The organism is Leptothrix ochracea (genome assembly GCF_041083635.1).
Taxonomy (GTDB): domain Bacteria; phylum Pseudomonadota; class Gammaproteobacteria; order Burkholderiales; family Burkholderiaceae_C; genus Sphaerotilus; species Sphaerotilus ochraceus.
The window spans coordinates 288,358-346,028 of the sequence record NZ_JBFPHB010000007.1 but is presented as its reverse complement, the minus strand read 5'-3'; the positions used below and the strand labels follow the sequence as shown (position 1 = coordinate 346,028).

Annotated in this window: 47 protein-coding genes and 1 CRISPR repeat array (2 of these 48 only partly in view); of the genes, 25 read left to right on the top strand and 22 right to left on the bottom strand. The window is 62.2% G+C overall.

The window, feature by feature from the left end:
- From AB3X39_RS04480 to AB3X39_RS04470, 3 genes are all read right to left on the bottom strand, one after another.
- A protein-coding gene (locus AB3X39_RS04480) for an alpha/beta hydrolase (protein WP_369416149.1) crosses the window boundary here: on the bottom strand, positions 1-813 show its 5' portion. It extends 342 nt beyond the left edge of the window; only the first 813 of its 1,155 coding nucleotides appear in the window; its start codon is at positions 811-813; its stop codon lies beyond the left edge, outside the window.
- Between the two features lie 62 nt (positions 814-875).
- On the bottom strand, positions 876-3,614 hold the full coding sequence (locus AB3X39_RS04475) for an AAA family ATPase (RefSeq protein ID WP_369416148.1): 2,739 nt from the start codon (positions 3,612-3,614) through the stop codon (positions 876-878).
- 29 nt (positions 3,615-3,643) lie between these two features.
- Positions 3,644-4,777 (bottom strand): metallophosphoesterase family protein, encoded by a 1,134-nt coding sequence (locus AB3X39_RS04470; protein WP_369416147.1) that lies wholly within the window; start codon positions 4,775-4,777, stop codon positions 3,644-3,646.
- A 136-nt stretch (positions 4,778-4,913) separates the two neighbouring features.
- Between AB3X39_RS04470 and AB3X39_RS04465 the strand changes: the two genes are divergently transcribed.
- Complete coding sequence (locus AB3X39_RS04465) at positions 4,914-5,114, top strand: hypothetical protein (protein ID WP_369416146.1); 201 nt, start codon at positions 4,914-4,916, stop codon at positions 5,112-5,114.
- A 5-nt stretch (positions 5,115-5,119) separates the two neighbouring features.
- Positions 5,120-5,458, top strand: coding sequence for a type II toxin-antitoxin system PemK/MazF family toxin (locus AB3X39_RS04460; RefSeq protein WP_369416145.1), 339 nt, complete (start codon positions 5,120-5,122; stop codon positions 5,456-5,458).
- Here AB3X39_RS04460 and AB3X39_RS04455 read toward each other — a convergent pair.
- Both AB3X39_RS04455 and selD read right to left on the bottom strand, forming a co-directional pair.
- On the bottom strand, positions 5,448-6,236 hold the full coding sequence (locus AB3X39_RS04455) for a phosphatase PAP2 family protein (protein WP_369416144.1): 789 nt from the start codon (positions 6,234-6,236) through the stop codon (positions 5,448-5,450). The genes AB3X39_RS04460 and AB3X39_RS04455 overlap by 11 nt on opposite strands.
- A 47-nt stretch (positions 6,237-6,283) precedes the next feature.
- The gene (selD, locus tag AB3X39_RS04450; protein ID WP_369423303.1) at positions 6,284-7,366 is read right to left on the bottom strand and encodes a selenide, water dikinase SelD; all 1,083 of its coding nucleotides are present in this window, start codon (positions 7,364-7,366) and stop codon (positions 6,284-6,286) included.
- Positions 7,367-7,487: 121 nt separating this feature from the next.
- Between selD and mnmH the strand changes: the two genes are divergently transcribed.
- Positions 7,488-8,507, top strand: a complete 1,020-nt coding sequence (mnmH, locus tag AB3X39_RS04445) for a tRNA 2-selenouridine(34) synthase MnmH (protein WP_369416177.1) — start codon at positions 7,488-7,490, stop codon at positions 8,505-8,507.
- A 20-nt stretch (positions 8,508-8,527) separates the two neighbouring features.
- Here mnmH and AB3X39_RS04440 read toward each other — a convergent pair whose 3' ends face one another.
- A complete protein-coding gene (locus AB3X39_RS04440; protein ID WP_369416142.1) occupies positions 8,528-9,172 on the bottom strand; it encodes a fibronectin type III domain-containing protein in 645 nt (214 codons plus the stop codon).
- A 374-nt stretch (positions 9,173-9,546) separates the two neighbouring features.
- Here AB3X39_RS04440 and csx16 point away from each other — a divergent pair, with 374 nt between their 5' ends.
- The 7 genes from csx16 to csm6 all read left to right on the top strand — a co-directional run bounded on the left by csx16 (position 9,547) and on the right by csm6 (position 15,739).
- The gene (gene csx16 / locus AB3X39_RS04435; protein WP_369416141.1) at positions 9,547-9,849 is read left to right on the top strand and encodes a CRISPR-associated protein Csx16; all 303 of its coding nucleotides are present in this window, start codon (positions 9,547-9,549) and stop codon (positions 9,847-9,849) included.
- On the top strand, positions 9,849-10,979 hold the full coding sequence (locus AB3X39_RS04430) for a Card1-like endonuclease domain-containing protein (protein WP_369416140.1): 1,131 nt from the start codon (positions 9,849-9,851) through the stop codon (positions 10,977-10,979). The genes csx16 and AB3X39_RS04430 overlap by 1 nt, the downstream gene beginning before the upstream one ends.
- A gap of 82 nt (positions 10,980-11,061) precedes the next feature.
- Entirely contained in the window at positions 11,062-11,343 is a 282-nt protein-coding gene (locus tag AB3X39_RS04425) for a CRISPR-associated endonuclease Cas2 (protein ID WP_369416139.1), read from the top strand.
- A 32-nt stretch (positions 11,344-11,375) separates the two neighbouring features.
- Positions 11,376-12,401: a CRISPR-associated endonuclease Cas1 gene (gene cas1 / locus AB3X39_RS04420; RefSeq protein ID WP_369416138.1), complete on the top strand. Its 1,026-nt coding sequence runs from the start codon at positions 11,376-11,378 to the stop codon at positions 12,399-12,401.
- A complete protein-coding gene (locus AB3X39_RS04415; protein ID WP_369416137.1) occupies positions 12,395-13,207 on the top strand; it encodes a CRISPR-associated endonuclease Cas1 in 813 nt (270 codons plus the stop codon). The genes cas1 and AB3X39_RS04415 overlap by 7 nt, the downstream gene beginning before the upstream one ends.
- Before the next feature lie 12 nt (positions 13,208-13,219).
- Positions 13,220-13,555, top strand: a complete 336-nt coding sequence (gene cas2 / locus AB3X39_RS04410) for a CRISPR-associated endonuclease Cas2 (RefSeq protein ID WP_369416136.1) — start codon at positions 13,220-13,222, stop codon at positions 13,553-13,555.
- 121 nt (positions 13,556-13,676) lie between these two features.
- Positions 13,677-14,345: direct repeats of the CRISPR family, unit length 38 nt; unit sequence CTTCAGATACTTGCCCTGATGTCAAAGGGATTGAGACC.
- A gap of 203 nt (positions 14,346-14,548) precedes the next feature.
- Complete coding sequence (csm6, locus tag AB3X39_RS04405; RefSeq protein WP_369416135.1) at positions 14,549-15,739, top strand: CRISPR-associated ring nuclease Csm6; 1,191 nt, start codon at positions 14,549-14,551, stop codon at positions 15,737-15,739.
- Positions 15,740-15,756: 17 nt separating this feature from the next.
- On the opposite strand, the gene AB3X39_RS04400 is transcribed toward csm6, so the two are convergent.
- Together AB3X39_RS04400 and AB3X39_RS04395 are read right to left on the bottom strand one after the other, a co-directional pair.
- Positions 15,757-16,146, bottom strand: coding sequence for a type II toxin-antitoxin system HicB family antitoxin (locus tag AB3X39_RS04400; RefSeq protein ID WP_369416134.1), 390 nt, complete (start codon positions 16,144-16,146; stop codon positions 15,757-15,759).
- A gap of 45 nt (positions 16,147-16,191) precedes the next feature.
- On the bottom strand, positions 16,192-16,371 hold the full coding sequence (locus tag AB3X39_RS04395) for a type II toxin-antitoxin system HicA family toxin (RefSeq protein ID WP_369416133.1): 180 nt from the start codon (positions 16,369-16,371) through the stop codon (positions 16,192-16,194).
- Between the two features lie 160 nt (positions 16,372-16,531).
- Here AB3X39_RS04395 and cas10 point away from each other — a divergent pair, with 160 nt between their 5' ends.
- The 8 genes from cas10 to cas6 are packed head-to-tail and all read left to right on the top strand — an operon-like array spanning position 16,532 to position 24,566.
- Complete coding sequence (gene cas10 / locus AB3X39_RS04390) at positions 16,532-19,291, top strand: type III-A CRISPR-associated protein Cas10/Csm1 (RefSeq protein WP_369416132.1); 2,760 nt, start codon at positions 16,532-16,534, stop codon at positions 19,289-19,291.
- Between the two features lie 12 nt (positions 19,292-19,303).
- Positions 19,304-19,795, top strand: a complete 492-nt coding sequence (gene csm2 / locus AB3X39_RS04385; protein WP_369416131.1) for a type III-A CRISPR-associated protein Csm2 — start codon at positions 19,304-19,306, stop codon at positions 19,793-19,795.
- 16 nt (positions 19,796-19,811) lie between these two features.
- On the top strand, positions 19,812-20,543 hold the full coding sequence (gene csm3, locus AB3X39_RS04380; protein ID WP_369416130.1) for a type III-A CRISPR-associated RAMP protein Csm3: 732 nt from the start codon (positions 19,812-19,814) through the stop codon (positions 20,541-20,543).
- Positions 20,544-20,576: 33 nt separating this feature from the next.
- Positions 20,577-21,524, top strand: coding sequence for a type III-A CRISPR-associated RAMP protein Csm4 (gene csm4 / locus AB3X39_RS04375; RefSeq protein WP_369416129.1), 948 nt, complete (start codon positions 20,577-20,579; stop codon positions 21,522-21,524).
- A gap of 23 nt (positions 21,525-21,547) precedes the next feature.
- Entirely contained in the window at positions 21,548-23,158 is a 1,611-nt protein-coding gene (locus AB3X39_RS04370) for an RAMP superfamily CRISPR-associated protein (RefSeq protein WP_369416128.1), read from the top strand.
- Positions 23,159-23,191: 33 nt separating this feature from the next.
- Positions 23,192-23,443, top strand: a complete 252-nt coding sequence (locus tag AB3X39_RS04365; protein WP_369416127.1) for a hypothetical protein — start codon at positions 23,192-23,194, stop codon at positions 23,441-23,443.
- Between the two features lie 5 nt (positions 23,444-23,448).
- Positions 23,449-23,661, top strand: a complete 213-nt coding sequence (locus tag AB3X39_RS04360) for a hypothetical protein (RefSeq protein ID WP_369416126.1) — start codon at positions 23,449-23,451, stop codon at positions 23,659-23,661.
- Positions 23,658-24,566, top strand: coding sequence for a CRISPR system precrRNA processing endoribonuclease RAMP protein Cas6 (gene cas6, locus AB3X39_RS04355; RefSeq protein ID WP_369416125.1), 909 nt, complete (start codon positions 23,658-23,660; stop codon positions 24,564-24,566). The genes AB3X39_RS04360 and cas6 overlap by 4 nt, the downstream gene beginning before the upstream one ends.
- 16 nt (positions 24,567-24,582) lie before the next feature.
- Here the strand turns inward: cas6 and AB3X39_RS04350 are convergent, their stop codons facing one another.
- Positions 24,583-31,248, bottom strand: a complete 6,666-nt coding sequence (locus tag AB3X39_RS04350; RefSeq protein ID WP_369416124.1) for a YDG domain-containing protein — start codon at positions 31,246-31,248, stop codon at positions 24,583-24,585.
- A 13-nt stretch (positions 31,249-31,261) separates the two neighbouring features.
- Positions 31,262-32,956, bottom strand: a complete 1,695-nt coding sequence (locus AB3X39_RS04345) for a ShlB/FhaC/HecB family hemolysin secretion/activation protein (protein WP_369416123.1) — start codon at positions 32,954-32,956, stop codon at positions 31,262-31,264.
- Between the two features lie 272 nt (positions 32,957-33,228).
- On the opposite strand from AB3X39_RS04345, the gene AB3X39_RS04340 reads away from it, so the two are divergent.
- Positions 33,229-33,648 (top strand): hypothetical protein, encoded by a 420-nt coding sequence (locus AB3X39_RS04340; RefSeq protein WP_369416122.1) that lies wholly within the window; start codon positions 33,229-33,231, stop codon positions 33,646-33,648.
- A gap of 30 nt (positions 33,649-33,678) precedes the next feature.
- Positions 33,679-34,455: a 2OG-Fe dioxygenase family protein gene (locus AB3X39_RS04335; RefSeq protein ID WP_369416121.1), complete on the top strand. Its 777-nt coding sequence runs from the start codon at positions 33,679-33,681 to the stop codon at positions 34,453-34,455.
- Between the two features lie 44 nt (positions 34,456-34,499).
- On the opposite strand, the gene recD is transcribed toward AB3X39_RS04335, so the two are convergent.
- Genes recD through recC form a run of 3 tightly spaced genes read right to left on the bottom strand, consistent with a single transcriptional unit; the run spans position 34,500 to position 43,896 of the window.
- Entirely contained in the window at positions 34,500-36,539 is a 2,040-nt protein-coding gene (gene recD, locus AB3X39_RS04330) for an exodeoxyribonuclease V subunit alpha (protein ID WP_369416120.1), read from the bottom strand.
- Positions 36,536-40,276 carry an exodeoxyribonuclease V subunit beta gene (gene recB / locus AB3X39_RS04325; RefSeq protein WP_369416119.1) on the bottom strand — a complete coding sequence of 1,247 codons (3,741 nt, stop codon included), beginning with the start codon at positions 40,274-40,276 and terminating at the stop codon, positions 36,536-36,538. Before recB ends, recD begins: the two co-directional genes overlap by 4 nt.
- Positions 40,273-43,896, bottom strand: coding sequence for an exodeoxyribonuclease V subunit gamma (recC, locus tag AB3X39_RS04320; protein ID WP_369416118.1), 3,624 nt, complete (start codon positions 43,894-43,896; stop codon positions 40,273-40,275). The genes recB and recC overlap by 4 nt, the downstream gene beginning before the upstream one ends.
- Positions 43,897-44,091: 195 nt before the next feature.
- On the opposite strand from recC, the gene AB3X39_RS04315 reads away from it, so the two are divergent.
- On the top strand, positions 44,092-45,132 hold the full coding sequence (locus AB3X39_RS04315) for a hypothetical protein (RefSeq protein ID WP_369416117.1): 1,041 nt from the start codon (positions 44,092-44,094) through the stop codon (positions 45,130-45,132).
- Positions 45,129-47,264 (top strand): S8 family peptidase, encoded by a 2,136-nt coding sequence (locus tag AB3X39_RS04310; RefSeq protein ID WP_369416116.1) that lies wholly within the window; start codon positions 45,129-45,131, stop codon positions 47,262-47,264. Before AB3X39_RS04315 ends, AB3X39_RS04310 begins: the two co-directional genes overlap by 4 nt.
- On the opposite strand, the gene AB3X39_RS04305 is transcribed toward AB3X39_RS04310, so the two are convergent.
- The 5 genes from AB3X39_RS04305 to mltG are packed head-to-tail and all read right to left on the bottom strand — an operon-like array spanning position 47,248 to position 51,170.
- The gene (locus AB3X39_RS04305) at positions 47,248-48,036 is read right to left on the bottom strand and encodes a TatD family hydrolase (RefSeq protein WP_369416115.1); all 789 of its coding nucleotides are present in this window, start codon (positions 48,034-48,036) and stop codon (positions 47,248-47,250) included. The genes AB3X39_RS04310 and AB3X39_RS04305 overlap by 17 nt on opposite strands.
- A 23-nt stretch (positions 48,037-48,059) precedes the next feature.
- Positions 48,060-48,455 carry a PilZ domain-containing protein gene (locus AB3X39_RS04300; protein WP_369416114.1) on the bottom strand — a complete coding sequence of 132 codons (396 nt, stop codon included), beginning with the start codon at positions 48,453-48,455 and terminating at the stop codon, positions 48,060-48,062.
- Positions 48,452-49,507 (bottom strand): DNA polymerase III subunit delta', encoded by a 1,056-nt coding sequence (locus tag AB3X39_RS04295; protein ID WP_369416113.1) that lies wholly within the window; start codon positions 49,505-49,507, stop codon positions 48,452-48,454. Before AB3X39_RS04295 ends, AB3X39_RS04300 begins: the two co-directional genes overlap by 4 nt.
- Entirely contained in the window at positions 49,501-50,127 is a 627-nt protein-coding gene (gene tmk, locus AB3X39_RS04290; protein ID WP_369416112.1) for a dTMP kinase, read from the bottom strand. The genes AB3X39_RS04295 and tmk overlap by 7 nt, the downstream gene beginning before the upstream one ends.
- The gene (gene mltG, locus AB3X39_RS04285; RefSeq protein ID WP_369416111.1) at positions 50,124-51,170 is read right to left on the bottom strand and encodes an endolytic transglycosylase MltG; all 1,047 of its coding nucleotides are present in this window, start codon (positions 51,168-51,170) and stop codon (positions 50,124-50,126) included. The genes tmk and mltG overlap by 4 nt, the downstream gene beginning before the upstream one ends.
- 66 nt (positions 51,171-51,236) lie before the next feature.
- On the opposite strand from mltG, the gene ygfZ reads away from it, so the two are divergent.
- Positions 51,237-52,172, top strand: a complete 936-nt coding sequence (ygfZ, locus tag AB3X39_RS04280; protein WP_369416110.1) for a CAF17-like 4Fe-4S cluster assembly/insertion protein YgfZ — start codon at positions 51,237-51,239, stop codon at positions 52,170-52,172.
- On the opposite strand, the gene AB3X39_RS04275 is transcribed toward ygfZ, so the two are convergent.
- Positions 52,163-53,017, bottom strand: a complete 855-nt coding sequence (locus tag AB3X39_RS04275) for a SapC family protein (protein WP_369416109.1) — start codon at positions 53,015-53,017, stop codon at positions 52,163-52,165. The genes ygfZ and AB3X39_RS04275 overlap by 10 nt on opposite strands.
- A gap of 8 nt (positions 53,018-53,025) precedes the next feature.
- Complete coding sequence (locus tag AB3X39_RS04270; RefSeq protein ID WP_369416108.1) at positions 53,026-54,339, bottom strand: hemolysin family protein; 1,314 nt, start codon at positions 54,337-54,339, stop codon at positions 53,026-53,028.
- A gap of 43 nt (positions 54,340-54,382) precedes the next feature.
- Between AB3X39_RS04270 and AB3X39_RS04265 the strand changes: the two genes are divergently transcribed.
- The gene (locus AB3X39_RS04265; RefSeq protein WP_369416107.1) at positions 54,383-55,240 is read left to right on the top strand and encodes a symmetrical bis(5'-nucleosyl)-tetraphosphatase; all 858 of its coding nucleotides are present in this window, start codon (positions 54,383-54,385) and stop codon (positions 55,238-55,240) included.
- Here the strand turns inward: AB3X39_RS04265 and AB3X39_RS04260 are convergent.
- Complete coding sequence (locus AB3X39_RS04260; RefSeq protein ID WP_369416106.1) at positions 55,225-55,908, bottom strand: DUF6515 family protein; 684 nt, start codon at positions 55,906-55,908, stop codon at positions 55,225-55,227. The two genes, AB3X39_RS04265 and AB3X39_RS04260, sit on opposite strands and share 16 nt — an antisense overlap.
- Before the next feature lie 40 nt (positions 55,909-55,948).
- Positions 55,949-56,551, bottom strand: a complete 603-nt coding sequence (locus AB3X39_RS04255; RefSeq protein WP_369416105.1) for a glycine zipper 2TM domain-containing protein — start codon at positions 56,549-56,551, stop codon at positions 55,949-55,951.
- Between the two features lie 122 nt (positions 56,552-56,673).
- Here AB3X39_RS04255 and AB3X39_RS04250 point away from each other — a divergent pair, with 122 nt between their 5' ends.
- Positions 56,674-57,671 carry the 5' portion of a glutamine--tRNA ligase/YqeY domain fusion protein gene (locus AB3X39_RS04250; protein ID WP_369416104.1) on the top strand. It continues 844 nt past the right edge of the window, so the window shows 998 of its 1,842 coding nt (coding positions 1-998); it begins with the start codon at positions 56,674-56,676; the stop codon falls past the right edge of the window.

The following is a 57,671-nucleotide window of genomic DNA, read 5'->3' as shown; positions in this document are numbered from 1 at the left end:
GGGCAAAGACTTGAAGTTCAGCCATTGATGCTCCGTGCCTCCCAAGTGATCAAAGGGCAAGCGCCGCAGAGAAATCCCCTCAACCAGCCCCAAGGGATCGGTGTCGGTATCGCTGCTCACTGAAAGAACCGGCACTTGGATCGCCGCAAAACGCTGATGCTCGAAAGAGCCCGCGAATAAGCTCGCATAAGGGCTTAGCGCGATAGCCGCACGCAATTTGAAAGGTGCAGGCTCTGCCGCCGCCATACTCGTCCTCACCGCTTCCAAGCCGGGAATGTTTTCGCCGGCCAACGCCAAAGCGGTGTACGCCCCCAGATCAAATCCAGCCACCGCCACCCGACTCCAATCCAGTTGCACCCAATCGGACTCACCCAAAGCCGCACGGTGCTGAGCCTCACGGACCACCGCCATCAGCCGCAATAAACGGTGGCCCATGGATTCGGCGCTGTAGGCCTTCTTCACCAAAGCTGGGGATTCATCGTTCATCGGGTCGGACAGTTGAACCGATATCACAGCATACCCAGCCTGCGCCCAACCATCGCGCCAGCGTTCGCCAGCCTCGCTCGTTTCACCCAAGCTTGGCAAATACATCACCACCGGTACCGGAGCAGCCAAAACAGGCATGCCCAGTGCCACTTGCATCGACTCGCCCTGAAGCATCCAACGCTGAAGACGGGTGTGAACCACCGCTTGATCCACCGCCACGGCGGCATAACCCTTGGCGGCAAAAGCTCGGATCTCCACTTCGCTGGGCCCAGGTGGCGGCTTCGATGGCGCAGAAGCACAAGCAACCAAGCCAGCTACAACAGCCAAGCCGACGACCAGCTTTCGAAGCGGTCTATGTTGCCGGTTATCCATACATGTCGTCCTATCCATCACCAAGTCTTAGCGTCTTGAGCCACGGGCTCACCCAAGGTCCGCATCATGACCCCCATGTCCTGCCAAAGTTCGGGGTGGCAGGTAAAGAGCAGCACTTGGTGGCGGGTGGCGGCGTCACAGATCACGCTCTTCATGGCACTCAGCCGCAGCCCGTCGCAGTGCACCAGTGCGTCGTCCAAAATCAGCAAGGTGGGCCGACCGGCGCTGCGCAGCAAATCGGCGTAGGCAAAGCGGCTGATGAGTCCAAGCTGCTCGCGCGCGCCAAAACTCAGCGCGCTGAAATCCCCCGTCTCAAGCACCCCCGCCACGCTTTGGCGGCTCAGCGCACCAGGCACTAAATCTTCGGTGATATGCAAGGTGGCTTGGGGAAAGAGCAGTGGCAAGTAATGCTGCAAATGCTGTTGCAAGGGGGCTTGCAGCCGGGCCAGTGTGGCACTGCGTTGGCCCTCTAATTTTTGGCAAAGCAGATCCAAGGCCGCAGCACGGCGTTGCAGTTCGGTCTGACGCCGCTCGGCGCGCTCACATTCACCCGCCAAGGCGGCACGCGCCTCTTCCAGGCCCTGGGCGCCGGCTTGCTGCAAGGTGTTTTCCAGCACCAAGATCTGCTCGCGGCGCTGCTGTTGCTGGCGCTGCCAGTTCTCGATGCTGCGGCCAAGGCGCTCAATGTCTTGGTCCAAGATGTCGGGGCGCGCTTGGTGGATCTGAGCCTGCTCTTGCTCGATACGCAGCGCCAAGGCCCCGATCTCGGCTTCGGTGTTCAGCAAGGATTGCTGCGCTTGGCTGAGTTTCTCAGACCGACCGGACTGCTCAAGCACCACGCGGATCGCGGCCAATTCGCGCTGCGCGTCTTCAAGCCGACTTTGGAGCGCTGCTTGCTGTTGCAACACGTGGGTCTGCGCCTGACGAGCCACATCCAATTCAGCGTGGGCATGCGCTTGCCGGGACTCCGCCTCGTCCAAGGTCATGGGAGCGGCCGTTGCGGCGCAGGCCGAGCTGCTCAGGTGAAGCTCGTTCAACACAGCCTGAGCGCTTTGCAAGCGGGCCGAGGCTTGGGCTGCGACTTGGCGCAAAGCTTCCAGCCCTTGGGGGGCCACCAAGCTCAAGGCTTGCTCGGCCAAACAGCGCTGGTTCTGAAGCTCCTTGTGCTGCGCCATGCGCGTCTCAGCCGTCGGTACATCCGGCAAACCCGCGCGCTGCAAAGCCCGTTGCAACGCATCCTCAAGCTGCTCAAGCTCGCGCACGCGTTTGTCCAGATCCGTACGACCGCCGGGGCTGATGTGCAAACGGCCCACACCGGGCACATCCAGCACGGTGGGGCCGAGGAGCAAACGCTCACCGTGGTCCTTCAAAACCTCGCCCAAGCCCCCCAGCCCCCCATCGATCCCGACATCGATCCCCGGGTTCAACGCGAAGACCAAGCGGGTGGCTAGGCTTTGCTGCTGCAAGCTCAACGCACGCTGGCGGCTTTCTAGACCTTGCAGTTCTTGCAACACTTCGGGTGTGATCGCACAGGCTTCGGCTTGCACGCTAAGCGCGATCAGCCGCGCCTGCTCGCACTCAGCCCGAGCCAGATCGTGCTGGCTGCGCTCGGCGTGCACACGGGCGTCGTGCACTTGGGTTTGCCGCGACTGCAACAGGGTGCGTTGATGGGCCTGCTGCACCGCTTGGCGAGCATCCATCGCCTCAGCTTGGGCGGTATTGAAGCGCAACCGCGCATCCACCACCCGGACGCTGACGTCGTCGAGTTCTCGGCTCAAATCCAGCACATGCTGCGTGCGCTGCCGCCCAGCCTCGTCTTGTTGACCCAAGGTGGCAAGCTGGTGCTTGAGCAAACTGTGCTGCTGCACCCCTTGAGCGTGCCGGCGGCGCGCATCGATCAACTGGTTTTCGCTATTCTGCAAGGCCTGACGTTGCCGCTGACGCGCTTCAAGCTGTGTCCGCCAGGCCTGCCAAGGCCGAGCAGCCTCGTCGGCCTGATGTTGGCTGCGCCACTGAGCCAGTTGATCAACATGTTGGCGATACTGCGTGATCTGGGCGTCCAGCTCCACCAACTGGGCCTTCAACGCTTGGACCTTCTCGATGGCCTCGCTGTACGCCGCACGCGGTTTGCCCGCCGCCGTCAACAACTCCGCCCGCAGGCTGCGTAAACGCGCCAGCACCGCATCCCCACGCGTGGCGGCCAAGGATGCGGCGCTGTGAGCCGACGATCCTGGAAATCCTGGAGCTGTCTCGGCCTGCCCTTGGAGCGCGTTGTGCACATGCTCGCGGGCGTACTCCGCCGCTTTTTGCACCTCTTGCCCCGTCCCTTGCTCGACCCACAACAAGCCCGGAATACCCCAGTGCTCGCTCTTGCTGGCGCCCTTGCCGGCAAAGGCAAAGCCAAACAGCTGGGCCAGATGATCTTCAGCTTCTTGCTCCTCCAACGTCTTGGCACCCACTTGCAAGGCGCAGCGTTTCTTGACCAAAAAGCGTTTGCTGAGCCGAAAGTTCTCTCCCGCCCAAGCAAAGTCAAGTTCGATCTCCGGCACCGCAGAGCCATCGCCCCAAGGGCGCAAGTCCTCAGCCCCGCTGGAGCGAGAGCGCTCAAAAAAAGCGGCGCGGATAGCGCGCACCAACGTGCTTTTGCCCGCTTCGTTCGGGCCGCTGATGATGTTCAGGCCCGGATCGAGTCCGTTCAGCTCGAAAGGGGCCCGAAAACGGCGCACCTGGGAGACACGCAAACGGCGGATATGCATCGAAGCCTTCCATGGCTGATCGTTCATCATCACAAAGACGCCGTCTCAGCCAGCACACTCAGCAGCAAGGCCAAGGCATCCTGAGCCGTCTGCGCGCTCAGCCCCTCTTGACGTTGTGCTTCACACAACTCGGCCATCACCTCAGCAAGGTAGCCATCGGCGTGCAGAGATTCGGTGTAGGTGGCCATGTCGTCATCGCTCAGGGCCAACCGCAAAGCGCTGCGATCCACGCCCAAGTGGCGCAGGCGCGCCTCTGCTTGGTTCAGAGCGATGTTCAAGCGCGATTCACCCGCTCCATCGATGTGACCTCGGATGCTCAAATCCACCACGTCGCTCGGGCCCAAAGCCGCCAACTGCGCGATCAATGCATCCACGTCGGTCGCCACCTGTAGCACCGCTTCCAGCCGCTGCCAGTGGAACTGCGCGGTGCGCACCGGCGTGACTTGCGGCACCGCCCCAGGGACGTTCAACTCGACCAGCAAGGCCTGACCGGCATCGTTGGCCTTGAAGCGATCAGGCTCAGGCGTGCCGCTGTACCAAGTGCGCTCATCAATGCGTTTGCAACCGTGCCAATCGCCCAAGGCGAGGTAATCCAAGCGGGCACGCTCGGCCCGGTCCGGTGCCAAGGGGTTGGTTGCGTCAAAACCCTCCATCAAGAGGCCTTGCACCCCGCCGTGAGCCATGCCGACCCGCAACCAACCGTCGGGGGTTTCAGCGGTGTCAAACCAAGCGCTCAAATCACCGTAGCTGTGACGCTGCGTCAAGGGTGCTGGCAGCAGCGCCAAACCGAGCTCAGGAAAGAGCAACACCTCGGGTTTCAAGGCCAGATGCACCTTGGCCGGCACAGCACCCAAGCGCTGCGCCCGGGTCCAGACCGATTCCGCCAAGGCTGCGTCATGATTACCCGGCAGCAAGATCCACGGCCCTGCAAAGCCCGCCAGCGCATTGAACAGCCGCCGAATCGTCCGGTCCGTCACCGTCTGCGCGTCAAACACATCCCCCGCCACGATGACCATGTCCACGCTTTGCGCCGTGGCCAACGCCGCCAAGCGCTCCACCGCCTGCAAGCGCGCCTCGGCCAAAGCATGCCCGTTCTCCGGCAAGAACCGGCTCAAATAAGCGCGCCCAATCTGCCAATCAGCGCTATGCAACAGACGAACCATGAACTCCCCGTCGGTTCGAGATAGAAAAGGGCTCAAGTCTGGCACGGCTCAACGCAGATAGAACAAGATCAACGCGATATCTGCAAGACAATGCGCAGGCGATATTCATGACTGCCAATCTCAAGGAGCCGAGGCCATGCTCGCCATTGAACAAGTCCTGATCGAGAAGATCCGGCAATTACCACCGCAACGGATGGCAGAAGTCGAAGACTTCATCGACTTTCTACGTGCCCGCGACGAGAAACACCGCATCACTGAAGCAGCCGCCAAGGCCAGTGAACCCAGTTTTGCAGCGGTTTGGCTCAACGACGAAGACGCTGCCTACGATCAGTTGTGACACCGATGGCTTCTTTCTCTTTTGGCGATGTGGTTTTGGTGCCGTTCCCATTCACGGATCAATTGGGCGTCAAGAAGCGGCCTGCCGTAGTGGTTTCCAGCACCGACTACAACATCCACCGGCGCGATCTGATCATCATGGCGATCACAAGCCAAATCCGCGATCCTCTTGCTAACGGTGAGGCGTTGATCCATCACTGGCAAACAGCAGGACTGATCAAACCCTCCGTGCTCAAGCCGGTTTTCACGACCATTGAACAGCCCCTTATTCTGAGAGTCATGGGCACGTTGACTGCGGAGGACATTCAGTCCTTAAGAGCCCTCTTGGCCCAAGTCATCGGATAACCAACGCCACCCCCACCCCGCTTGGCGTGATGAGGGGCTCCAGTCTGGCATGGGTTGAGCGAGGAGAAACGTGGACGCTTTGGTGCACGCTTTGGCCGATGAGGGTGCCGACCAAGGCGCCAGCGGTCATGTCAGACACCCAGTGGTGATGGCTTTTGATGTTGGACGCCAACCCGAGCGTCATCAGGCCATAAGGCAGCCAAACGTTGTCATAGGCTTCTTGGTAGACCTTGGCCACCGCAAAGTACGTTGTGAAGTGGAACGACGGGAACGAGGTGGCGCGGGGGTCACGGTCCATCACGGGCCTATGCACATGGCCCCCATCGAGCGGGTTATCGGTGAAGGGTGGGACGGCCGGTGACTGGCCCAAGGCCGGGTTGGGCCGGTTGCGCCCGGTGATCGACTTCAACACCACCTGCGTCACCAGCACCGAATAGGCCGTGGCCTTGATCGCGGCCCAGCCGGTTTGCACCGCGCGCTCATCGTCGGCGATCAGCCCGCCCAGCAGCGTGCCGCTCATGCCCAAGACCAACCAGCCATCCGGCCCAGCGCTGATCGCCTGCGGAAAGAGCTTGGGCGGCGCGGGCAAGCTGAAGTTCGCCAAGCGCGCTTCGATTTTTTGTTGATAGGCCTGCGTCAGCGGCTTATCCGCCAGCACCAAACCGCCCACCGCCAGCGCATAGGCCGCGAAATCTTCCGGCTGATCGACGGGATAGCGCACGATCTGCCGCAGCTCGGTGGGGATGCTCTCCACCGCCTGCATCAAGCCAACATCCACGGACGATTTACCTCAGCACCGGTGAAACACCATGCCACAAAGCGCGCTCAAACAAAGCGCAGGCGTGCTGAGCCTTCAGCCCAAGAACCCATCGTGCCCATCACCGCAGCTTGCTCAAACCCGGCCGAACGGAAAGTTGCCAGCACCGTTTCAACCGCTTCTGGGGCACAGCTCACCAACAAGCCACCGCTGGTTTGTGGATCGGTCGCCATGGTGCGTTGCCAGTCAGCCGCTTGACCCTCACCGTCACCCTCAAGGCTCGGCCAATCGACTTGGCCGCCATAGCTGGCCCAGTTGCGCCCTGAAGCACCGGTGGCGATGCCTTCACGGGCAAAAGCGGCCGCACGCTCGATCAAGGGCAGGTCGGCCAGACGCACCTCAGCGCCTAGACCGGAACCCCGGCAGATTTCCAGCAAATGCCCCGCCAGCCCAAAGCCCGTCACATCGGTGATGGCATGCACCGCGTCGATGGCAGCCAAGTCCGTGCCCACGCGGTTGAGTTGCGTGGTGTGGCGGATCATCTCGGCGTAGCCCTCGGCGCCCAGCACCCCTTTTTTGAGCGCCGCCGACAGCACGCCGACCCCCAGCGGTTTGCCCAGAATCAACACATCACCCGCGCGGGCATCGGCGTTGCGCCGCACTTTGTCTGGATGCACCAGACCCAGCACCACCAAGCCGTAAATCGGCTCCAACACGTCGATGGAATGACCCCCGGCAATCGGGATGCCCGCGTCGCGGCACACGCTGGCCCCGCCTTCCAAGATCTGGCCGATCACCTCGCGCGGCAGCTTGTCGAGGGGCATGCCGACGATGGCCAGGGCCATGATCGGCCGCCCGCCCATGGCGTAGACATCGGAGATCGCGTTGGTGGCGGCAATACGGCCAAAGTCGCGAGGGTCATCGACAATCGGGGTGAAGAAATCGGTGGTCGCCACCAAGGCTTGTTCGTCGTTGAGCCGCCAGACGGCAGCGTCGTCGCTGGTTTCAATGCCCACCATCAGCTCAGGCGGCAGCAAGCCCGGCGCCGTGCGTGAGAGGATGTCGCTCAGCACGCCCGGGGCCATCTTGCAGCCGCAGCCACCACCGTGCGAGAAGCGTGTCAATTGAATCAATGCATCCATGGAGTCCATGCCTGTGTCCGTTATTTCTGAAAATCTGCCTGCGGGGCGGCCAACAGGGCTGATTGTGCCGCCTGTACCACCCGTACCGCGTCAGCACGGTCAACATAGCGGCCCGGTTGGTATCACCGAGATCGCGCACTTCGACACCATCCTCGACGCCCGCTCGCCCGCTGAGTTTGCCGAGGACCACATCCCCGGTGCCATCAACACCCCGGCACTCGATGACGAAGAGCGCCGCATCGTCGGCACCCTCTACAAACAGCAAGGCGCGTTTGAAGCCCGGCGCGTGGGCGGCGCGATGGTGGCAGCCAACTTGGCCCGGCACCTGCGTGAGCTTTGGGCCCATCAGCCGCACAGTTGGCGACCGCTGGTGTACTGCTGGCGCGGTGGTTTGCGCAGTGGCTCGATGGTGCAATGGCTGCGGTTGGTCGGTTGGGACGCCCAACAGCTTGCGGGCGGCTACAAGCGTTACCGCCAACATGTGATCGAGCAGATCGACACCCTCGCCCCGACGCTGCAACTGCGCGTGCTTTGCGGCCCGACCGGCAGCGCCAAGACCCGCTTGTTGCACGCCTTGGCTGCCAGCGGTGCCCAAATCATCGACTTGGAAGCCTTGGCGGCTCACCGGGGCTCGGTGCTGGGCAGCTTGCCGGGCGTGGATCAACCCAGCCAAAAACAGTTCGAAACCCGCTTGGCCAGCGTGCTGAGCGGTTTGGATGTGCGCCAGCCGGTGTGGATCGAAGCCGAAAGCCGCAAGATTGGCCGCATCGCCCTGCCCAATGCCATCATCAACCACCTGCGCACAAGCCCCTGCGTGCGCATCGACGCCCCCCTCGACGCCCGCCTTGACCTGCTGCTGCGCGACTACGCCAGTTTGGGCGACGACCCCCAAGCTTTGGCCGACAAACTCGCCACCCTGCACGGCCTGCAAGCCAACGACACCTTGGAGCGCTGGCGCGCTTGGGCCCTCGACCGCGACCTCGCACCGCTGTTTCAAGAACTCATGACCCTGCACTACGACCCGCTCTACGCCCGCTCCCAACCCGGCTACCTCAAGGGATGGGCCCAAGCCCAAACCATCACTGTGGAAAGATTGGACGAGGCGGGGCTGAAAGCGGCGGCAGGGGCTTTGCACCCGCTTGCCCTCTAGTTCTGCATCACCTCACCGCATCACAACACCATGATGCTGGCCGGCTCAGACCAGAGCCCGGGGCCGCCGGCGTTGATGGCGCGCACGCGGACCCAAAAGGTTTGGGCAGCGGGCAGGCCACGCAGCAGCATGTGCATGCCGCTGGTGGCGGTCAAGGCGTGGTGCCAGTGGTTTGCCACGGTAGGGTCGCCTTGTGCGATTTCGGCTTCGTAGCTGCCGGCACCGATCACGCGGTTGACGTGGACATCCACCTGCCCACCAAAAGCACCGTGCTTGAGCTTCAAGCCCTCCGGGGCTCCCAAGGGCTCGGTGAAGTCAGCCTGACCTCGCTCGCGCCGTAAATCAAACCCGGTCGATTGCAGCTTGGGAGCGTCATCGGCCGCCACAAATTCCAAGTACTGCACCAGCCTTTGCAACAAGGCCGTCAAGGCATCGCGAGCCCGGTTGCGCTCGGCGATTTTGACCATGTCATGCATCAGGCTGGCGCGATACGCCTCGCGATAAACCACCAACGCCGCCTCGATCTGCGCCAAATGTGGCGCCGGCACCGGCCATGGCTCGGGGAAATTCGGATTGGCCTTCAGCGACGCCACGATCAACCCCGCCTTGGTCTGAAAGTCCGACTCGCTCAGCCGCGCAAAGTGACAAATCAGCTTCGGTTGCATGGAGAACTCCCGTTTGAAAATGCCCCTCATTCTTGGCCCGGCCAAAGCTTGATTTCTATCCCCCAAAGTTGGGTTGACGGGGGATGCACCGCTGCACTGGGGGGCGTGCACGGGTGCCCGTGGGACCTAGCATGGGTGCAGGGTCATCCAAGCACAGGTGCACAGCGGTGCATGCACGGGTCCAAGGGGATCGGTGCATGGCTGCACCTTGGGCCATGCCCGGCTGCACGGCGGTGGGTGGACGGATGCACCGAGGTTGATGCACGGACGCATGTGGGTGGTGGCTCGGATGCACCGGGGTGAGTGCATGGGTGCATCTCAACAACGTTGCCATCCATGCTGATCTCACTCGGGCCTGAACACAATCCGCACGGATGAGCCAGACCTACTTTATTTCCCGCCATCCCGGTGCTGTGGCCTGGGCACGCGCTCAAGGCTTGCATGTAGATCACTGGGTGACGCACCTTGATGTCAGCCACATCCAGCCCGGCGACACTGTGGCCGGCACGCTACCGATTCACTTGGCGGCAGAAGTCTGCCAGCGCGGCGCACGCTACCTGCACCTGAGCCTTGATCTACCCGCGCACCTGCGCGGGGTCGAGCTCGATGCCCCCACCATGCAAACCGCTGGCGCTAGCCTGCAAGCCTTTCACATTCAACCCATGGGAGAACACTGATGAACCACCCTGTCCACGTTTGTATCGCCACCGGCCAAAACGCCGCCAACTTGATTCCGCTGGAGCAACTTGAGGCCCAAGAAGTTTGGATTTTGCAAACGCCCTCGATGCGTGACGGGGCCAAAAACCTCGAAACGGTGCTGCGTCGCGAAGGTCGGTCGGTCAAACGGCTTGATTTTGATGACAGCAGCCCACGCGCTATTGAGGACAGTGCCCAATCCGTTGCCGAACAACTGGATGGCCGCCACGTCATCCTGCACGCGACGGGGGGCACCAAGCTGATGGTGTTGGCGCTGCGCGATGGGTTGCGTTTGGTCGAAACCGGCACAGGCAAGCTCGACATCCTCTACGCCGAAACCCACAAGCAGCAGATCGACTGGCTGGGCAGTGACGCCCGCACGGAGGCGATGGCCGATGTGCTTGATCTGCGGCAGATGCTTCTGGTGCAGGGCTACCGCATCGAGGGTGACAGCCGACATGCTGAAACGCAGCAGCGTGCTTCGGCCCGTGCCGACATCACCCGTGACATGGGCGAGAACGCTGAGCGTTATGGCCGATCCTTCAGTGCGCTGGCAACGCTGGCAAGCCGTGCCGTTGAGAGCAACGATGCCCGAGATTTGACACAGTTCTTCCAGTACGCACCCGGCGGTTCTTTTGGGGCGCTGGTGCAAAAAGCCCATGACAAAGGGCTGCTTCGCTGGGATAGCGAAGACAGCATCACCTTTGCCGATAGTGATTGCGCTCGCTACTTTGCCGGGGGTTGGCTTGAGGAGTTTGTGTTTCTCAAACTCACGGGGCTGGTTAAACCAAGCCGCTTCAGCAGCAACTTGCGCATCACCTCGGCCAACAACAACGTCCCCAATGAGATCGACGCCATGCTGGTGCATCGCAACAGGGCCTTGCTGATCGAGTGCAAAACGGGCCGTCAAACCAAAGCCCAAGACGCCATCTACAAGCTCTCGCAACTGCGCCAGCAACTCGGCGGCAGTGTGGCGACGGCCCTGTACCTCAGCGCCCAACCCGTCGATGCCGCTGTTTTGCAGCGCGCTAAGGAATACAAGATCGAGGTACTTGCAGCCGCAGAGGTCAGCAAGTTGGTGGGTTTTTTGAAACAGTGGCTCAACGGCTGAGTCCGATGGAGAACGATGGAGCCGTCGGACGGCAACGTTGCCCTTTCACCGCTCTGGTGAAGATCAGCCCCACCATGCAGCCATGTCTCACCGCCACCTCTACCTCGCCGCCTACGACATCAGCGATGACACGCTGCGGGTGGGGGCGTTGCAGAAGTTGCGTGGGGTGGCAACGGGTGGGCAGAAGTCGGTGCATGAGGTTTGGCTGACCGAGGCTGAACGTCGGCGGGTGCTTGAGGACATGACGTTTTTTCTGGAGGAAGAAGACCGCTTTTTGTTGCTGCGCTTGGATGTGCGCAGCGCCACGCAAGTGATCGGGCGCGGCCAAAAGCCAGCGGACCCGGATTTTTTCTACATCGGCTGACCCCATCAGCTGATCACCCAAAGGCCCACCCCATGTCTACCCTGCTGCTTGACCGTGCCCAGCTTGAAGTCCGTAGCGAAGGCGAAGCGCTGGCGCTTTATGAAGCGGGCGAGCGCCGGGGCACAGTGCCGGTGAAGCTGCTGGAGCGCTGCATCATCCAAGGCGCACAAACCCGGCTCGACAGCGGTGTGTTGCTCAAGCTGGCCGAGGCCGGTGTGGCCACGGTGCTGCTGAGCCCACGTCTGGGCCGGCGGGTGGCGGTGATGCTGGGCGCGGGCCACAACGACGCTGCGGTGCGGCTGGCGCAGGCCCAACGTTTTAGCGATGCAGCGGGATGCTTGCAGTGGTCGTGCGCGTTGATCGAGGCCAAACTGCGTCGCCAGCGCAAGACCTTGGGGCTATGGCTGGCGGCCCGGCCCGATGCACGCAAGGCGCTGAGCGACGCCATCGCCAGCGTGGATACCGCCTTGCAAAGCGTGGCGGCGTTGGCGGGCACTCAAGACAACAACCTCCAAGATCCCCGCAGCGCCTTGGCGGCTTTGTTGGGCGTAGAAGGTGCCGCAGCACGGGCGCACTTCAGCGGCTTGGCAGCGGTGGTGCCGCCCTCGCTTGGGTTTGAAGGCCGCAATCGTCGCCCGCCGCGTGATCCCGTCAACGCCTGCCTCTCGCTGGGCTACACCCTGCTGCACGTTGAAGCGGTGCAGGCCGCACACAGCACAGGGCTGGACCCGATGCTCGGTTTTTATCACCGGCCCAGTTTTGGGCGCGAGTCGCTGGCCAGCGATTTGATTGAGCCGCTGCGGGCCAGCGTGGATGCGTGGGTGTGGTCACTGGTGCGAGACCGCAGTTTGCGGGCCGAGCATTTCACCTTTGACAAAGGGGGCCAAGGGGCTTGCTTGCTGGGCAAAGCGGGGCGAGCCGTGTTTTATGCCAGTTGGGCGCGCGAGGTCAAACCGCTGCGCCGTTGGTTGCGCCGCACCACAGCAGCGCTGGCCCGCACGCTGCGCGACGAAGGAGCCTTGTCGTTTAGCCAAGACACAGAGGACGAATCATGCTGAAAACCCGCAACGCGGCCCAAGCCGTCCGATCTGCCCAAGCCACGCGCAGCTGCGATGCACGCACGCTCTACTTGGCCCCCACCACGCCACTGCGAGTCAGTTCGACCGGCGAGGCCCTGGTGGTGAGCCAGCCCGATGGCCGGGTGATGCGCTTGCCGGTGGCCCGTGTGTTGCGCGTGGTCTGTGCCGATAGCACCGAGTGGAGTGGTGCAGCACTGAGCTTGTGCCTGCAACGCGGCATCAGCATCACTTGGCTCAACCACCAAGGCGAGGCCGAGGGCCATTTGTGGCCGTGTTCACAGCGGCGCGTGGCGCTGGATGACGCGCTCGACATCCTTGCCGCCGACTCGCCCGATTGGTCGGCGCACTACACCAACTGGTTGCGCCATCAACGCCAAGGTGTGCTTAAGCGCTGGAGCGCCCAGCGCAGCGCTGCTGGTCAGCCCGTGGCGGTGGGCGAATGGGAGCGCGCCAAGCAGAGCTATGTGTACCGCGCCGAGATCGGGGTGCATCTGCCCTTGCCGCTGCACGGCATGGCGGCCGCCTTGGTGGCCTCAAGGCTTAACGAGAGCGGTTTGCAGCCGCACTACTGGTGTACGGTGGGCGAGCCCGTGGCTTTGGCGGCCGACTTGACGGCGCTGGTCTGGGCCGAGATGAACCTGTGTACCGGCACCTTGGCCGACGCCATCGAGCAACCCGCCGAGACCGCCACGCTCTTTGAGCGCTGGAGCTTGACTTGCGCCGGCATCATTCACGAGCACTTGGCCCACCTGCACGGCCAAGCGCTGCGGGCGCTGGCGTCCTGAGAGCCGCCCACCATGAGCCTGCACGAAGCCGCCCGCTGGATCGTCACCTACGACATCACCGAGCCCAAGCGCGGTGTGCGGGTGCATCGCTTGTTAAAAAAGCGCGGCATCCCACTGCAATACAGCGTCTTTCTGGTCGAAGCGTCATCGGCCCAAATGCACGCCCTGATGCGCGAACTTGAAGCCCTGATCGCCAAACAAGCCGACGACGTGCGCGCCTACCGCCTGCCCGCCAACCCCCAATTCGACCAACTCGGCCCCAGCATGCTGCCCGACGACATGCTCTTTACCGCCCACCCCGCCCCCACCATCCGCATCCTTCACCGCCGCCCCAAAGAACTGACGTAAACTCGCCCACGGTCTTTAAAAACCCATCCAGCCCCACCCACCATCAGCTCCACCACCCCATGCATTTCCCGTCAACCCCCCCGCCAAGTCCTTGTCCCACCAAGCAAATTTCGACACTGGCCTTCAGATACTTGCCCTGATGTCAAAGGGATTGAGACCACGTGCAAGCCATCCTCCAAACCTCGTTGCCAACTTCAGATACTTGCCCTGATGTCAAAGGGATTGAGACCCATCAAAAAACTGGGCACGGAAGGTACCGTCCTTCAGATACTTGCCCTGATGTCAAAGGGATTGAGACCCGGCTGGCGTCTTGACGCCGATTGAGTATTTGCTTCAGATACTTGCCCTGATGTCAAAGGGATTGAGACCCCAGACGCTTCAGGACTATGCATGCCCAGATTCTTCAGATACTTGCCCTGATGTCAAAGGGATTGAGACGGTGATCTTGATGGGCTTGGTGGTCATGATGATCTTCAGATACTTGCCCTGATGTCAAAGGGATTGAGACCTGTTGCCGTGACTATATTATGCAGCTTGTGCCTTCAGATACTTGCCCTGATGTCAAAGGGATTGAGACCCTCCCGCATTGGGAGGGCATCAAACGTGAGGGCCTTCAGATACTTGCCCTGATGTCAAAGGGATTGAGACCCTCCCGCATTGGGAGGGCATCAAACGTGAGGGCCTTCAGATACTTGCCCTGATGTCAAAGGGATTGAGACTGGTCGGGATCATGCCCAAAACTGCTTCCACCACTTCAGATACTTGCCCTGATGTCAAAGGGATTGAGACTCACCCAAATTAGCGAAAGCAGGAAAGTAATATCTTCAGATATTTGCCCTGACTAAAAGGGCATGAATATCAAGATGGCTATTGAGCGATGTGGCCCATACAGCCCTCACCCCAACCCCTCTCCCGCAGTGCGGGCGAGGGGCTGGGGGTGAGGGCTTGGAGTCCTTCGACTAAGCTCAGGGCGAACGGATCAGGAGTGATTGGATGTCAGACAAAATCACAGCAAATGCTTCTTCGGGGCGGCGGGTGTTGGTGTGCGTTTCAGGGATGTCGCCGGCCATCGTGACGGAGACGCTTTATGCGTTGGTCACGCAGCAACAAGACGCACCGTTCGTACCCGATGAAATCCATGTGATCACCACGGTGGACGGCAAAGAAAAGATCGTGCGCGAGTTGTTGGCGGCAGAAAGCGGGATGTTTCACCGCTTCATGCGCGACCACCTGCCTGAGCTGCCCGCCACGGCGGTGCGCTTTGACGAAAGCACGGTGCATGTGATCAGCCAAACGGCGAAAGCTGGCAAAGCAGGCAAGGCGCTCAGCGACATCACCACCGATGACGACAACCGCGCTGCGGCCGACACGATCTATAGCGTGCTGCGCAAGCTCAAAAGCGTGCCGAACACAAGGCTGCATGCCTCGGTCGCCGGGGGGCGCAAGAGCATGAGCTTTTACATGGGCCACGCGTTCTCGCTGGTGGCCGAGGCGGGGGACCGGCTCTCGCATGTGCTGGTCAACGAGCCCTTTGAGAACCCAGCGCTCAAGTTTTACTTCCCGCCACGCCAAGGGCAAAGCTACCGCTGGCAAGAGCGCGACGGCACCGAACGCAGCGCCCATTCTGATCAAGCCGTCATCCGGCTGGCCGAGCTGAGCGTGCTGCGGCTTGGCGGTTTGCTGGCCGAAGGCCTGCCCCCCAAAGCGCTCAACAACTTTGATTTCACCGTCCAACTCGCCCAAGCCGCCATCCAAGCGCCGCCCGTGCGCGTGGTGTGGGAAAAGGAGGAAGGCCGCCTAGAGATTTTGGGCGAGGTGATCAAACTCCAACCCCAGCAGTTCTTGGTCTTTGCCCTCTACGCCATGGCCTGCAAACACCAAACCGAACTGCCCAACGGCGCGGCCCTCATCCGTAATGATGTGCATAAGAGCGACTTGCTGGAACAGATGCTCGATCAGAAGACCATAAGCGCGATCACCTTCAAGTCCACCCGCTCCAAGATCCAACAAGCCATCACCCAAACCCTCGGCCGCGCCGTGGCCCGCCACTTCCAGATCGAAGCCGTCGGCATCCGCCAAACCAATCAAGAACGCCCCACCATGCTCCACCTACCCCCCGACACCATCACCTTGGTGGGTATGGATGCTTGGTGGCCGAAGCTGCGGGCGGCGTTGAGGGGGTAGATGGAGTGAGAGAGGCCTCAGGTATGCATTGCTTGTTGCGCAGCTTGAGCCAGAAAACCCGAACGGGTCATGTGGTGCGCCTGAGCCCAAGCGTCGATCTGATGCACAAGATGGGCCGGTAAGCTCACATTGAGCCGCACTGGACGGGTATCAATGCGACTCAAGTCCACCTCAGCCAGCATCCAGACACCCCCCTCATAGTGCGCATCACGCAGCAACTGCTCCAGCGGCGTCGGTGCCGGAACCGTCTCTGGTTCACCATAGAAATGCGCTTGAACCGCCTCTTGAATAGCTGCTGGCAGCTCGACCCACGCATCCGCTGCCGCAAAGCAACCGGGGAAATCGGGAAACGTCACCCCATGCGCGTGATCAGCGTCACCCACATGAACGTAAACGGGATAGAGCATGGTGAATCCTCTGAGTCAAAAATCTTGATCGAACGGGCCTCGGCTTCAAAGGCCAGCTTGTTTAAGAATGCTGCGCACTGTCGGCAATAGCAGATCCTTCTTCGGATGAGGCACCGTCACCTTGCCAAGTTTGGTCGGGTGCTTGAACTGATGGTGAGACCCCACCACGTGGACCAAATACCACCCGTCATCTTTGAGCATTCTGATGATGTCTGCGCTTTTCATCGCGTCAAATATACACACTAATACACACGGCAGCGAATCAGTCGGTTTGACACTGCGACAACAGATGGATCGTCAGTGCAGCTTGGCAACGTTGCCGTGCTGATTTTTGAGGGTCGTTCTGGTGAACAATGGCTCCCGCTGTCAACACGCGAGTCTGTCCATGAAAGAACATCCCCTTCACGCGCCAACCACCCGGGTTGCGCTGGCTGCTTATCTGCACGATCTGGGCAAGCTGGCCGAGCGGGCCGTGGTTTATGCGGGTGATGCTCGGCTTGATGCCCACCTGACGCTCTACTGCCCGTTTCACAAAGAAGGCGGCTGGCATAGCCACCGGCATGCTGCGCATACCGCCTTGGCTTTTGACACCATTGAGCCGTGGTTGCCACGTGTACTGACGGGCGAGAGTTCACCCTTTGTCGGTCGGCGTTACGCCACAGACCCGTCAAACCCAACACAAGATGCTCTAGAAGCGACGGATTCGCTGGTCAATGCCGCTGCGGCCCATCACAAACCCGATACGTTTTTGCAGTGGATCATTGCCACGGCCGACCGAGTGGCCTCGGGCTTTGAGCGCGAAGAATTCGAGACCTATAACCACGGTAAAGACGAAACCCGCTCTGGGCTGGATCACTACAGCGCCCGCCAGATCACGCTGTTTGAGCAAATCCGTCTCGATGGCAGCGAACCTGCTGAGAACGCTTTGCAATGGCGCTACCCCCTGAAACCCCTTTCACCCGCCAGCTTATTTCCGCAAAAGGCCGATCAATGCGAAAGCCGTGATCGCAAGGCGTCTCAAGCCGAGTACGCCAAGGTTTGGTCGTGGTTTTTGCGCGGGCTGGAAGATATTCCCGCCGCCCATCGCCAGCAAGCCTCGCTGTGGTTTGATCATTTCGACAGCCTATGGATGACGGCCACCCACGTCATTCCGGCGGCCACCGCCTTCAACGTTAAACCCGAGGTCTCGCTTTACGACCACTCGCGCACAGCCGCTGCGCTGGCTGCGGCCCTGTGGCGCTGGCATGAGGCGGCTGGTCAGACCGATGCTGCGGCGGCCCAGCGTCTGCGTGAGCGGCGCGACTTTGGCGAACAGAAGTTCTTGTTGATCCAAGGCGACTTCTTCGGCATCCAAGATTTCATCTTTGCCAGCGGGGGTGACAGCCGCAAACACGCGGCCAAACTGCTGCGCGGACGCTCGTTCCAGGTATCGCTCTTCACCGAAGTTGCCGCGCTGCGTATCCTCGACGCGCTCGGTCTGCCCGCCACCAGCCAAGTCATCAACGCCGCGGGTAAGTTCCTGATCGTCGCACCGCATACACCTGAGGTCATTGCCGTGCTGCATGAGCTGCGCGGTGAATTTGATGCCTGGTTTCTTGAGCACACCTTCGGCTTGGCCGGTATGGGTCTGGCATGGGAGGCCGCTTCTTGCAACGACTTCCTGCTCACCCACAAAAGCAGCCCGACAACCGAGAGAGGCTTTGCCGCCCTGCGCACCCGGCTGGTCGCACAGCTTGATCGCGCCAAACATGCGCGCTTTGACCTGTGTCGGCAGGGTGCGCAGGTGTTTGCGCAGGCCGATTACCGGGATGGCCCTTGCGCCTACAACGGCCGTCTGCCGGCAGATCGACTCGCAGATCGGGCCGCCCATGGCGATAACAACAAGCCAAGCTGCGCGCTATCCCGCGATCAGATCGCTATCGGTACCGCACTGGTCAAACGTTTCGAGCGGCTGTTGATCGTGCGCGAAACCGAGGCTGATCAGCTGTTCAACGGTGGCAACTTGCAGCAGCTTGAACTGCCGTTGTTTGGCTACCGACTAGCGTTCACTGCCCATGAGGACGCCAGCGGCCGATTCGGCGAATTGGCGACCAGCGGCCTGCTGCGGCGCTGCTTCGATTTCTCGCTCCCAAGCGCTGACGATACGCAGGGCATCGTCCCGCTCTGGCACGGCTACGCACGGCGCTTTATCAGCGGCTATGTTCCGCGTGCCAGTGGACACGAGAGCCGTGTCCGTGGCCGCTTTGTCGGTGTCGCACAGGATGATTTTCCCGAAGCGGGTGATCTGCTCCCATTTGACTTGCTTGCCAGCGAAGATCGCCAGCTCGATGCGCAAAGCAGCCACTGGCAAGGTATCGCCGCCTTGGGCGTGCTCAAAGGTGACATCGACAACCTCGGCGAGCTGTTTCGCGTCGGTTTGCAAAAACCAACCTTTGCCAAGCACGCCGCGCTGTCACGCCAAGTCAACAGCTTCTTTGCCATCTACCTGCCTTGGCTACTGGCCCGCGAGTTTCCGAAGGTCTACACCGTGTTTGCTGGGGGCGATGATTTCTTCCTGATCGGCCCATGGCGCACGGTGCAACGGCTCGCTTGGCGCATGCGCTGCGAGTTTCATCGCTACGTGGCCGAGAACACCAACCTGCACTTTTCAGCAGGCATCGCCACCCAGAAACCGGGTGCCCCCGTGCATGTGTTGGCCGAACTGGCCGAAGACGCTCTTGAGCAAGCCAAGAAATGCATCGAGCCCGGCGGCAGCAAGGCAGAGCCGGTCAAAAACGCCGTCACCTGCTTTGGTCAGACCATGTCGTGGACGCAATGGCCACATTTGGAAGGTTCGCTTGAACGGCTCAACACCCTGCGGGCCGGCATGAACCTCAGCACGGCCTACGTCTATGGCCTATTGCAGTTTGTGGATATGCGCGAGCAGGAAGCTAACGGTGAACCTGAAGCGGCCATGTGGCGTGCCCGCTTCAAGTACCGCACGCGGCGCTTCGTCGTGGATCGCATCCGGGGCTTGGACGAAGTCACGCGCCAGCGCCACTTCACCACCTTGGCCATCGACATCGGTGACAAGGGCATCAACCAGCTCGGGGCGAGCTACCGGGTCGCCCTCTTCAATCACCTCTACCAATTCCGTGACCGTTAAGGAGGCACAGCAGTGGCAACGAATCCGTATTCCAACCAGCAGCGCGGGCCGGGTGGCTACCAGGGTGGCCAGCGGCAAGGCGGTTTCGCCTCGCGCAGTGACGACCGCGACGATGTCGCGACGATCAACCTCCAAAGCATCGTCCTCGGTGCCAAGCCGGCTGCCGATTTGTTCTCTACCCAAGCCGAGCGCGCGGCCGAAGAGGTATCGCGTGCCTCGAAGGAGATGAACAAGTCGAGCCAGCTTCGACGCTTCTACGACGAACTCGTGATGTGGCAAGAAAAGGTTGGCACCGACGATGCCAAGTTCACCGACTGCGAACCCTACATCCGCATGCTCAAGGCCAAAGCGGCTTACGCCAAGGGCCGCAAGCATGTCGATGCCAACTTTAGGGCGCTGTTCGACCACCTGATCGACCAGAGCACCGGCGCCGCAACACTGCGTCAGGCCAAGCTGTTCTTCGAAGCATTCATGGCTTATTACAAGATTCACCGCGCTCAGTAAGCAGGGAGACCACACCATGCAACTCATCAACATCCATCAACTCACCGCCACGCTTGAACTGAAGTCGGGCCTACGCATCGGTGCCAGCGAAGGTGAGATCCGCATTGGCGGCGTGGATAACCAAGTCATCCGCAACCCGCACAGCAATCAGCCCTACATCCCCGGCTCGTCGCTCAAAGGCAAGGTGCGTAGCCTGCTGGAGTGGCGCAGCGGTGCTGTGAAGTCTGAACCGCTGGGCATCCGCGACATGCAGGCGCGGTTCCCGCAGGTGCGTTTGATCCTGCAACTGTTCGGTATTGGTGGCGGTGATCAGCTCAGCGAAGCGGAAGCACTCGATCTGGGTCCAACCCGTCTGGCGTTTTGGGATGCCGATTTGCAGCGAGCTTGGGTGAACGAGTTTGGCAAGGATAAAAACCTGCCGCTCATTGAAGTCAAGTCCGAAAACTGGATTGACCGAATCAAAGGGGTGGCAGGATCACCGCGCCAGACCGAGCGGGTGCCATCGGGGGCGCTGTTCGACTTTCGGCTGTCGATCAAGCAACTCGATATCGACGGTGATGGCGCTGAGCTGCGCCGCACGCTGCTGGCCGGGTTGCGTCTGCTGGAGCTAGATAGCTTGGGCGGCTCAGGCTCACGCGGCTACGGCAAGGTCAAGTTCACCGCGCTGCGCTGGGGTGATGAGGATATTCAGGCCGAGTTCGATGCGCTCGATCCATTTGCCGACGTAGCTGTGGCACGGCGGGCCTAAGCCTCAGGTTCGTCAAGGGGAAGGAGAACAAGGATGAAGACCTACAAGATCACATTACGACCGGAGTCAGCCTTCGGGACCCCGCTGGCAGGCGACACGCTGTTCGGCCACCTGTGCTGGGCACTGCGCTGGCGTTTGGGCGAGGCTGGGCTGACGACTTTGCTGGAGGGCTACACCAGCGGCCTGCCGTTCGCGGTGCTGTCAGATGCGCTGCCGGCCGGCTTGCTGCCTCGCCCCAGTCTGCCGATGGCACGGCTGCGGCACCTCGTCGATCCGAAAGATCGCAAAGCCCATAAGCGCCTCGCTTGGCTACCTGTCGCCCACGCCGCGCTGCCGCTGGCCGAGTGGCAGCAACACGCCACCGAGCTGGACAAGGCGCAGTCCACGCAAACCGAAATCCGCACGCAAAACACCATCCACCGCCTGACCGGCACCACCGGCACAGGGCCTTTTGCGCCGCGCCAAGTCGAGCGCACCGCGCATGCACCCGACAGTCTGCTGACGATCTATGCGGTGCTCAACACAGCACGTCTGGCCGCCGACACCTTGGCGCAAGCGCTGACCGACATCGGCACCAGCGGCTACGGGCGTGACGCTTCGACAGGCTTGGGCAAGTTCACGCTGGTCGGAATCCCGGAGCTGCACGCATGGCCGCAGCCCGCGCAAGCGCGCCATGCACTGACGCTGGCACCGTGCGCGCCGTCCCCCGCGCTGCTCGATGCTGATGACTGCTTCTACCAACCCCTCACCCGCTTCGGCCGCCACGGCAGCCTGCACGCGCTGGGCGGCCAGCCGTTCAAACGGCCGCTGATGATGATGCGAACCGGCGCAGTGCTGGCACTTCGTGAAGCAACTGGCAACACGCCCAAGTTCCATGGCCGTGGTCTGGGCGGTATCACCGAACCCATTTCCACCGCCGAACCCGCCACCGTGCATCAGGGCTACGCCCCACTGCTGCCGCTGACCCTGCCTGCTGCGTGATGGATAGCGAGGGAGAAGAAACTATGAACCGATTCAGCACCACCCAGCCGCTGCGCCTGACACCGCTCACCCCCATCCATATCGGCTGCGGCATCGACTTCGAGCCCACCAACTACGTCATCGACGACGGCGTGCTGTACCACTTCGACCCGGCACAGGTGGCGCTGACAGCACCTGATCGCAAGGCGCTGATAGATGCCGTGAATGATCGCAGTGATGCCGTCAGCAAGGTGCAGCTCTACTTTCACCACGCCCGGCAACGCTACGCCGCACAGGCCAAACAAGTCGTGGCCGTAGCAGCAGGCGTGGCCGAGCAATACGACAAGCGCATCGGTCAGATCGCGCAAAACGAAGGGGCCGGACGCAAGGTCATCAATCAGCTGGAGATTGAGCGCACTGCACACCATCCGCACAGCGGCATCCCGTACCTACCGGGCTCTAGCCTGAAAGGTGCTATGCGCACAGCTTGGCTGGATCAGGTCAATCAGGGACGCCCGCGCTCACCGGATGACCGCAACGCCAACGATATGGAAAAGCGGTTGCTGGGTGGCGGCTTCCATACCGATCCGTTCCGACTGGTCGATGTCTCCGACGCCAGCGGACCTGACGTGATCAGCAAGATTTACTTCAGTACCAACCACAAGAAGCGCCAAGTTTTCAAAGATGGGGCCGAACTGCAAGGCAAGGGTCCAGCTACACGCCGAGAAAGCCTAGTCGGCGGTCAATACGCCGCCCTCGGTAGCGAGTTGCGCTTGGACCTGCTACCCGGCCATGGGCGTAGCGACAAGGTCCCCAGCCAGCGCTTCAACTTGGCCGAATTGGCCAAAGCCTGCAACCGCTACTACATCGGCCGACTACACCGTTTACTGGCCTTGATGGAGCAGCGCGGCTTTGCACATCCCGATTGGCTGACTGGGATGCGTCGTTTGATGATGGCTATTGAACCAGCCCTAGAACGAGGCGATGCTTTCTTGCTGCGTGTCGGCCGCCACAGCGGGGCTGAGAGCGTGACGCTTGATGGCGTGCGCGAGATCCGCATCATGCAAGGCAAGGGGATGCAGCCACGCTTCGACAATGAATCGACCACCCTCTGGCTGGCCGCAGAGCGCGAAAACATCACCCGTGGAGCGTTGTTGCCCTTCGGCTGGTTGCTGGTCGAACGGGCTGATGCGCCAGAAATTCCTGAGGTACGTGCGTGGTGTGAGCGCGAGCCCAAACCGGATATAGCGGCAGTGCATGCACGGCTGGCTGAGGCCCGCGCCCACGCAGAACACGAGGCACAGCAGATTGCTGAAGCGCTGGCCATTCGTCAGGCCGCTGAGGCCGAAGCTGCCCGTGTTGCTGCCGAAGTGGCGGCCAACAGGGCCGCACTAACGCCTCATTTGCGAGATGTCGCAGAGCTGGCAGAAGCTTTACGCAACCGCGTCACGGCACTGCGCGGCGGCAAAGACAAACCCAACACGGATCTGCACAGCAAAGCGCGAAACTTGGCCAAACGAGCCTTGCTTGAAAGCTGGCCCCAAGTCGAGCGCATCGCTTTGGCCGACATGTTGGAAGTGGATCTCCCCAACGCCGTGCAAGTGGACTGGAAAGACGAACGCAAGAAGCTGCAATACACGCAGCTCAAGGCTTGAAACGACCCGTGCAGAACACTGAAAGGACATCCCATGCGTGCTTACCAAACCCAGCAAATCATTTCTGAATCCCATGTGCTGACAGTGCAACTGCCAGACGACGCACCTTTAGGACTGGCTCAGGTGATCGTGCTTTATCCCGAGCCTGCACGACAAGAGACAACACCGCAGCAGACTCAAGATTTGTCGCGTTTCATGGAGATGCTGGCTGCGTTGCCCCCCTCAGGCCGCAGCGATCTGGACATCGAGCAGCAGATCCGTGCCGAGCGCGACGCTTGGGAGTAACTGTCATGCGCGTTTTCTCGGATTTAACTCGGCTTGAATGTCGAACGTATCCACTCAAGGTTGGTGATACCGCTCGCCTTGCAGCGTTTGATCAGCTGTTCCAGACCCGTGGGTATGAAGTTCGGCACCTAGACCGCGAAGTCTTCGATAGCGCCACTCGTCTGCGCGCCGAACATGGGCTCAAAACACCCGACGCCTTCACGGTGACGCCGTTATGACCCTGCTTTCGGTCAACAACACCCTCCCCCTCACCCGCTACCGCATCACGGCCGTGATGCATGACGAGTTGCGCTTGCCGGATTACGCCGGGTCGCTGCTGCGTGGGGTGTTTGGGGCGGCGCTGCGTAAGGCGGCGTGCATGACGGGGATGCCAGCCTGCCCGGCATGCCCGCTGTGGCGCACGTGTCCGTACCCGGCCCTGTTCGAGACCCCGCCGCAGCCTACACAGTTGCGCCAGCAATTCAGCCAAGTGCCCAACCCCTATGTGATTGAGCCTCCACCACTGGGCACCCGCAGCATCGGAGCGGGTGAAGCGTTGGTGTTTCACATGGTGCTGATCGGGGCGCAGACGCAGCACCAGTTGCCGCTGGTGCAATACGCTTGGCAGCGCGCTTTGAAGCAGGGCTTGGGCAAGGAACGCATCCCCGGCGAACTGGTCGCGATGGAAGCCACGGAACCCTTTGCGTCGGTGGGGAACGTGGATGACGTGGATCAGCCGGAACAGCTGACATTGCAGATCCAGACCCCGTTGCGCCTTCAGCACAACGGCCATGCGCTGGGGCCGGATGAACTGAGCCCGCGCGTGTTGCTCAGCCAGCTGTTGCGGCGCACCAGCTTGATGCTAGAGCTGCATATGGGTATCCATCCAGCACCCTTCGACGCCCCGGCGCTGCTGAGCTTGAGTGAGTCGCTCCAAGACGACCGCAGCCAATTGCACTGGAAAGACTGGACGCGCTACTCCACCCGTCAGCGACAAGAAATGACCTTGGGCGGCGTGCTCGGTGCTTGGACCTTGCACGGCCCGCTAGCGCCGTTCCTGCCGTGGTTGCATCTGGGCCAGTGGCTGCACTTGGGCAAGAACGCCACGATGGGCATGGGCGGGTATCGCCTCATGCCGGCCTAGCACGCCTCTCGTCCCCTCACTTCACCTTCTTCACCCCACCCCCCGGCTGTGAGACGTAGATATCGACGCGGCGGTTTTTAGCGCGACCGGGGGCGGTGCGGTTGTCGGCCACGGGTTCATTCTTGCCTCGGCCGGAGGAGCGAATGTGGTCAGCCGCCACCTTGCGAGCGATCAAGTAGGTGCGCACAGCGGCGGCACGGTCTTCTGACAAGCGCTGGTTGAGCGCCACGCTGCCCACGCTGTCGGTGTGGCCGATGACTTCCACCTGCTGATCGGGGCCGATGGTGTCAGCCAGTTGGTCAAGGATCTTGGCCATCGCCGGGGTGATGTTGGCCTTGCCGGAGCCAAAGGACATATCCCCCGGGATGCTGACCCTGATCCGCTGAAGCTCATTGAAGCCCACGCTTCTGACCGTCACACCCGTGCCTTCAGCGATGGTTTCCAGCTCTTTCTTCTGCGCCACCAACGCAGGCATCAGCGGCAAATCGTTGCTCACGATCTCCACCGGACCAGCATCACCCAGCACCGTGGGTTGAAGATCCTTTTGGGCATAAAGCATCGGGACTTCCAGCGTCCCCTCAAGCACCGACAACTCCAAATGGCCCGAAGACGCCTCAGCCAAGTCTTGGGTGTCGAAACCGGGGGTATCGGCATCGCGGGGCGTCGTCTTGAGCGGCGCACCCATTCTCTGGAGCGGATCGCCCGGCGGCAACGCACCGATGATGTCTGCGCGCTCTTGGGCGCTCGGATTGCTCAGCACATAGTTGCCGACATCCACCCCACCACTCAGGCTGCTTTGCACGTTCACCACCTTGTTGACACCCACGTTTGGGTCGGCAAAAGCGGCCGTCTGCGCAAGCGTCACGCCGTCCCCGCTGAAGAGCCCACTCAACTGCGCAGGCGTGCTGATGATGGCGGCAGTGGTGGCGTCAAAAAGCTTGGAAGCCACGACGGTGCCTGCTGCCGTCAACGTTGCTGGGGTGATCGCCGCCTGCAAGGTGATCGGGGCCACGTCATAGTTGCCCGCATCCGCTCCGGTCAAGGTGGTGGCCACTGTCACCGTCTTGGCGGCACCGACATTCTTGGTGTCGTAGCTCGCCGTTTGACTGGCCACCACAACTTGATCGGCGGCCAAGGCACCTGTAAAGCCGCCTTGCGTGGTGATCTGCGCGGCAGTCGTGGCGTCATAGACCTTGGTCGGCGCCACAGCCGTACCGGTCACATTGCCGCCCGGTTGACCGGATTGGCCCGGAACAATCGTGAGCCTAGTGATGTCCGCCTGCGCCGTGATCGGAGCGATCACGTAGTTGCCGGCGTCCAGACCTTGCAACACCGTCGTCACCGTCACCGGCTTGGCCGTGCCAACGTTCTTGGTGTCATAAGCAGCGCTTTGGCTCAGGAGCGTGACTTGATCGGTACCCAGCGGTGTGCCCAAGGTGCCTGCGGCCGTGATCGCTGCGACGGTGGTCGCATCGTAGATCTTGGTCGGGGCCACCGTGGTGCCGGTCAGCGCCAAAGTGGCTGGGGTGATCGCAGCGTTGAAGGTCAACGGGGCCACGTCATAGTTGCCGGCATCCGCCCCGGTCAAGGTGGTGGCCACCGTCACCGTCTTGGTGCTGCTCACGTTCTTATCGGCATAACTTGCCGTCTGACTCGCCACCACGACTTGATCGGCGGCCAAGGCACCTGTAAAGCTGCCTTGCGTGGTGATCCCCGCAGCGGTGGTGGCGTCATAGACCTTGGTCGGCGCCACGGCGGTGCCAGTCACGTTCAAACCACCACCCGCAGCACTTGGCGTCACGACCAGCTTGGTGATGTCGGCTTGCGCCGTGATCGGAGCGATCACGTAGTTGCCGGCGTCCAGACCTTGCAACACCGTCGTCACCGTCACCGGCTTGGCGGTGCCCACGTTCTTGGTGTCATAGGCTGCGCTTTGGCTCAGGAGCGCGACTTGATCGGTACCCAGCGGTATGCCCAAGGTGCCCGCGGCCGTGATCGCTGCGGCGGTGGTCGCGTCGTAGATCTTGGTCGGGGCCACCGTGGTGCCGGTCAGCGCCAAAGTGGCGGGAGTGATCGCAGCATTGAAGGTCAATGGTGCGACGTCGTAGTTGCCCGCATCCAAACCCGTCAAGGTGGTGGCCACCGTCACGGTCTTGGCGGTACCAACGTTCTTGTCGGCATAACTTGCTGTTTGGCTTGCCACCGCAACTTGATCAGCGGCCAAGGCACCCGTAAAGCTGCCTTGCGTGGTGATCTGCGCTGCGGTCGTGGCGTCATAGACCTTGGTTGGTGCGATGGCGGTGCCAGTCACGTGCAAACCACCACCCGCAGCACCTGGCGTCACGACCAGCTTGGTGATGTCGGCTTGCGCCGTGATCGGAGCGATCACGTAGTTGCCGGCATCCAGCCCTTGCAACACCGTCGTCACCGTCACCGGCTTGGCGGTGCCAACGTTCTTGGTGTCATAGGCTGCGCTTTGGCTCAGCACCGAGACTTGATCGGTGCCCAGCGGTGTCAACGTCCCCGTATTTAGGATCGCCGCTGCGGTGGTTGCATCGTAGACCTTGGTCGGCGCCACGGTGGTGCCGGTCAGCGTCAGGGCAGCTTGCTGGATGGTGCCGACACCTACGGCCGTGGTGGATGGGCTGAACTGATAGCCGTAAACTTGGGTGGCACCGTTGCTGGCCTGAACGCTCAGGCCGCTGGCGGTGACATCCAGACTTGAACCGGCTTGCTTGCTGGCCACACCGGCCACGGTGTAGTCAAACGCCGCAGCGCTCAACACCACCGCGTCACCATCCACCGTACCCGTGGCCCCCAAGCTCAACCCCGCTTGCGGTGCGCTGGTGGTGGTGTCATAGGTCCGCACCACCGGGCCGGTGCTGCTGAGCGTGGGGCTCAGGGTCGGGGCCAAGGCATAGAACATACCGTTGCCGCTGCCCAAAGCGGTGGAACGCGGCTGCGTGGCTGAACCCGACGTGGCGTTGTATTGCTTGAAGTCCGGCACCAACCCGCCGCGCACGTCAGCAACTGGGTTGGCTGACCAGACTTGCCACTTGCCGTTGGGCGTGCTGAGCGCGTTGGTACCGGCGTTGTTGATGAACTGCTGGCCAGCCACCATCACCAAAGCGGTCGGGCTGGTCTCGGTCGAGGTCAGCGGTGCGTTCAAGGTCAGGGTGTTGGCCGCGTTCAACTCCAGCGAACCCGCGACCGTGACCGGCGCGTTGACGGTGATGGTGTTGGTCGCAGCCAAGGTCACATAGACCCCGGCAGGTGTCATGGCCGCCACTTGCTCGGGCGTGAAATACGGCGTCGCCACCGAGTTCTTGACCAGCCAAACAGCACCGGCGTTCGTGACTGCACCTCGACCCATGAGGGGGCTATCGATCACATAAGCACCATTGCTCAGCGCCGTGATGCCCCCTGAACCCAGCTGATCATTGGAGGCCGAGCCAACCAGCGAGTTGGTCGTCCCCACCACGCCCCTTTGAACCGCACCGCCGTTGACGCGGGTCACAGCGCCCACCGCAGCCAAAGCAGCGTTGCTCCATTGCGGGCTGTTGATGACGTAATCGCCGTTGGGGTGATTCAAGGCCGTCACACCGCCCGAACCCACCTGATCGCCCACCTGGGAGCCGACCATTGAATTGGCCGCTGTCACTGTGCCGCCAAGGGCCGCCGTTGCCCCGCTGACCCATGTCACCGCACCCAGCCCTTGATTGGCACCCCAATTGCTACCCCACGCGGGGCTGCTGACCACATAGTTACCGTTGGCCAGCGCGGTCACGCCGCCCAAACCGATCTGGTCCCCCACGCCCACGCCCATCAGGGACTCGGCCGGGAGGAGCACCCCCGCTTTGCCGCTCGCCCCGGAAGCCCACGTCACCGCGCCTTCAGCGTTGGCCCCAAAGGTGGGGCTGTTGACCACATAGTTGCCATCGCTCAGCGCGGTCACACCCCCTGAGGCCACTTGGTCGAACATGGCCGCGCCAATCAACGAATTGCTGGCACTGACCCCCTGCCCGGCCCCGGTTTGACCCGCAGCGATCCATGTGGCGGCACCGGCGGAGACGTTGCCAGAGACCGGATCACTCCAATTCGGGCTGGCCACCACGAACCCACCTTGGGCCAAGGCCGTCACACCTCTTGAGCCCACTTGATCGCCGGCCAAGCCTCCGGTCAGCGAATTGCTGGCGTTCACGGTTTGACCTGCACCGCCTTGAGCAGGGCCCGTGATTTGGGCATGGACCCACGTCACAGCGCCCACGCCTTGGGCCGTCACCCCGGCACTCAACCAATCTGGGCTGCTGACCACATAGTTGCCGTCAGCCAGCATCACCACCCCGCCAGAACCCACCGCGTCACCCAGCGCGGCCCCCGTCAGAGAGTTGGCGGCCGTCACCACTCCTACCGCATTGGCGGCCCCAGCACGGACCAAGGTCACGGCACCTTGTTTGCTGCTCCAAGAAGGGCTGACGATGACGTAGTCACCGTTCTTGAGCGCTGTCGCTCCGCCAGAGCCCACGGCATCGCCGATGGCTTGGCCGACGATCGAATTGGCGGCTGAAACCGTACCAACCCTGCCCGTCAACCCATCGGCCCATGTCACCGCACCAAGGCCGCTCCCAAACTGCGGGCTCAGAACCGCATAATTGCCGTCAGACAGGGGCACGCTTCCGAGTGAGCCCACCCAATCCCCCGACGCAGAACCCAGCAGCGAATTACCGGCACTGACCGGACCCGAAACCCCCGTCAAACCACTGCCCCACGTCACAGCGCCCGTATTCAAAAACCAACTACCGCTGCTGACAACGTAGTTGTTATTGCCGATCAGACCCGTGATTTTCTTGCCCACGATATCGCCCGTATGGGTACCGTAAAGCGTTGAAATCAAAGCCCCGTTTTGGCCGTTATAAAGATAGACTGCCCCCGCACTGGCAAGACCGCCATAAGTGGTGTTCGGTGAGGCCACAACCATGTTGCCGTTGCCGAGCTCAACGGCACCGCCCCCACCGTGCATATCGTTGATGACCGAGGCTCCATTCGGCATCAAATCGATGTAATTCGTCGCAGCACCGGCCACATCAATCACGATATCGGTCGGATCGAGCAATACATGCCCACCTAAACCCGGATTGGCCAGACCTGCGTCATGAAGAATCCCCTTGGCTGAGATTTCGATGAATCCACCGCTCACGGCACTTCCCGTCACGCTGGTGCCCTCATAACGGGTATCGCCATCGGACCAAACAATCACCTGCCCCTTGGCCCCTTGAGCACTGAGATGGGTGCTGACGTTCACCACGGTGCTGGTTGCATTTTGGAGCCCAGGCATCACGGCGCCATGGGCGTCACCCCCCACCCGCACTCGCCCGCCCACATCACTCAGGCCATCGGCGTTGAGGGTCGCGCCGGCCAACACCAAGGTTTGAGCGCTGGCGTCGATCTGCCCACCCTGTGCCCCTTGCGCTTGGTTCAGCCCCGAAAGATAGGCGCCCTTGCCGCCATCAAGCACGATTTGGCCGCCTTGGCTCAGGCCATCGGCATGGATCTGGGCTTGCTGGGTCTGCAACAAGCCATCCACCGCATGCATGGCAACGCTGCCACCCATGCCCAAATTGCCTTGGGCTTGAATGTGGCCGTCTTGCAGCACATTGATGCCGCTGATCACCACCTTGCCGCCTTGCCCGCCCGAGACATCCAGCGTTCCGGCTTGGTAGACCGCATCGCCGCCCAGTTCAATCACGCCGCCCACACTCTGCAAACCACGCGCTTGGATCAAGCCGGTGTTGTTGACCGCTGAACTGGCCAAGGTATCGGCCGCTTGGGCACTCATCTGCACTCGCCCGCCGTCGGCTTGGATCAGACCCGCGTTATCGACCAAGGCCTGCATGGCCCCGGCGTTCACCACCACGTTGAGCAAGCCGTCGCCCGCAAAGTCGAGCGTGACATCGCTGCCCGCCGCCAAGGCGACACGGCCTAACTGCGCCGTGATGGTGCCGGTGTTGCTGAGCTGTCCGCCCAGCAGCCCCACGTAGCCGCCCGCGTCGGTGCTGATGTGGCCTTCGTTGCGCACCACGCCCGCCTTGCCGGCGAAGTGCAAAGTGCCCGCCATGAAATCAGCGTCGCTCGTGTCCAAGGTCGAAGCCAACAGGCCGTGCACGTTGACTTGCGCACCCGGGGCAAACAGCACACCGTTGGCGTTGACCAAGAACACTTGGCCGTTGGCCCGAATCTGACCAAAAATCTGGCTGGGTTCGCTCCCCACCACCCGGTTCAGGGCCACCGCGCTCGGGCTGGGCTGGACAAAGTCCACGCTGGCTGCCGAGCCGATGTTGAAGCTGTTCCAGTTGATGACCGCGCGCTGGCTGGCTTGATTCACCGTGAGATTCGCAGCTCCAGCCACCGGACTGAGCGTCGGGCTGAGCGTGGTGGTCCACGTAGCTTGCCCTGCCACCACCTGCCCGCCACTGGGTAAAGCCGTGGCGGTGACCGTGGCACCCACGGCTCCGGCGGCCCAGCTGACGGAAGGACTCAAACCGCCCAGGCCAAGCACACAGGCAACGGCCAGCACGGCTTGGGCCGCACGGCTGCTGCCTTTGCCGCGACCCCGGGCGATCTCAGGGGCGGGGATAAAGCGTTGGGTGGCGTCGTTCCAGACCAGGCGGTAGCTGCGATTCATGATGAGATCTCCCTTAGAAATTTTTTGTGATCAGCGCCCAGAGACGAGGGCTGCGGTCAAGGTTCGGGCTGGGCATACCGCTGAGACGCCATGCCACAGCGGTTTGGAACACGAGGCTGTAAGGCAACTGCATGTCCAGACCCAAGCCAGCCCCGGAGAAATCCCGCGGCTGAAGGGTTTCGGTGGCCAAAGGGGTGTGGGTAGAAAACCCCCGCGCGGCATCGACAAACACTTTGGCTTGGAGGTTATCGTCCCAAACACGGCGCAATTCGATGTTGGCCATCAGCGCGTGATCCGAAGAACCTTCCCCAGCGGCATAAGCGCGCACACTCTGAGGGCCCCCAAGACTCATCTTTTCTGAGGAGTCCAGATTCTTGCCGGCAGCTTGCCCGCTGAGCTTGAACCCCAGCGTGGTGTTGGCCAAGGTGGGCGTTAAGGGATGGTTGTAGTCCCCTTGAAACCCTAACTTGGCGTAGTTGCCGTTGGTTCGGTAACCCGAGGCGTCTTGCGCGGCATTGGCCCCGTCTAAAACCAAACGACCCAACGTCAACGTGAGCGAGCCTTGGCTGCTGGCGCCCCAAGCCGTGGGATGGTTACCGGACAAACCCAGCGAGAGCACTTGCACTTGCTTGAGGGTATGAGCCCCGTTGGTCAAGTCATCGAAGTGCTTGATATCAAGGGCCCCTTGAGCTTGCACATTGCTGCTGCGACTGCGCACAAGCGGCTGCAAGGCGTAGAGCGTCAGATCGCTGGCTTGGCCGGAAGCATTCAGGCTGGCAAATTCCTGACCCAGTGCGTAGCCCATCAACGAGCCCGCCACACCGAGCTGCAAACCACGTCCGCCCACCGGGGTTTGCCACGCCAGCCGCCCGTAGCGGAACCCCGCACCAGCATAGGTTGCCGTCGCATCCAAGCTGTCACCAAACCGGAACGGGCTGGCAACGTTGATGCGTGCGCTGGCACGCAACTCGCCGGTGTAGCGGCTACCGTAGTTATCGAGCGTGGCGCTGGCGTTGATGGCCCGCTCACTTTGGACCTTGACATCCAGATTGCTGGTCCCCACCGTTTCACCGGGACGCAACACCGATTGCACTTTGACGCCGGGCAAATCACTCAGCACCAACAAATCACGCTCCAGCGGTGCACTTTGCAAAGCTTGGCCGGGTCGCAGATCTGCCAGAAAAGGGGCCACCTGCGTCGGGTTGACCGCTAATGCTCGGGGGTTATCCGCAGCACCTTGGGTCTCGATACCCAATTGCCCCAATTGCCCTTCGAGCACTGCAATCTGAATCGAACCATCGGCAATTTTCTGCGCAGGCAAATAAGCCTTGGCCAACAGATAACCATGCGCGCGGTAATGCGCGGTGAGGCGATCAGCCAAAGCTTGAAGCTGATTGAAATCCAGCTCAATACCTTGGGCATCTTCAAGGATGGTAAGTAATGTGGTCTCAGAAAAAGCGCTTGCTCCGCTGATATGCAGGGCCTTGACTTTGACTTTCAGACCGTTTTGCAACGGCACCGCTTCGGGCTCTTTGGGCGCCTTGGGCATGGCTTGGGCTTCACCCTGAGAACTTGGTTTAACAGCGGTTGAAGGAACCACCTGACGTGATACGTCGCCCCCATCTGGTGTAACAGCGCGCACCCCCACCGGCACCGTAGCAAAGGCTAAAACCAAAGGCAGTGAGTAAGTACGTGACTGAAGCGACATGGGTTTCTTCTCATGGATGTGAATAAATGCTACAGAACTGTTGCGCCCGCGCATCTTATGGATACCGATAAGCATAGCCTATGAACTAATTCACACAATGCAGCGTCACCGATCACGCGTTACATTCAAAAACAAAATTTTATTTTTCTTAAGTTATTGCTCATATCAACATACATGGCAAATATTTCTCACAAAACCGAACAACTTGCCGAAGAACATGTTTAGCGTATCTACGCTACGATTAGAATTCTTTGGGCCTCATTCATTCTTCTTTGACTTTGTTCAGCACAAAAATGACCTGCCAAAAAGTACTCCCGATCACGACCGCCGATTTCCAAGCCAAAGCCGTCAGCAATACCACGCGTTCCGTGGTTGTTTTGGTTTACTCGGGGAAAGCACCCACTTTCGGGGGCGTTGATTATTGCCAGCACATGGACGATGTTGAAACTGAGCTCGAAAAACCCGAGCACAGTGCTGACAAGCTGAGTTTTGATCTTTATGCCGCCAATATCGACGTTGACGGCATGGGCTGGCAGAATAAATTCAATATCACCAGTGCCCCGCTCGTGCGCATCTACAAGAAAACAGCCAATCCCAAGGTGGCCAAGGCTCCCCACGACATTTATGGGGTTTCAACGGCGAACGTGTCCGATGTGTTGACCACCCTCAAAACCGTCTTGGCCAACATTTGATCGGCCTGCTGGGCGGGCACAATCCCGCCCATGCCTCATCTTCTCCCCCAGCCGCTGTTGCTGGATCAACCTGATCGCAGCCAAGCTGTGGCGCGGCTCAACCGCCACGGCTACGCGCTCCTGTCCACCGCCGCACTCACGGGCCTGACCGGCACCGACCGCGAGGCGCTCAACGCGCTGCACGCTGCGTGGAACACGCTGCCGCCCGATCCGCATCTCAAAGACGGCGGCCGTTACCGCTATCGCCGCCACGGCAGCTATATCCAAACCGCGCATGACTTGACGCACGTCCCGCACCGCGCGCACTGGCAGCCCACCACCTACAACGCCTTGCACGGCGGCATGCTGCGCTGGTTTGAGCCGCTTGAAACGGCCTTGAGCGCTTCGCCCGACTTTTTGGCCCTGATCGGTCTTTTGGGCGAGGTTTTTGCAGCCGCCAAGGGTGAAGACCTCGACCACAGCCCGTGGTTCATCGAAGTTCACCCTTTCCGCATCGACACCACCGACGGCGTGGGCCGTCCCACCCCCGAAGGCGCGCACCGCGACGGCGTGGACTACGTCGCCGTGCTGCTGGCCGGTCGCCAAGGCATCCGAGGCGGTGAATCGCGCGTCTTCGACGCCGAAGGCCCCTTGGGCGTGCGCTTCACCCTCACCGAGCCGTGGAGCGCCCTGCTCATCGACGACCAGCGCGTCATCCACGAAAGCACCCCCATCCAGCCCGAGGCGCTGAACACATCCACCAGCCACCGCGACACCCTCGTCATCACCTACCGCCAGCACGGCTTCCAAGATCCGCCGAGGGTTTGATACCGCGCCAGATCAGCGTGAGCACCCAGTGACGATCCAAGGGCTCAAGGGTGACCCTGGGTGGCGGCCAGCACGGCCCCCAACCCGCTGGTACGGCGGGTGCGGCGTTGAAGGGCTTGGGTGAAGACTTCGGGGTTGGGCGCGATGAGGGTGAAGGCGCGGCGGGCGCGGGTCAGGCCGGTGTAGACCAGCTCGCGGGTCAGCACTGCGCTGCCGTGATCGGGCAAGACCAAGGCGGTGTGGCTGAATTCAGAGCCTTGGGATTTATGCACTGTCATCGCCCACGCGGTTTCCACGGCCGCCAGACGGCTGGCGGCGACCGAGCGCAATTGCTCGCCGTCCAGAAACCAAACCCGCAGCAACGCGTCCACATCGGTGCCAGAGCCACGGGGATTGCGCAGGGCGATGCCGACATCGCCGTTGAAAACCCCCAAGGCCGGATCGTTGCGCGTCACCATCACCGGGCGACCTTCGTACCAACCGCCACCCAAACTCCCTGGGCGAATCAGCCCAGCGTGGGCCAAGGCTTGCTCGATCACCTTGTTCAGCCCGGTCACGCCCCAGGTGCCTTCGCGCAACGCGCTCAGCACCCGAAAACTTTCAAAGCTGCGCAGCAACTGGCGAATCCATGCCTGGCGATCTTCAACGCCTTCAGTCCCATCAACGCCGTCATATGCTGGCCCAGCTTTGAGCAAGCTGAGAAAGCTGCGATAGCCGCCCGGCGCCCCAGCGCGTCCATGCAGCGCCAGCTCCCCCAGCGCATGGGCGTGCTGCGGTTGTTGCAGCGCCAGCGGCGCACCCGGCTCACGGGACTCCGTTGGACCAGCGGCGTGCAGCAGCGCCCAAGCCGCCATGGCGTCGCCGGTGTTGACCGCTTGGGCCAAGGCGGCAATGGCCCCGCCAAAACGCTGACTGGTGCGCAGCATCACCACCTGCTGCGCCAAGTCAGACACGGTATCGGTCGGGCCTGCGCGCACTTGCGGCGGCAAGATCTGGCCAGTCGCAGCTTGCACCCATGCACAGGTCTCCGGCGCATAGGGCCGATCCGGCACGTGATCGCACAAATCGCCCAACACCGAGCCAGCCTCGACCGAAGCGAGCTGATCCTTGTCGCCCAGCAGGATCAAGCGCGCCGTGAGCGGCAAAGCTTCCAACACCCGCGCCATCAGCTCCAGATGCACCATCGACGCCTCGTCGATGATCAAGACATCGACATCAAGCGGCTGACTGGCGTCATGCACAAAGCGACGACTGTCTGGCTGCACGCCCAACAAGCTGTGCAAGGTCTGCGCCGGCCGCAAATGCTCGGTCAGGTGGTGCACAGCAGGTCCGGAGAGTCCGGATAACTTGACCAGCGCCGATTCAATCGACTGATGCAAGCGTGCCGCCGCTTTACCGGTGGGCGCTGCCAAGGCCACGCGCAGGGGTTGCTCGGCCAAGCTTTGCAGCAGCACCAGCAAACGCGCAGCGGTGTAGGTCTTGCCGGTTCCCGGCCCGCCAGTCAGCAGGGTCAGGCCCCGGCGCAGCGCCAGCCCGCAGGCCACCTGTTGCCAATCCACGGCATCGGTCGGATCAAAGAGCGTTTGCAGCACAGCCTGCGCCTGATGGGCGTGGTGATGGGCGTTGTCATGGGCGTTGGCCTGCACTTGGGGGAGCGTCCGAACCCGTTGCAGCAGCGATTTGGCGATGGACTGTTCATCCATCCAGTAGCGCCGTAAATAGAGCCTCGGGCCATCGAGCACCAAGGGCGTGGAGCCGGCCTCGGCATGACCCACACAGGGGCTGCTCATCTCCCCCAAAGCGCCATCCAGCACGTCATTCAGTTCACGCACGGCTTCGACCGGCCAAGCCAAGTCGCTCCCCAGCTCTTTCCCCAGCAGCCCATCAAGGCGCAAACAGGTGTGCCCGGCCGACTCAAGTTGCGCCAGCAAGGCGGTGGCCAGCAGCAGCAAAGGCTTGGCTTCGGGATCAAGGCTGTGGATGAAGCGCGCCAAGGCCAAGTCCAGCGCCCGCAACCAGCCCGCATCGCGCCAGCGCTGCAAGGTACGCAACATCGTCGCAGCGTCGTTCATGGCAACGTTCATACCGGCTCCTTGGCCCACAGGCCGTCCAGATCCGCCAGCCAAGCTGCTGTGGCGGGCAGCAACACGGTGCCAGCGCACGGCCCTTGGATGCCGCGCACAAACAGCACCATCGCCCCGCCCAGATGGCGCTCCGGCGCATACGCTGCACCCAGCCTTTGGCGCAAAAGCCGGTGCAGGGCCATCAGGTAGAGCGCGGCCTGCACGTCGTAGCGATGCTGCAAAACGGCGTGGACCAACGCACGCTCGGTATACGCACCATCGCGCTCGCCCAAGTGATTGCTCTTGTAGTCCAGCACCCAATAGCGCCCGGCGTGTTCGATCACCAGATCGGCAAAACCCATCATCAAACCGTTCTGCACCCCTTGGGTCAGCGCCGGCCGATCCAGCCCCGGCCAGCCGTGACGCCGACACACACCGTCCAGCTGCTGCAACGAGGCCGTGGGCGCAGGCATCCAGAACTCCATCTCGGCCAAAACCCGGTCGGCGGCGCTCAGCGGTGCGCTGAGACCCGGCAAGGGCGTCTCGACGATGGTTTGCAGCCACGGCACCAAGGTCTCGGCCGACCAGCCCCCGCCTTGCGGGCTTTGCGGATTTTGAAGATCACAGCGGCGCTGCAAGGACTCAGCAAAGCTTGATGTGTGGACGCTGGCCAACCCGGCCTGCGCCAAGCCTTGCAAGCAGGCGTGAATGAAGCGACCCGCTTCGGAGCCTCTGGGGAAGCGATGCCAGGGCTGCTCTTGCATCAACCCTTCGACAGGCTCAGGGCGAACGGACACAAAACCAGCACCATCGGTGTCAAACGCCATGTCCTCGGGATCGTGATGGTCCAGATCACGCACCCAAGCTGAAAAGCTGCCGATGGCCCAGTCGCGCTCAAAGCGGGCTTGGTAGGCTGGGGCGTCGAGCACCAAAGGCGGCAGGCTGCGGGCTTGCCAGAGCGTGCAAGGCAACGCACCGCCCGCCTCCGTAGCAAGGCTGAGATGGAAAAGCTCAGGTGACGCCGGTGCCTCCGGTGACCAAACCTGCCACAGCAAAGCAGGCAGATCGGGCGCTTTGATCTGCCAAGCGTCATCGGCATCGATCTCTGCCCCAGCCAGCAACCAACCCAAGGCACTGCGCGTCACCGTCGTGGCCCCCACGCCTTGCGGGTCGGCCTTGGCGGTGGTGGCCGAGGGCGGCACCAGCCCCAACCACAGCGCATGGCGCGCGCGGGTCAGGGCCACATAGAGCAAGCGGATGTCTTCGCGCAAGGCTTCTTGGTCCAGACGCTCGTCGTCTGGGTCCTCCGAGTCCGTTTCATCACTGCCCTTACCATCGCCTTTATCACCGCCCCCCCGGCGCACGCTGGCCGCAAACGGCACAAAGACCAGCGGGTACTCCAAGCCCTTTGACTTGTGCACCGTCACCACCTGGACCAGATCGGCTTCGCTTTCCAGCCGCACGATTTGCTCGTCACGCCCGCCTTCCGGCTCGGCGATCTGATCGCTGAACCAGCGCAGCAAGGCGGGCCCACCGTCGAGCTTTTGGCTGGCAGCTTGGAGCAATTCGGCCAGATGCAGCACGTTGGTCAGACGGCGTTCCCCCGCGCTTTGCGCCAGCCACTGGGCCGGCAGACCCCGGCCGTGCAAGGTTTGACGCACCAGCGCCAGCACCCCTTGGCGTTGCCACACGCCGTGCAACTGGCGCAGCAAAGCCAGCGAAGCATCCCACGCCGCGTCGTCTTGCACTTGGCGTGCCAGCTCGGCCAAGGGCAAGCCAAAAGTGCCGCCCGCCAACGCCGCCCGCGCCAAACGTTGATCCAAAGGCGAGGCCACAGCCCGCAGCCAGAGCAACAAGTCAGCCGCTTCCGGGCTGGCAAACACGCTGTTTTGGTCCGAGAGGTACACCGAAGCCACCCCACGACGCTGCAAGGCTTGGCGCACCGCGTCGGCCTCACGCCGACTGCGCACCAGCACCGCGATATCGCGCGGTGCCAAGCGCACCCAAGGGCGGCCCACCCCCATGAACCCCGCATCCGGGTCGGCGAGCCGGGCCACGATGGCTTCGGCACAGTGCGCTGCGCCTCGGCGCAAGGCTTCAGCCGCTTTCCAGGCACGCGTTTCCGCATGGATGCTCAAGGCTGGCGCGGGTAAACGCTCGGGTCCCGTCACCCAACGCTCGGCACGGCCTTTGGCTTGCACCGCTTCAAAGGGCAGGCCGGGCCGGCCTTGGCGATCCACCAAAGCAAAGGCCCCGCCGGGATTGCGCGTTTCGGCGCGCTCGAACAACTGGTTCACCGCCTGCACCAAAGCCGTGGCTGAGCGGTGGTTCACACCCAAGGCGTGATGACGCGGCGCGGTGGCTTGGCGGGCCTGCAAATAGCTGTAGATATCGGCACCGCGAAACCCGTAGATCGACTGTTTGGGGTCACCGATCAACAGCAAAGCCACCTTGGGATCGTTGCTGGCTGGGCGGTACAGACCCTCAAAAAGCTGCATCTGGCGCTTGGAGGTGTCTTGGAACTCGTCAATCAGCGCGGCCGGAAATTGCGTGACGATGCGCTGGCGCAAGCGTTCGCCTTGGGGGCCGAGCAAAGCGTGATTCAGGCGCTCCAGCAAATCAGCAAAACCAAAGCAGCCCTGCTGGCGCTTGAGTGCCGCGATGCGCTCCGCCACGCCCTTGGCGGCATGCAGCGCCAGCTGCGCGTGCAGATCCGGCTCACGCGCCAAGGTGGTCAAGAGCGCGTCGTACTCGGCAAAGACGGGCGGCAGATCGACGCTTTGGCCTTTTTTGAGTGCGTCCAACAAGTTTTGCGGCCGCAAACGATCTTCTCGCCCCCTCTGACGCGCGCCCTCCGGGCTGAAATCCGGTCGATCCACGGCCTCATCAAGCGCCCAGCGCTCCAGGGCCGTCAGCACCGCCGACACGGTGTCCATCCGCAGCTTGACGCCGTTGAACGGGTTGGTTTTGGCCTGCAGCCGCTCAAAGAGCCAAACGCGCATGCTTTGCGTGCGCTCCACCCAACCGGCTTTCAAAACGTTCAAGCGCTCGGTTTGCTGACCAAGGAGGTCACGGAGCTCGAACGGTTGCACGGGTGTTTCTTGGGTTTCTTGGGGTTTGCGCGCCCAACGGGCCAGCCAAGCACGCACGTCAGCTGCGCAGGCGGGCAGGCCCGGCCAAACAGCCAACACCCGGGCCACGTCCACCGGGCGCAAGGGATAGATCTCGCGCCGCCAGTAATCGCGCAACGCTTGATCGAGCCAGACGTTCTCGTCGCTCTCCAAGATCTCGTCAAAAAGCTGACCGCTGTCAAAGGCGTGCTCGCGCAGCATGCGTTGGCACCAAGCATCGATGGTGTGGATGGCGGCGTCATCCATCGACTCAGCCGCCATCGCCAGCCGAAAAGCCGCTTGCTCACGCGCCCGGCCTGCGGGGTACGCAGCGCGTAGATCGGCCAAGAATGGCTCCGGGGCCATCGCCTGCACGTCATGCACGTCATCCGCCCTGAACCAACGGGCCGCCTCGACCAACTTGGCGCGGATGCGATCCGACAGCTCGCGGGTGGCGGCGCGGGTGAAGGTCATGACCAAGATGTCACCCGGGAGCAAGGCTCGAAGCGACGACTCAACCTCACCGTGGTGGCCCAGCACCAAGCGCAGATAAAGCGCTGCGATGGTCCAGGTCTTGCCCGTTCCGGCGCTGGCCTCGATCAACCGGCTACCGCCGAGCGGCAAGCGCAACACATCCAAGGTGGTCATGAAAGAAGCTCCTGGTCGGGGTCCTGCGCATGGGCATGGGCATGCACCACCACCGAGCCCTCGATCCAGGCCAGCAGCGGTGCCAGCAAACGCTGCGCCCACGCTTGGCGGCGCAGGCCCAGCAGCACATCGTCAAGCTCGGGATAGCAGCGCAGCCAGTAAGCGTCGCGCTCCTCGTCGTAGACCGCACGCAACTTATCGACATCCAAGGCTTCAGGGTCGGCTTGACGCAAGGCGGCCACGGCGGTGCGCAGCGGCAGCGGCAAGGGTTCGGTTTGGCTGACCGTCCACGCTTCGACCAAAGCGTGCAAGGCCTCCTGCGCTTGCTCGGCCCCGAGCGGCGCGGCGTCCAGCCAGACATCCCGCCCCACCAACACGCTGCGCAGCGCCAGACCTTGGGCGGCAGCAGCGAGCATGCGCACCCACACGCCGATCAACACCTCGACACGCGGCGAGCCCAAGGGCGCGGCCTTGGTGGGTTTGCCAGCCAAGCGCTTGGGCAAGCGCTCCAGCATCACCCGCTCATCGGGTTGATAGAGCGGTTGATCGGGCGGTTGATAGGGTGGTTGGTGGGGATCAAGGTGCAAACCATCCAACCAGTCTTCAAGCACCTGGACACCCACTTGGCCCCCTCGTTCGCCCTCAAAGACCGCGTGCAACAACTGCTTCGGTGCCGCCACCGACCAGCGCTGGCAAAGCTGACGCCACGTCAAGAGCATCGGCGTGGCGTCCTCGATCAATTGGCAGCGTAGATGCTCGCCCAGGCCCGCCAACGGCAACACGCCACTGCGCACCAAGGCGGAGGCGCTGTCATGCATCGCTTGGCGAAGACGGCGCTCATCCTCCTCGACCGGCCAAGCCACCAGCGACGCCAGCGGCTCGGTGGCCCAGAGCAAGCGCATGCGCTTGGCCCCGTCACGGCCATCGACTGGGAAGGGTTCTTGGTCCAAATCGTCCTCGTCCTCCCAGCCCAGATCGACCCCGAGCCGATGGCGAAAATACGACCGAGCCGGGTGGCTCAGGAAGCGACTGAGCATCGATAGCTCCAGCACCGCGTTGGCGCCAGCGGGCAGCGTCACTAAGGACTGCGCTGGAGGTTGCGGTAGAGGTTGCGGCGCAGCGTCGTCTTCATGGGCGCTGCGCCACTCGCGGGCGTAGGTTTCAAAGGGTGGCCCAACATGCGCTTCGAAATAACGCCGACTGAAGGGCTGCATCGGGTGCTCGTGCGTCAGGCGCTCGACCCGTTCGGGCGACCAGCCGGCGGCGAGGTAATCGCGCAACTGCGCCACCAAAACCGAAGGCGGCTGCGCGCTTTGATCACGGGGGCTGCGCCCCACCCAGCTCAGGTAAAGGGTGCGCCGGGCCGCCAACAGCGCTTCGAGCATCAAGGTGCGGTCGTCGTCGCGCCGCGCCCGGTCGCCGGCGCGGCGCTGCCCGGCCAAGGCCATCAGATCGAAATCACTCGCTGGAGCGCGTCGCGGGTAATCGCCCTCGTTCATGCCCAACAAACAGACCATCTCAAAAGGGATGGCCCGCATCGGCATCAAGGTGCAAAAAGTCACCCCTCCGCCGATAAAGCGCTGGCCCAAGTCGGGTGGATGCAGCCCACCCAGCCACGCGGAGCGCAGCACCGCCACCGAGATGAGCTCGGTGAAACCCGCTTCCTCGCAGGCTTGCAGCCAGCGCTCCAGACTTTCATCAAGGGCCACCACCAGCAAGCGTTCAGCTTCTTCTTGGGGGGCAAAGAAGGCGCGCACCAAGGCGCGGGCGCGCTCGGCCCAAACGCTGGGTGCGGCGGCTTGGGCGGCCAAAGTGCTCCAGTCGATCAAGGCTTGGATCAGCTCGGCCAAGGCGCCTGCCAAGGCGGCGTCCAGCCCCGCCACGTCGGCATAAGGCTCGATCCCGGCAAAGGCCGGACTCGCCCCACTGGCATAACCCAGCAACATGCGCTGCAAGCCAAAAAGCCACGTGTTGATGGCCCCACACGCGTCCAGCCCCAGTTGCTCGCGCTGCGGGGCCGACAAGCCCCAGCGCACCCCCGCCTGACGCAACCAGCGCCCAAGCAAAGGCCGCTCCTCAGCAGGGATGCCAAAACGCGCCGCCAAGGGGGCCACGTCGAGCAAATCTTCAATCTCGCTCACGCTGTGACGTTGCGGCTGACGCAGCAACCACGTCAGCGCCAGCAACATCGGCGGCTCACCGTGCGCGCCCAAGTCAGCGATTTCAAACGGGATGAAGCGTGGATCAGGGCGCGGGGCCGAGCGGTACTGGCCAAACACCGCCCGGATCACCGGCACATAAGGCGCAATGTCCGGCACCATCACCACCACATCACGCGGCCGCAGGCCTGTGGGATCCCCCTCCCCCGCCTTGAACAAGCGCAGCAAGGCGTCGTGCAACACCTCGACTTCGCGCTGCGGGCTGTGGCAGATGTGGAAAACGATCGAGTCATCATCGACCTCGACATCGATATCTGTCTCAACCATCGCCATCCGCTCAGCGTGTTCGGCCAACGGCAGCAAGTCTCGAAGGGCGGCTTGCACCTGACCGAGCAAGCGTGTGGGCAGATCAGCGTCGAACAAATCAACCCGGGGCAACACGCCGTGGCGCTCTTCGAAAGCGTCGAGCAAGCGGATGAAATCGCGCCCTTGGCGGCCCCACGCCGCCAACAGCGGATGCGACTGAGCATGCGCGGCTTCCAGCGACAGAGCCGCCGGATCAAAACCGGGGCGCTGGCGCTGCTGACGCCGCACATGGGCCAGCAATTCGCGCCCTTCGATGATGTCGGCCCAGTGGTATTGGCAAGGATTGGGCAGCGCCAGCACCACCTGCACCGAACCGGCCAAGGCCGCCAAGGCCTCGATCACCTGCAAGGGCAAGTGCGAAACGCCAAACAAGACCACGCGCCGGGGAAGCTGCGGTAGATGCGAAAGAGGCTGGAGCTGCGAACGCTGCAAAAAACGCGCATGCACCTCGGGCCGCAAAGCTTGGCGACCGTTGGGGCCTTCGGGATCAAGCTCCGCCACCAGGCGCCGCCACAGCAGCACTTGCCAGCGCTGATCGGGCGGACAAGGCAAGCCGCCGTCCAACACGACCTCACCCCCAGCCTCATCGTTCCCCGCCAACCATGCTCGGAGCCAATCGGGCCGATAGATCTGGTACTGGTCGTAGAGATCTGCCAGCCGCTCGGCCAGCTGGAAACGGCGCAAACCCGGGTCCGTCGTGAGGGGGGTCTCGTCGTCCACCCGCAAAAAAGCGCGCAGGGCGTCAAAGGCGGGTTCTTCCAGCATCTCGGTACCCAGGCAGCGCATCAAGCGCCACGTCATCGGCCCTTTATCGAGCGGCGAGCGCGTCGGCACCGCGCCCAGCACCGCCCGGTAGCTGCGCCACAGAAAGCGCGCCGGCAACTCGACCCGCGTGGCCGCGCACACCCCCGTGTGTTCCGCCAAGCCGCGCTTGAGCCACTCGGCCATGCCGTTGCTTTGCACCAGAAAAACTTCTTCTTCCAGCGGCGCCAAGGGATGCGCAGCCAGCCAAGCCAGCACCGCATCGCGCAGCCACTCCAGCCGGTTGCCATGCAAGGCGATCCAGCCAGACTGGATAGAGGGGATCGTCGTCATGCGGCGGCATCGTACCCGCCATCCACCACCGACCCATGGCGCATCGATGCCACAGGTCTCAGGCGCACCCGCCTCAACAAGCGTGAACAAGCACACGCTTGGGTGCTTGTCGCTACCCAGAGGCAACCATGGACCCACACACCCCTTATTCAAGGGGGTAGCTTGACGGCTTCGCCCCTCGATATCGACCCACCCATGTCCACCCCCTTGGACCTCTATCGCTTAGGTTTTGAGCTCGGTCTCGATCACGCCCGCCATGGTTTGGCCCCACCGTCGAAGTTCCGCATCGTTGGACACCCCGTTTGCGAAGGCTGGGCCAGCGGCTTATCCACCCATGCCACCAAGCCCCTGAGACGCTTGAACGGCCCCGGCCCCTCACTCGCCATGCGGCATTGGTTGCGTCTACGCCTCAACGCTTGGTGCCATGGCGAAGGGGTCGATTTGCGCACTTTCACCCCCGATTTGCTGGAAAAAATTGTCCCGCGCAACCATCCTGAGGCCGCGAGTTACTGCCCCATCACCCGCTGCGCGCTGCGAGGTATTGACCATCACCTTCAGGAGAAAACACCCCATGACGCCAAAGTGGTGCGTATCAACACCGCGCTTGCGTGGTCCGAAGGCAACGTGATGCTGGTGGGGCGCAATGCCGCCGATGCCTTGGCAAAGCTACCCACAGCGCCAACACAACGACTCCAACACGCCTTAACCCTGCTCCAGCAACTGCGCCAACAACCCAAGGGGTCATCATCGGTCTCACAGAGCACAGGCCAAGCCATGATTGACGGCTTGCACGCTGGGCAATGGGCGCGTATGGGAGTGATGCTCTCGTTGTCCACACCGCTCAAGCATCAGCAAGCCGCCACGCTGCCTCTTTTGGTCTTGCCCCCCCATTGTTTGCAACCCATCAACCCCATTCAAGATGTGCAAGCCTTGCTCACCACCCTCTGGCTCAGCCCCGGATGGAGTCGGCGACGGCAGCAAATCGAGATGTTGATCGACCGGCCCCAGCCCTACCGCACCTTGCGACGTTTCCTGGATCTCTTCGTCCAGCGTCTGATGAAATCAGTTCACCCTGATCAGCCCTTGATGTGGCGCTGGGCCATTGAAGACACATGGCGACATACCGATGTCTTGCAGCACTGGCATCAATTCGCCCTGCAAATTGACGCCACCGAAGCTGAAAGAATCAAAAACCATGCCAATATGGTGCTTGATACAGCCACGAATCACCCATGAAACCCTCCCCTTGGATTCGCTTGATGGTTGTCGGCACCTTGGCCTTGAGCCCCGTGCTGACGGCCCAAAGCCAAGCCGCCCTCCCGAGCCGTTCATCCACCACAAGCGCGCGGGTGATCGTCAAATATCGCAGCCCCATTGGAACAACAACCGCCCTTTCAGCGACCCACCGCACCACAAGCTTGGGACTGCGTTTGGGCCGTAGCTTGATGGGTGGCGCCACCATTGCGCCTCAAACCCAAGTGGTTCATGCCCACGGCGTGGACAGCCAAACCTTGGCCCGTGAACTGGCCGCCGACCCGCAAGTCGAGTACGCCGAGCCCGATCAACGCCGCCGCGCGCACGCCATCCCCAACGACAGCTTCTACGCCAACGGCCAAACGCTGGCCGGCATCCCCGCCAAGGGCCAGTGGTATTTGCGCGCCCCCGCCGCCCCAGCCTTGGCCGCAATCAATGCGGAGCCCGCTTGGGCCTTGAGCACCGGCAACGCCAACGTGGTGGTGGCGGTGCTCGACTCTGGGATCGTCGGCAGCCACCCCGACTTGCTCAACAAACTCGTGGCAGGGCGGGATTTCATCTCCGACCCCTTTATTGCCAACGACGGTAACGGCTGGGACGCTGACGCCACCGATGCCGGCGACTGGCTCACGGCAGCCGAGATCAGCGCCCACAACATGACCAGCAACGATCCGTGCTGGGGGATGGATGCCACCTTTGTCGCGGATAGCTCGTGGCACGGCACGCAAGTGGCGGGGCTGATCGGCGCCGCCACCAACAACGCCTCAGGCATGGCCAGCGTCGGCCAAAACGTGCGCATCATGCCGCTGCGGGTGCTGGGCAAATGTGGCGGCTGGGACTCAGACATCATCGCCGCCATGCGCTGGTCGGTCGGTCTGAGTGTCAGTGACCCGGTGACATCCGCAGCACTGCCGCTCAACCCCAACAAAGCCCACGTGATCAACCTCAGTTTGGGTGGGCCAGGCCTATGCAGCAACACCTATAACCAAGCCATGGCCGAAATCCGTGCCACCGGGGCTGTGGTGGTGGCTTCAGCAGGCAACGACGGTTTGGCCGTCAACAGCCCCGCCAATTGTCCCGGCGTGATCGCTGTGGGGGGACTCGATCACAGCGGCACCAAGGGCGATATGTCCAGTTTGGGGCCCGAGATCACCGTCTCCGCGCCCATGGGGGATTGCCCAGGCAACACGGCCCCGTGTGGCTACCCCATTTTGAGCACCAGCAATCCCGGCACGACAACGCCCTTGGCTTATGCCGCCAACCCGACTGCGACTCAATCAGCTTCGTACTTCACCAGCGATGGCACGTTGGTCAGCAACGTCAGCCGGGGAACCAGTTTTTCTGCACCGATGGTGGCAGGAACGGTGGGGCTGTTGTTGTCGATCAATCCGGCGCTCACACCCGATCAGATCAAACGCATCTTGCAAGGCACCAGCCGCCCGTTCCCAGCCGTCTCGACGGCAGCCACCTTGGGTGGATGTGCCGTCCCCCCAACGCCCAGTGCGATCACCGTCGCCAGTCAAGCCAACTGCCATTGCAATGGGGATACCTGTGGCACCGGCATGTTGGACGTGGGTCAAGCGATCAACGCGTTGCCAAGTGGGTTGGTTTTTGCCCAGATCGACAACATCCCGGCGGTGCTCACCACCAACAGCCCCATCCAAGTGCGTGGGTCAGCTTTTCGGGCCAGCACCAACGGGGCAGCCAGCAGTGCGGCCGTGGGCTGTTATCAATGGTCCATCAACACGTACGGTCAGAACGTGGCCAGTTTTGTGAGTGCCAGCAACACAGCCACACCAACCATCAACTTGTGGTCCTTGGGCCGTTTCTCATTGACGCTCAGCACGTTTTCAGATCCCCAGTGCCTCGTGCCCTTGGCGCAGACCCATGAGGTCCTGACGGTGAGTGCGACGGGCAGCAATACCGGCGGTGGCACAGGGGGCGGCACAACCCCCCCACCATCGACCGGCCCTTCCACCCCCCCCTCCACCGCCAACAGCAACGGTGGTTTGGCGCTGGATGGCCTGACTTTGGCGCTGTTCGGCTTGGGGCTCTTGGGCCATGGGCTGCGTCGGCGACGCAGCCGCCACGACCCCGTCAAGCCGATGCGTTGAGCTTGAAAAGCTGGGCGGCGTTGTTCGACGTCGCCTCAGCGACTTCCTCCACCGCCAACCCTTTGATGCGCGCCAGCTCAGCCGCCACCAACGGCACCAAGGCCGGGGTGTTGAGCTTGCCCCGGTGCGGTGCAGGGGCCAGATAGGGACTGTCGGTTTCGATCAGGCAACGCTCCAGCGGCACGGCCTTGGCGACTTCGCGCAAGTCAGCGGCGTTGCGGAAGGTCAAGATGCCGGAAAACGAGATATAAAAACCCAGGTCCAGCGCGGCAAGAGCCACGTCCAGCGTCTCGGTAAAGCAGTGCATCACACCGCCGACCTCGCTGGCTTGCTCGTCACGCAGGATCTGCAAGGTGTCTGGGGCCGATTGGCGCGTATGCACCACCAAGGGCTTATGCACCGCGCGCGCTGCCCTGATGTGGGTGCGAAAGCGCTCACGCTGCCAGGCCATGTCGGCCACGCTGCGACCGTTCAAGCGGTAGTAATCGAGCCCAGTTTCACCGATGGCCACCACCCGCTCACGGCCCGCGCGCTCCACCAGCTCATCAAAACTCGGCTCACGCGCCTCGTCGTTGTCGGGATGCACGCCCACCGTGGCCCAGAGCAAGCTAGGCTCGCTCACCACCAAAGCATGCAGCGCGTCAAAGGCTTCAAGCGAGGTGCCGATGCAGATGGCGCGCTGCACATCAGCCGCTTGCATCTGGGTGCGGATCTGGGGCCACTGCGCCAGCAGTTCAGGAAAATTCAGGTGGCAATGCGAATCAACGTACATGGGGGCGGGGGCGGCTTAGAGGCTTAAATGGTCTGGGTCGGCTTGCCGGACTGAATGGCGGTGCCCAGCAGCTCCTCGATGCGGATGCGCAAGATGCGGGCCTTTTCATCGTTGGAAAAACGCACGCCCACACCGGGGGTACGGCCACCCGGCGCATTGGGCGGCGTCAACCAAGCCACACGGCAATGCACGGTGTAGCGCTGCGGATCATCCGGCAGCGTCATGAGCAGATAGACATCCTCGCCCAACTTGTAGTCACGGTTGGTCGAGAAAAAGATGCCGCCGTCTTCAAAGAAAGAGATGTAGGCGGCATAAAGCGCGCCCTTTTCCTTGAAGTTCAGTTGGATCAACCCGGAGCGCGCCGGTGGAGCGGCGCCGGCGGCGGCAAGATTGGGGCGTGGGGGGGTGAGTTCACTCATGGACGTGAGTGTATCGAGCCCCCGGCCTCTCGCAACACGCCTTGGGCGTGCGAAACCAACGCTTCACAACTCAGTGCAGCGTGCCAAGGATGCTCAGCATCTTGAGCAAGCTCACGCAGCTCAATGGCCCAGCGTGTCAAGGCCATCAAGGCTGAGCGCACCGGCGGGCCACCTTGGCTGAGCGCGGTCGCACTGAAGTAACGCGGGGCACAGCCAATGGCATGCAGCATGTGGTCATGACAGTACTTCTGCAAGGCGTCAATCAGCACCGGCAAGGGCCAATCGGCCAAAGCAGTGGCGTCGCCTCGGGCCAAGCGATCGGGCAAAGCGCGCCAAGCAGCCCCGTCGAGCCCGGAGCGCACCATGGCCAAAGCCCGCAGGGGTTCGCCACCGCTGGCATCAAGGACCACATCACCCTCTTTCACACCTTGGTCGAGCAGCCAAGCCAGCGCCAACGCACGGTCAGGCAGCGGAAGGCGCTGCAACTGGCAACGGCTGCGCAGGGTCGGTAGCAAGGACTCGGGCGAGACCCCGCAAGAAAACACAAAGCGCACACCCGCGGGCGGCTCTTCGAGCGTCTTGAGCAAAGCATTGGCCCCAATGGCATTGATCTGTTCAGCCGGATGAATCAGCACCACCTTGGTGCGCCCCCGGCTGGCCGTCAGGGTGCAAAAATCAAGGGCAGCGCGGATCTGTTCAACGCGAATTTCACGGCTGGGCTTGCGTTTGCGGACATCCTCGCCGTCTTGAGCCTCGACGGGCAGTCCAGCTTCAGCGCGCAACGCTTCGGGAACGATCAGGTGCAAATCAGGATGGGTCCGAGCGGCGAGCAATCGGCAACTGGTGCAGTGCCCACACGCGGTCTGATCAGCGCTGGGCTGCTCGCAAAGCCAAGCCGCCGCCAGCGCCAGCGCGAAACCGAAGGACCCCGTCCCCGAAGGGCCGTGAACCAACAGAGCATGGCTGTGATGCGCGCCGTTGAGGGCTTGCTGCAATGCAGCCTCCAGCCACGGCAAGGGCCGACAGGTCTCTCGCTCGGTCAAAACTACCATCCGCGCTGCTCCAGTGAAGTCATGATCTGTGTGCGCACGTCATCCAAGCTCACGGTGGCATCGAGCCGCAACACCCGCTGAGGTGTGGCGGCAAAGCGATCGCGGTAGCCTCCGGCCACTCGGGTGAAAAAATCGAGCGCTTCGCTCTCAAATCGATCCGGCGTGCGCGCCGCAGCCCGACGGGCCGCAGCGATCTCAGGCGGCAGGTCAAACCAGAGCGTCAGGTCCGGCTCACGCCCCTGTTGCACCCATGTCGCCAGCTGTGTCAACACAGCGGTATCGAAGCCCCGCCCCGCGCCTTGATAGGCAAAGGTCGCATCGGTGAATCGATCACACAGCACCACCGCACCGCGTGCCAAAGCGGGCTCGATCACGTGGACCAGATGATCGCGCCGCGCAGCAAAGACCAGCAAGGCTTCGGTCAAGGCATCCATCGGTTGGTGCAGCACCGCCTCACGCACATGTTCTGCCAAGGGTGTGCCACCGGGTTCACGGGTGCAAAGCACATCCAAGCCCTGATCGCGCCAACGCTGGGCGATCGCTGCGATATGACTGCTCTTACCGGCACCGTCAATGCCTTCAACCGTCACCAAACACCCTTGCGGGCCGGATCGTGTCATGGACCACTGCTCCTGTTGCGTTGAAACCGATTCACGGCGCGATTGTGTTCGTCCAAGGTCTCGCTGAACTGACTACTGCCATCGCCGCGCGCCACAAAATAAATTGCCTCGGTCACGGCAGGCTGCACCGCCGCCTGCAAAGAGCCCCGGCTGGGCAAGGCGATCGGGGTCGGTGGCAGGCCCGTGCGGGTGTAGGTATTGAAGGGGCCATCGCGCTTCAAATCACCCCGGCGCAGGTTGCCATCAAAACTTTCACCCAAGCCATAGATCACGGTGGGGTCGGTTTGCAGTGGCATGCCACGGCGCAGACGATTGATAAACACCCCCGCGATCATGGGTCGATCTTCGGCGCGACCGGTTTCTTTTTCGACGATAGATGCCAGCTTGAGCACATCGTCTGGGTGCACCAGCAAGGCTGAAGTCTGGTCGGTGCGCTGGGTCCAGGCCCGTGCCAACTGACGGTTCATGGCCCGATAAGCGCGGTCATAAACTTTCAAGTCACTGCTGCCTTTGGCATAGGCGTAGGTATCGGGGAAAAACCGTCCTTCGGGCGGCACCCCCGAGGCACCCATCGCCACCATGAGCGCCTCCGGACTGAGCGCGGCGCTGTCTTGGCGCAAACTAGGTGCCTGCGCCAAAGCGGCCCGCATCTGTTTGAAGGTCCAGCCCTCGATCAAGCGCACGCGCTCAAAACTTTGTTCACCCGCCACCAGCCGGCTCAGCAACTGCTTGGGCGTGAGCGGCTCGCTCAGCTCGTAGCTGCCAGCGCGGATCTTGCGCGACTCGCCCGACCAGCGAAACCATTGGTACAAGAGCCACGGTGACACCTGCACACCGGCGTCCACCCACGCCCGGGCAATATCGTGCGGTGACTGCCCGACCTCAATGTCTAATTCGACCGGTGTTTTGCTCAACCCCATGGGCTGATGCAACCAGAGTCCTACACCGATCATGAGAGCGGCCACCCCGCCCAAAAGCAGCAGCATCAACCCGCCGAGAAGACGGAGCACTTTGAGTGGAGCGCGTTGCTTGTTGCGTTTCATGGCAATCTTCTCCACTCGCCGTTCGAAGCACCGATCCCATCACCGATTCCATTCACGCTCCAAACCATGTCGATTCCTTTCTCTGCAGCGCTGTGTTCCTTGCCCGATTGGGCCGTCTTACGCGTTCAGGGCAGCGATGCTGCCACGTTCTTGCACAGCCAACTGAGCACCGATTTCAAGCGCCTTTCGGCCACTCAAGGGCGGCTGGGTGCTTATTGCAATCCCCAAGGGCGCATGCTGGCCAGCTTCATCGGTGTTCTCGCAGCGCCTGAAGAGATCTGGCTGGCGTGTCCAGCCGACGTGCTGCCCAGTGTGCAAAAACGCCTGTCGATGTTCGTGTTGCGCGCCAAAGTCACGCTGCAAGCAGCTTCGGATGTCAGCGTGATGGGCTGGGTCAGCCCGACGGGAGCGGCCGCACCGCAAGACTTGGCGACGATATGGGCGAGCCAAGGACCCACCGCTGGGCAAGACGACGGCGTCGCCGTTCGACTGCCCGATGCCTTGGGTCAGGCCCGGGGGTTGTGGCTGACGCGCACCCCGCACACCCCGGAGGCGCAGACCTTGGATCCAGCCTTGTGGGCTTGGCTCGAAGTCCACAGCGGCGTCGCCCCAGTCACGGCGGCGACATCGGGGCTGTTCGTGCCGCAGATGCTCAACTACGACCAAGTGGGCGGGGTGGACTTCAAGAAAGGCTGCTATCCGGGCCAAGAGATCGTGGCGCGCACGCACTATCTGGGCAAGGTGAAGCGTCATGCCTATGTGATCGAGGCCGAAAGCCTGCTGCACGTCGGGCAACCGCTGTTCAGCAGCGAAGACGCGGCCCAACCTGCCGGCCAGATCGTCAGGCTGGCAGCAGACCCAGAGCATTCGGGCCGTATCGCCGCCATCGCCGAGATCAAGAGTGCCGCGACCGAGGGGGGTTCGCTGCATCTTGATCATGGGGCGGGGTTGAAGGTTCGTTTGGTGGAGCCTCAACCCCGGCCTCATCAACCTCAGGCCTGAGGGGCTTGTTGAGCAGCTTGTTGGGCAGGTAGCATGCGCTGCGCCAACTGAGAGACTTGGCCCACCGAGAGCAGGTGGGCGTTGATCAGGCCCAGCATGCCGTTGCGGTGCAACTCAAGCACCGTGGCGTCAGGCAGTTCGCGCAGTTTTTGCTCGTCGATCAAGAACAAGCCCGTGGCCTTGACGGTTTCACCGTTGGGCAATTGGCCACCGATTTCACCCGCACGCAGCAAGTTCAGTTCGACCAGCTTGTCGCACAGAATGCGCGTGCGGTGCACGTCTTGCTCAAAGTGGTCGAGGAACTTCAGCACCTGCTGCAAGAACGGGGTGGACTCACCCTTCTCGTCGATCAGCAACTCACCGTCGGTGTCGTTCAGGCCCGACCAAGCAGCGTCGATGCCGACACCCAGTTGGTTGTCTTCGGTTTGCACAAAGGCAAAGGGGTAACGACGCAGGAAGGCCGGGATGTAGCGTGCGTTCCATTGGCCGTCCGGCGTGACGTAGGCATTTTCCAAGTCACGCAGGCCCAGCAAAGCCACGGGCGACACCAAGGCACGGCCTTGATCGGTCTGACCGACGACGATGAAAGCGATCGGATATTCGCGGGCGATGTCGTAAAACTCAACCACCGAAGCGAACACCGCATTCATGCTGCGCGCGATGGTCCAGTCGCTGACCGGCTTGACACGCTTGCCCGTATGGAAGCGCCGATCCAGCAAAACCAAATCCTTGTAAAGCGCCGACAGGGGCTTCCTGACCGCAGCGGGCTGCTGACCAGAGGCCTCAACGTTGTTGACAGGAGCCACACCATTGGCGTTGTTCACGGTATCTGTAGAAGCGTTCATCTCAAGATTCACAGTTTTGATTGCACATTGAATTCCGCATCAGCCAAAGGGCTGACCAGAACCTTGTCCACACGCTTGCCATCGAGGTCAATCACCTCGAAACGCCAGCTCTCCCATTCCACGGTATCGGTCGTCTGCGGCAGACGCCCTAACAGCAGCATGATCATCCCGGCCAACGTGTTGTAGCGCCCGCGATCTTCGTCGGGCAGCTGTCGCAACGCCAGCCGATCTTTCAACTCCGGTATCGGAATCAGGCCGTCGATCAACCATGTTCCATCCTGTCTTTGCACGGCCCAAGCCTCTTCGGCCGCAGACGGGGTGAATTCGCCAGTGATCGCTTCCAGCACATCGCGCAAAGTAATGACCCCTTGCACCACGCCGTATTCGTCCACCACGAACACCATCTGCACCGCCGAGCCCCGGAAATGCTCCAACAGTTCCATGCCGGTGAGCGTTTCTGGCACAAAAACGGCAGGCTGCATCGCCTCAGTCAGTGAAAGCGCCCCGCTGCGTGCGTATTGCCCGAGCATTTGTTGCGCCGTCACAACACCCAAGACATCATCCAACCCGTTGTGACACACCGGGTAGCGCGAGTGCCGATGCTCGGCCACGATGGCCAACACCTTCTCGACCGGGGCGTTGCTATCGAGCCAAGCGATGTCAGCACGGGGGATCATCATCGAGCCGATCTGACGCGCATCGAGTCGGAAGACGTTGCGCACCATTTGGTGCTCATGCGCTTCGATCACCCCCGCATCAAGCCCTTCTTCCAGACTGGCTGCGATTTCCTCTTCGGTCACCCCGCGTCCACCGTGATCCCGCAAGCCCAGCAAACGCAACACCCCTTGGGTGGTGCGCGCCAACAAGCGAACCAGCGGTCGGGCAAGGATCGAGAGCCAGCGCATGGGCGGCGCCAAAATGCTGGCCACTTGCTCCGGGTGCATCTGCCCAATCCGCTTGGGCACCAACTCGCCAAAGATGATGGTCAACAAGGTGATGATCATCACCACCAAGCCGGTGGCACCCACATCGGCCATGCGCTCTGGCGCACCCAGTTCGCGCGTCAGCCAAGCCGCCAAGGGGGCTGAGAAGGCTGCATCGCCCACGATACCGTTCAAGACGCCGATGGAGGTGATGCCGATTTGCACCGTGGACAGAAACTGTGTCGGCCCCTCGTGCAAGGTGATGGCAACGGCGGCCCCAGAGTGCCCAGCATCGGCCATGATTTGCAGCCGGGCTTTGCGGCTCGCGGTGAGGGCCATCTCAGACATCGCAAAGATGCCGTTGAGAAAAATCAGAAAAATCAGGAGGGCAACGTCCATGGTCAGCGCATCAAAAGCCGCGCGAGCGTAGCAGAATCGCCGCATGATTTATTTGATCGGCGACGTGCAGGGCTGCTGTGATGCCCTCGAACAATTGCTCCTCAAGCTGGATTTTTCACCTTCCCGCGACCAGCTGTTCGTCTTGGGTGACTTGGTCAACCGAGGGCCGAAATCCTTGGCGGTGCTGGAGCGCTTGATGCGCTGGGGCGCTTCAGCACGCTGTGTGTTGGGCAACCACGACTTGCATTTGCTGGCCGTGGCCCACGGCATCCGACCAGCCAGCCGGGGCGACACCTTGCACGATGTGCTGGCTTCGCCGCTGCGCGAGGCTTTGCTCGACTGGCTACGGCATCGCCCCTTGGCCTTGCAAGATCATGGCTGGTTGATGGTGCATGCGGGTGTCTTGCCACAGTGGGACGCCGCCCAAACCTTGGCCTTGGCCGAAGAGGTCTCCCAAGCCTTGCGAGGGCCACAGATCGCCGAGTTCTTGGGAACCATGTACGGCAATCAGCCTGCGCGATGGGAGACCGGGGGCCCCGCCCTTGAAGGTTCTGATCGTGCGCGAGTGATCGTCAATGCGCTAACAAGGGTGCGTTTCGTGCGTGCTGATGGCACCATGGATTTCGAGCTCAAGGAAGGCAGTGACACCGCACCTCCCGGCTTGATGCCTTGGTTTGAGGTCCCTGGTCGGAGAACTGCGGGTCAACCGATCGCCTTCGGTCACTGGTCCACGCTGGGGCCACTGGATCGACCCGATCTGATGGCGCTGGACAGTGGGTGCGTCTGGGGCGGTACGCTCACCGCAGCCCGCATCGACGGCGGCCGACGCGAGCGCATCAGCGTCCCATGCACGCCGGCACAGACGCCTCAGCCACCGTCCAAACCTCAACGCACCGTGTAACCCCGGCCCTCTAAGCAAGCAGCTTGGGCGCGTTGGTAATCCGCCCGACCACTGGTGCTGTTGGCGCCACCCGTCGCACGCACGGTCGGGTCGTAGCCACTGCGATCTGCGGCCCAGTGGTGGCACTCGTATTCGTCCGTGGACTGCTGCTCAGCGCTTTGGGCTTGACGGGGGTAGACAAAGAGCTGAGAGGGTGCCGGCGCCGTCACACCCCCCTCGCCTCCGGCCACCGGTGGGGCGACCACTTCGTAAGAACGCACGCCCTCGACCATCAAAGGTCGGTAATAGGTACCGTTGACGTAGTAGTAGCTCAAGGCCCCCACGGTCACCAAGGTCGCAAAGGTCGGTAAGTCGTTGATGATGATGCCGTAGGGGGGCCGCACCACCACGTAACCGTTGGCCATGTTGGAGTACCAGATACCACCATCAAACGCATAGCGCATCCCGCCGTAGAACACGGTATGGCCTCGATTCAAGATCGGCACCCGGTACCCCGGCACAGGGTAGTAATGGCCGTGCCCATGAGCGCCATCCCACCAGCGCTGCTCCACCCGACCGTGGCGCCCTTCCGCCAAGGCGACTTCACCGGTGAAACAGCCCCATCCGAGCAAAACCGCCACGGCAACCGCTTTGGCATGCTGAGACAAAAAACTTGGATGCTTGCTCATGATTGTTTCTCCTGTGATGCGCTCGCCCTCGTGAGACCGCTCAGCGCACTGCGTAGCCCCGACCACTCATGCAAGCGGACATGGCACGACGGAAATCATCGGTCGGGGCTTGGCGCGCTTCCCAATCACGGCGGCGTGCTTCTTGAACACGTTCAACACGGCGCGCACGCCCGTCTTCCGCTGCGGCCCCCATGACTGCACCGAAAATGGCGCCAAGCACCATGCCTTCACCACCGCGCCTCGGCCCCGACATGATGCTGCCGACAGCCGCGCCGGTCACCGCACCAACGACCACAGCCCCTTCATCACGTTGCACCGTCCCCACTGGCGGCGGTGGCTCTTGACGGGTCGCCGTCATGCCCGGATCCACCCCCGTTTGTTTGACCGCCCAGCGATAGCACTCAAAACGATCCCGGTCCTGCGTCGCTTCGCTTTGATTGCGCTCAGGGTAGAAATACATCGTGGCCGATGCTGAAACGCTGGGGGGCGGCGCCGTCACAACCTGTGGCGCCGGCTCCACGTACTGTGAATATGTGGCATGCCGATAGCCCTGATTCGGTCCGATCGCACAGCCACCGAGGGTTGCCAACCAACCGAGCAGCAAGCCACTACGGCGCACGAGACGAATGATGGATGTCTTCATGAAAGATATTGTGCGACGAGTTCACAAGCCAAGAACCCCCAAACGCAAAGCTCACCTTAAAAGGCCCGGTCATTACAATCGGCCCAACCCTTAGATCAGGCATCTTTGCCCAGCCCACGCCGATGAGCGACCACCGCACCCCCCCGACAACCCCGATCCCCAGCAATTTTTTGCGCAACATCATCGAGCGCGATCTGCAACAGGGCCTCTACGCCACCAAGCACCATGCCGGCAGCCCCGGTGATGCCCGCCATCACGCCGCAGGCCCGCTCGACCCGGCCCGCATCCGCACGCGTTTTCCGCCCGAGCCGAACGGCTACTTGCACATCGGCCACGCCAAGAGCATTTGCCTGAATTTCGGCTTGGCGCGTGACTACGGTGGCGTTTGCCACATGCGTTTTGACGACACCAACCCGGAAAAAGAAAGCCAAGAGTTCGTCGATTCGATCTTGGACGCCGTGAGCTGGCTCGGTTTTGGCTGGCACAGCGAGTTGGGTGGCCAAAGCCAGGACCACCTCTACTTCGCCAGCAACTACTTCGACACCATGTATGCGGCGGCCGAGTTCCTGATTCAGGGCGGCCACGCTTATGTCGATGAACAAACGCCCGAACAAATTCGCGCCGGTCGCGGCACGCTGACCGAAGCCGGCACCGACAGCCCATATCGCAACCGCAGCCGGGCCGAGAACTTGGCGCGTTTTCGGGCCATGCGCGACGGCGCGTTTGAAGATGGTGCCATGGTGCTGCGCGCCCGCATCGACATGGCTGCGCCCAACATCAACCTGCGCGACCCCGCGATCTACCGCATCCGCCGCGCCCATCACCACAACACGGGCAACCGCTGGTGCATCTACCCGATGTACACCTTTGCGCACCCCATCGAAGACGCGCTCGAAGGCATCACCCACTCCATCTGCACCCTCGAATTCGAAGATCAGCGGCCTTTCTACGACTGGCTGCTGACACGGCTGAGCGAATCAATCACGCCGCCGATCACCACGCCTGAAGGCACCGAGCTGCCCGCCCTGCTGACCGCTCCCCTGCCCCGGCAATACGAATTCGCCCGACTCAATCTGAGCTACGTCGTCACCAGCAAGCGCAAGCTCAAGGCGCTGGTCGA

Excerpts from the sequence above, each read along its gene's own strand:
- AB3X39_RS04475 (WP_369416148.1), bottom strand. The coding sequence starts at position 3,614 with ATGCATATCCGCCGTTTGCGTGTCTCCCAGGTGCGCCGTTTTCGGGCC.
- AB3X39_RS04470 (WP_369416147.1), bottom strand. The coding sequence starts at position 4,777 with ATGGTTCGTCTGTTGCATAGCGCTGATTGGCAGATTGGGCGCGCTTAT.
- AB3X39_RS04465 (WP_369416146.1), top strand. The coding sequence starts at position 4,914 with ATGCTCGCCATTGAACAAGTCCTGATCGAGAAGATCCGGCAATTACCA.
- AB3X39_RS04460 (WP_369416145.1), top strand. The coding sequence starts at position 5,120 with ATGGCTTCTTTCTCTTTTGGCGATGTGGTTTTGGTGCCGTTCCCATTC.
- selD (WP_369423303.1), bottom strand. The coding sequence starts at position 7,366 with ATGGACTCCATGGATGCATTGATTCAATTGACACGCTTCTCGCACGGT.
- AB3X39_RS04440 (WP_369416142.1), bottom strand. The coding sequence starts at position 9,172 with ATGCAACCGAAGCTGATTTGTCACTTTGCGCGGCTGAGCGAGTCGGAC.
- csx16 (WP_369416141.1), top strand. The coding sequence starts at position 9,547 with ATGAGCCAGACCTACTTTATTTCCCGCCATCCCGGTGCTGTGGCCTGG.
- AB3X39_RS04430 (WP_369416140.1), top strand. The coding sequence starts at position 9,849 with ATGAACCACCCTGTCCACGTTTGTATCGCCACCGGCCAAAACGCCGCC.
- AB3X39_RS04425 (WP_369416139.1), top strand. The coding sequence starts at position 11,062 with ATGTCTCACCGCCACCTCTACCTCGCCGCCTACGACATCAGCGATGAC.
- cas1 (WP_369416138.1), top strand. The coding sequence starts at position 11,376 with ATGTCTACCCTGCTGCTTGACCGTGCCCAGCTTGAAGTCCGTAGCGAA.
- AB3X39_RS04415 (WP_369416137.1), top strand. The coding sequence starts at position 12,395 with ATGCTGAAAACCCGCAACGCGGCCCAAGCCGTCCGATCTGCCCAAGCC.
- cas2 (WP_369416136.1), top strand. The coding sequence starts at position 13,220 with ATGAGCCTGCACGAAGCCGCCCGCTGGATCGTCACCTACGACATCACC.
- csm6 (WP_369416135.1), top strand. The coding sequence starts at position 14,549 with ATGTCAGACAAAATCACAGCAAATGCTTCTTCGGGGCGGCGGGTGTTG.
- AB3X39_RS04400 (WP_369416134.1), bottom strand. The coding sequence starts at position 16,146 with ATGCTCTATCCCGTTTACGTTCATGTGGGTGACGCTGATCACGCGCAT.
- AB3X39_RS04395 (WP_369416133.1), bottom strand. The coding sequence starts at position 16,371 with ATGAAAAGCGCAGACATCATCAGAATGCTCAAAGATGACGGGTGGTAT.
- cas10 (WP_369416132.1), top strand. The coding sequence starts at position 16,532 with ATGAAAGAACATCCCCTTCACGCGCCAACCACCCGGGTTGCGCTGGCT.
- csm3 (WP_369416130.1), top strand. The coding sequence starts at position 19,812 with ATGCAACTCATCAACATCCATCAACTCACCGCCACGCTTGAACTGAAG.
- csm4 (WP_369416129.1), top strand. The coding sequence starts at position 20,577 with ATGAAGACCTACAAGATCACATTACGACCGGAGTCAGCCTTCGGGACC.
- AB3X39_RS04370 (WP_369416128.1), top strand. The coding sequence starts at position 21,548 with ATGAACCGATTCAGCACCACCCAGCCGCTGCGCCTGACACCGCTCACC.
- AB3X39_RS04365 (WP_369416127.1), top strand. The coding sequence starts at position 23,192 with ATGCGTGCTTACCAAACCCAGCAAATCATTTCTGAATCCCATGTGCTG.
- AB3X39_RS04360 (WP_369416126.1), top strand. The coding sequence starts at position 23,449 with ATGCGCGTTTTCTCGGATTTAACTCGGCTTGAATGTCGAACGTATCCA.
- cas6 (WP_369416125.1), top strand. The coding sequence starts at position 23,658 with ATGACCCTGCTTTCGGTCAACAACACCCTCCCCCTCACCCGCTACCGC.
- AB3X39_RS04350 (WP_369416124.1), bottom strand. The coding sequence starts at position 31,248 with ATGAATCGCAGCTACCGCCTGGTCTGGAACGACGCCACCCAACGCTTT.
- AB3X39_RS04345 (WP_369416123.1), bottom strand. The coding sequence starts at position 32,956 with ATGTCGCTTCAGTCACGTACTTACTCACTGCCTTTGGTTTTAGCCTTT.
- AB3X39_RS04335 (WP_369416121.1), top strand. The coding sequence starts at position 33,679 with ATGCCTCATCTTCTCCCCCAGCCGCTGTTGCTGGATCAACCTGATCGC.
- recD (WP_369416120.1), bottom strand. The coding sequence starts at position 36,539 with ATGAACGTTGCCATGAACGACGCTGCGACGATGTTGCGTACCTTGCAG.
- recB (WP_369416119.1), bottom strand. The coding sequence starts at position 40,276 with ATGACCACCTTGGATGTGTTGCGCTTGCCGCTCGGCGGTAGCCGGTTG.
- recC (WP_369416118.1), bottom strand. The coding sequence starts at position 43,896 with ATGACGACGATCCCCTCTATCCAGTCTGGCTGGATCGCCTTGCATGGC.
- AB3X39_RS04315 (WP_369416117.1), top strand. The coding sequence starts at position 44,092 with ATGTCCACCCCCTTGGACCTCTATCGCTTAGGTTTTGAGCTCGGTCTC.
- AB3X39_RS04310 (WP_369416116.1), top strand. The coding sequence starts at position 45,129 with ATGAAACCCTCCCCTTGGATTCGCTTGATGGTTGTCGGCACCTTGGCC.
- AB3X39_RS04305 (WP_369416115.1), bottom strand. The coding sequence starts at position 48,036 with ATGTACGTTGATTCGCATTGCCACCTGAATTTTCCTGAACTGCTGGCG.
- AB3X39_RS04300 (WP_369416114.1), bottom strand. The coding sequence starts at position 48,455 with ATGAGTGAACTCACCCCCCCACGCCCCAATCTTGCCGCCGCCGGCGCC.
- AB3X39_RS04295 (WP_369416113.1), bottom strand. The coding sequence starts at position 49,507 with ATGGTAGTTTTGACCGAGCGAGAGACCTGTCGGCCCTTGCCGTGGCTG.
- tmk (WP_369416112.1), bottom strand. The coding sequence starts at position 50,127 with ATGACACGATCCGGCCCGCAAGGGTGTTTGGTGACGGTTGAAGGCATT.
- mltG (WP_369416111.1), bottom strand. The coding sequence starts at position 51,170 with ATGAAACGCAACAAGCAACGCGCTCCACTCAAAGTGCTCCGTCTTCTC.
- ygfZ (WP_369416110.1), top strand. The coding sequence starts at position 51,237 with ATGTCGATTCCTTTCTCTGCAGCGCTGTGTTCCTTGCCCGATTGGGCC.
- AB3X39_RS04275 (WP_369416109.1), bottom strand. The coding sequence starts at position 53,017 with ATGAACGCTTCTACAGATACCGTGAACAACGCCAATGGTGTGGCTCCT.
- AB3X39_RS04270 (WP_369416108.1), bottom strand. The coding sequence starts at position 54,339 with ATGGACGTTGCCCTCCTGATTTTTCTGATTTTTCTCAACGGCATCTTT.
- AB3X39_RS04265 (WP_369416107.1), top strand. The coding sequence starts at position 54,383 with ATGATTTATTTGATCGGCGACGTGCAGGGCTGCTGTGATGCCCTCGAA.
- AB3X39_RS04260 (WP_369416106.1), bottom strand. The coding sequence starts at position 55,908 with ATGAGCAAGCATCCAAGTTTTTTGTCTCAGCATGCCAAAGCGGTTGCC.
- AB3X39_RS04255 (WP_369416105.1), bottom strand. The coding sequence starts at position 56,551 with ATGAAGACATCCATCATTCGTCTCGTGCGCCGTAGTGGCTTGCTGCTC.